Here is a 57671-nt window from a genome sequence, read left to right as displayed (position 1 = left end):
CGCTCGGCATCTACGCGCCGCGCAAGGTGTACGTGACGTGCGCGCCCGACCAGATTGCGCACGCCGGCGAATCCAACCGAGAAGAGGCCAAACAATGAAACGCATCGCATGTCTGCTGATGACCACCATCGCACTCGCCACGAGTGGCTGTTACTCCACGACGATCCACAACGGCAAAGCCGTCGGCGAGGCACCCATCGAGGGCGACCAGCGCTGGCATCACGGCTTCGTTGGTGGAACGGCAGAGGCGAGCGGCCCCTATCAACTCGCCAAGATCTGTCCCGAAGGCTGGGCCGAGATCAAGACCCACACCTCGTTCGGAAACGGACTGCTCGATGTAGTCAGCATCGGCCTGTACAACCCGCAGACTGTCGATGTGAAGTGCGCCGCGGGCACAAAACCGAAGACCACCGCTGCCGCTGAGTCGGCTCCAGCGGGCGGGAGGTTTCAGTCCCGTCCCATCGCTGCTACGCACTGAGCGGGCAGATGCGAGGCAGGACGGCAGCGATCTGCGCAGGGCTCGTGGTGGCGGTGTTCACCCGAGCCGCGGCGGGCGACTCCGGCAGCGAGTCCGGTGGAGCTCCAGAGGTGACAGAGTCGCCTTGGAGCTTCTTTCCCATCATCGCGTACAGTCCCGAGACGAGCGCGATGCTCGGTGCCGGGCTGGTCTACACCTTCGACGTCGACGGGCACCCGGCGCCGACCGGGCCGAAGGCGCGCAAGTCCGCCATCGCGTTCGTGAGCGCCTACACTTTCGAGAACCAGTTCTTCGTTTCGGCGTCTCCGAGTGTCTATTGGGATGCAGAAGCCTGGCACGCGGAGGGTGACCTGAACGCCTCGCTCTTCCCCAACACGTTCTACCCGGTGGGCAACGCCACGCCGGCGGGTAGCGCCGAAGACTACACGGACACGGGGTTCGTAATCCGTGGGGCCTTGACGCGTCGGCTCGTCGGTAGCTTCCGGACTGGCGGTCAAGCCGGAGTGTTCACGAGCAAGATCACGGAGAAACAATCGGGCGGAGATCTGGATCGAGATCGCGTGCTCGGCAGTGATGGCGGGCGACTCGTCGGAATCGGCCCGGTGCTCCGCTGGGACAATCGGGACAACGACTTCGCAGCCCGGAGCGGCGCGGTCTACTCCCTTTCCGCTGCCTACTTCGCCGAACCCTGGGGCAGTCAGTTCGACGTTTCCAAGTACGAGCTCGACCTGCGTCAGTTCATTCCACTCGGGGGCGCGCACGTGCTCGCCGCGCAGCTCTACGGCGAAGCAAACCTGGGCAGGGTGCCGTTTCAAGCGATGGCCACCTTGGGCGGCGCGAACTTGATGCGAGGCTACTTCGAGGGTCGCTATCGCGATCTTCACATGCTCGCGGCGCAGATCGAGTATAGGCTTCCGCTCTTCTGGCGCTTCGGCGGCGCGGCTTTCGTCGGCGCTGGCGACGTGGCCCACGAGCTCGACGGGTTTCGCTTCGAGGATCTGAAGCTGGCCGGCGGAACCGGCGTGCGCTTCTCCCTCAACGACGCCGACCGCGTGAACCTGCGCTTCGACGTTGCGGGCACCTCGTCGGGCGACGTGAACTTCTACATCGCCCTTGGCGAAGCGTTCTGAGCGCGTCGCGCCCTGGCCGTGGGGCCTTCAGGTCCGTCGCTCGTGGTCCACGGCCAACGTGCGATCGCTCCCGCTCACCGGCTGAGCCGCGGCGCGGCTGGACCGCACCAGCTCCCCGTGAGCGGTCCACCAAGCGTGAGCGTCGCTCGCACTCCAGGCACCCACTCCGACGTTCCGCAGGCGCTCCTGCAGCTCGGCTGCCGTTTGCGGCCGCTGCTCGCGGTCCTTCGCGAGGCAATCGAGCACCAGCTGCTCGAGCAAACTCGGAACGGGCATTCCCAGGCGTTCCGATGGCGGAACCGGCACAGCTTCCAGGTGCTTCAGGCACACCTCGACAATGGCCGAACCTGAGAAGACATGTTGACCCGCCAAGAGGTAGTAGCCCACCGCCCCAAGGGCGTAGATGTCGCTGCGACCGTCGACGCTGTCCGGCGCGCGAATCGACTCCGGCGACATGTAGAGCGGCGTGCCGAGGATTGAATCCGCCTTCGTCTGGAGCACTCCGCCGTCGGCTTCGAGCTCTTTGACCAGGCCGAAGTCAACGACTTTGGGCACGTCGGGCACGCCGCCCTGCTGGCACAGGATGATGTTGGCCGGCTTGATGTCCCGGTGGATCAGCCCGACACCATGCGCCTCCGCGAGCGCCCCAGCGACACACGCGAGCACATGCACGACACGCTCGGCCGGCATGGGCCCCGTCGCCTCGACGACCTCCGCCAGGTCCGCCCCATCGAGGAGCTCCATGGCGTAGTAGAACGTGCCGTCGGGCGTGCGACCGTAGTCGAAGATCGTGACGGTGTTCGGGTGGCTCAGGCGCGCCGTCTGGCGTACTTCGCGCTCGAAACGCATCAGGTTCTCGGTCCCCGCGCGCTCCGGGTGCAGGAGCTTCACTGCGGTGTCGCGACGCAACATCGCGTGGTGCGCCCGGTACACCGCGCCCATGCCTCCCTCGCCCAGCCTGTCTTCGAGCGTGTACTGTCCCAGCTGACGGGCCTCGAGCACCTGCCGCTGCAGGCCGTAGATCACCCGCGACACCACGGCCGAGGCGACGGCAAAGGCGAACGTCCACAGGAACACGAACGCGGGCTCGGGCTGGCTCTCGGGCCCGCGGCGCCAGTAGCCCAACGTCACGAGCAAGGAGGCTACGATCCCGACCAGCAACGTCTTCTGGCCGGTGCTCGGCACGATCGCTGCGCGAGCCACGACGGCGAAGGCCACGCTCAGCGTAGGGCCTGGGAGGTTCATCGAGGGCGGGAGTGTTGCGAGCAACCCGACCACCATCAGGCACAGCCCCAGGGTGCACGCAACGTCGGTGACCGAGAGCATCATCAGCGAGCGCTCGCCTTGGCGGACGAAGAGCCAGGCAGCGAACAGCCCTAGGACCAGCACGAGGTGGATGATCAGGCCGGGCTCGAGCACACCGCGCGGGCCGTTCCTGAACGTGACCCCCAGCGCGTCGATCACGTAGAAGCTGCTGAGGAGCACGAGCAGCGACTTCACGAAGAGCGCGACACGTTCCTGCTGAAACTCGCGCGGATCAGTCGAGGATGGCGCACTCTGGCCGAACACTCGGTTCCACAGCGACGGAGAATCAGACGGCTTGACCATGTGCGCGCGAGGGACGCGATGATACTCGCCCGCGCGCGGACTGCCATCATCGCGTCGCTCAACGCTTGAATCGAACGCGCACGCTGGTACCGGTCTTCACCTGACGCCCTGCTTTGTCGATGGCTGGGTCGAAGAGGCCGGTGCGGAGGCACGCTCTGGCGGCCGCGCCAAAACCCTGACCTCCGGGAGACTCTTGCGCCACCGACAGCGTCGCAATCGAGCCATCGGCCGCCACGACGACGACCAACGTCACCAGCGCCGCGTCGGCGTCGGCGGAGCGCGGGTAATAACCGGCGCAGTCGGTGCCATTCCGCAGTGTGGGGCCTCGACTCAGATCCGATGCAGGCGTCAGGTCGCTCTTCGAAACGGGTCGGCTGGGGCGCGGCGCGGGTGCTGCGGCGGGCGCTGCCCGCGGCGTCGCGCCGTGCCCACCGTGGTCGCCGCTACCGCCTCTCGCGACCACGCCGCCGGCGTAGCTCGAACCGTTCGGGTCCGTCACGAAGTCCACTGGCTCTGTCGCGTTCGGGACCGGTGTGTCGGCCTTCGCTGTGAGCACATTTCCCGCGCGGCCCGGCGGCGGCGCATTGGTGTTCGGGCGCCGGCGCGGGTCCGCTTCGGCGGGCCTCGGCTGTGTCGCCTTCGTGTCATCGGTCGCCTTCTCCGGCTCCTCGACTTTCGGCGGAGGAGGAGGCGCTGGCGGTGGAGCCAGCTCGATCTCCGTGACCAGGACCGCCGGCTTCGCTCGAGACTTCGCTCCGCTGAAGCCAAGCGCGAGACCGACGTGCACGCTCAACGCGAGACCCACGGCGACACTGAAGCGGCGGGCGGCCTTGGGGTCAGCGCGGGACATTTCCAGGCCGTCCTTCATCGAGACTCCTCGCTGCCGGCTCGGCAGCAAACGCGATGCGTGTCACGCCACTCGAGCGAAGCTCGTCGAGCACGTGCATCACCGATGCGTGCGGGGCGCTGCCCGCGGCTTGAAGCACGGTGCGAAGCTCGGGGTTATTCTGGTTGGCTTGCTGGGCGATCCGGCGGAGCTCCTCATCGCCGCCGAGCTCCCGACCGTCGGCGTAAAGCCGCCCGCGCTCGTCGAGAGAAACCGTCAAGACCGTCTGAGTCGCCCCGGCGGTGGCCGCCCGCGGCAGGTCCATCGGGAGCCCCTGCTGGGTGATCAGCTTGGCCGTGACCATGAAGACCACCAGGAGCACGAGCACGATGTCGACGAGCGGAGTGACGTTGATGCTGGCGACGATCTCGTTGTCGTCGTGGGTCTGGAAAGCAGCCATGATCACGCCTCACTTCCGGCCGCACGCGTCGGGCGCGCCAGGCTCAGGGACGGACGTCGGGACGAAGGGGGAGCCACCTCCAGTGGACGCCCTTCGCGCTTGCGCTTCAGCCACGAGAGGAGCACGCGACCGAGGGCGTCGGTGTTGACGCTGATGGCCTTGATGCGCCGCTGGAAGTAGTTGAACGCGACAATGGCTGGAATCGCGACGGCCAGGCCGACGGCGGTTGCCACCAGCGCTTCGGCGATGCTCGCCATCACCTCCGCCGAAGCTCCAGCGGTCGCTGCGGCGTGCCCCGCCTCGCTCAGACGCTCGAACGCCATGACGATGCCAATCACCGTGCCCAGGAGCCCGATGAAGGGCGCGTTGCTACCCAACGTGCCCAGATACGCCAGACCTCGCTCGAGCTTCATGCGCTCCATCGAGCCCGCGCCCGCCATCGCCTCTGCTGCTGATTCGGCGCCGTCCTCCGCCTTCATCAACCCGGCCAAAACGACCCTGGCTTCAGTCGATGCCTGCTTCGCGAGCTCCTGCCGAGCAGCGTGGACGTTACCCGCCGTGAGCTGAGCGTCCAGCTGACTCGCGAGCCGCTCGACGTCTCCGGCCGAGCGGAAGAAGAACCACGCGCGCTCGATGATGATGGCCAAGCTCACGACGCTGAGCGCGAGCATCAAGTAGAGGATCGGCGATGCCCCCATTGCAAGCATCAGGGCCTTGGCGCGAATGACGATGTTCATCGTGATGATCTCCTTCGGTACCGGGCAGCCATCGCACGCGGCGTGCCAGCCGGGGTTCGAGTCCAGACCCCGCGTTTGCCCGGGTTTTCCCCCGGGTGTCCGGCGCGCATGCCGGACGCTCGTCCCGCTGCCGGACACGTGTCCGCTGTCCGGCGGCCGCTTCGTCGTCGCGTGAGCTCCGGGCCTCGGCGGTTCGCCGCGCGTTTCGCACTCACTTCGTGCTTCCCACACCGCGGTCCTCACGTTGGCGCGCGGCTTGCTGAAGCGTGTCGTCGGCAATCGTCGCCCGCGTCTCGCGTGACCTACCGCCAACCAAAGGTGATCTATGTCGCTCCGCTCGCTTCGCCCGATGAGTGCTCTCGCACTGTCTCTTGTTTGCTTCGCGCTCTCGGCTGCTACTCGGGTCGAGGCTCAGCCGGACACTGATGCAACCGAGCAGAAGCTTGTGGCACCCGAGCTCGTCGAGCGCGTGGAGCCGGAGTATCCCGAGTCCGAAACGGCGGCAGGCGCGAGCGCCCACGTCGAGCTCCGCCTGTCGATCGACGAGCAAGGCGCGGTTACCGACGTGGAGGTCACCCGGTCCGCCAACGCGGCGTTCGACGCCGCCGCCGTTGCTGCGGCGCGACGGACCCGGTTCAAGCCCGCCACGAGGAGTGGACAGCCCATCCCGGCGCGCATCCCCTTCCGGCTCGAGTTCAGCTATCAACCGCCGAAGCCCCAACCCAAGGCCCCTCCCCCCAAGCCCGCAAACAAGCCGTCACCCCGGCCCGCCGCGGTGACCACTCCGCCGAGCGACCTGCCCACGACCGAGGTCGAGATCGTCGGAGCGCGCCCGGCTCGTGAGGTCACCCACCATGAGCTCGACCGCAAAGAAGTGACGCGCATGCCGGGGACGAACGGAGATGCGTTGCGGTCGGTGGAGAGCCTGCCGGGCGTGGCGCGCGCACCGGGTGGCATGGGTGTGCTCTTGGTGCGGGGCACAGGACCCGAGGACTCGGCGGTCTTCGTCGACGGCACCTCGATCCCCATCGCCTATCACTTCGGCGGGCTCACCTCGGTACTGCCGTCCGAGCTTCTCGAGCGCATCGACTTCGTGCCTGGAAACTTCGGCCCGGAGTACGGCCGCGCCGTCGGCGGCATCGTCGACATTGGTCTTCGCTCGCCCAAGAAGGACCGCTTTCACGGCATGTTGCAGCTCGATCTGCTCGACGGTCGAGTGCTGGCCGAAGCCCCAATCGGCTCGAAGACCCGCGTGCTCTTCGCGGGGCGACGCTCGTGGATCGACGCCTGGATCGGCTCCGTGCTCGAGAAAGGCGGCGGCGTCGGCGTCTCCACCGCGCCGGTCTACTACGACTATCAGGCGATGGTTGAGCACGACGTGACCAAGAACACGACGGCGCGCGTCACCTTCTTCGGTTCCGACGACCGCATGCGTTTTGTGCTCAACGCACCCGACCCGAAGGACCCGGCGTTCGGCGGGAACTTCGGCGAATCGCTCAGCAGCCAGCGCGTGCAACTCCGCACCGACACCCACTTCGGCGAGAGCTCGCGTTGGCTCAACACCGTCTCGGTCGGTCGCGACAACCACAAATTCGACGTCGGCGCGGCGCGGCTGGATCTGACGTACAAGCCGGTTGCGGTGCGCTCCGACCTGAGGATCCCGCTGACGACGGGTCTGAAGTTGATCGGCGGCCTCGACATGCTCTGGATGGAGACGGACGCCGACTACTTCGGCCCGGCAATTCAGGAGTATGGCGACAGCCCCGGGCCAATGTTCGCGCAGCCCTACAACGCGCTCAGGACCAGCACCACCCGCTTCCTGCCCGCCGCTTACGCCATGCTCGAAGTGTCGCCCACGCCGGGCCTGAAGCTCATGCCCGGCGTGCGCGCTGACTACACCAGCGACATCGGCCAAACTCGCGTGAGCCCGCGCCTGTCCGCGCGCTGGGACGTCGCGTCGGGCTTCCCCCGCACCACCATCAAGGGAGGCCTTGGCCTCTATCATCAGCCGCCCCAGCCCTACCAGAGCATCGAACCCTTCGGCAGCTCCTCGATCTCTCACGAGCGCGCGGTGCACTACGGTCTCGGCTTCGAGCAGGAGCTCTCGCGCAGCGTCGAGTTGTCACTCGACGGTTTCTATCGGCGCATGACTGATCTCGTGGCCGAACGCCCGGATGCGACGAAGGCCAGCGGTCGGTCGTACCAGAACACCGGGTCCGGGCGGGCCTTCGGCGGTGAGCTGCTGCTGCGCTACAAGGCCGACGAGCGTTTCTTCGGCTGGGTGGCGTATACGCTGTCGCGCAGCGAGCTGCGCTCCGCCGATTCCGAGCCCACTCACCTCAGTCAGTGGGACCAAACTCACATCCTCACGGCCCTTGGGAGCTACCAGCTTGGTCGCGGGTGGAGCCTCGGCGCGCGCTGGCGCTACACGAGCGGCACCCCGTACACCCCGATAGAAGCCGCGGTGTACGACGCGGACGCAGGCGCCTACCAGCCGAGCTACGCCGGCAAGTACTCCGGGCGCACAGCCGCGTACCACACGCTCGACGTGCGCGCCGAGAAGACCTGGACGTTCACCAGCTGGAAGCTCAGCACCTACGTGGACGTGCAGAACGCTTACAACCGCAAGAACCCCGAAGGGCGTTCCTACAACTACAACTACTCGCGGTCCGACGCGATTGCCGGACTGCCCATTCTTCCGATCGTCGGATTGCGAGGTGAGCTGTGATCAACAGGAGCTGGATTTCGGGCCTGATGGGCCTCTTGGCAATGACTTTGGCGGCGTGCGGTGACGACTTCGACCCCGGCTCCCGAGTCACGGACTTCCGACTGATCGCCGTCCAGGCCGACGCGCCGTTCGCTGCGCCCGGAGAACAAGTTCACTTGCGAGTGCTCTACCATGAGCCCTTCGGGCGGCCCGTGAGCTTGACTTGGATGACCTGCAACAACCCGAGCGACCCCTCGCCGATCGGCTGCTTGCAGAAGATCGCGGCGGACGCGCTGAGCAGCGGGCAGAGCCCGGCGGCACAGCAGGGAGTCGGGCTCGACGAGATCGACACGAGCATTCCCACGACTGCGCTCGACGGCGTGCCGGACTCGGCGCTCGGGAACGCAATCGTCGGCGTCGTGACGCTGGCTTGCCCTGGCACGCTCTCCGAACGGGACCCGGCCACGCTGAGCAGCGGGGAGTTGTCCTTCCGCTGCAACGAAGCGGGGACCAATGCAGAGCTTCCGTACGAGCGCTGGGCCGTGGCGGTCAAGCGCATCTTCTTGCGCCGCACGGACAGGAACCAAAACCCCGGCATCGAGCAGGTGAACTGGGACGGAGCGCCGTGGCCCGACACCGAGGTCAAGATCGTGCGCCCCTGCAAGAACAACCCCAACAAGCTGGACGACTGCGACGGAGGGGAGCGTCACCGTGTGTCGGTCGCCCTCACCCCCGGTTCGGCAGAGTCCGGTCACGACGAGCTCGGGCGCGATTTCGAGGAGCAGGTCGTCATTCAGTACTACGCGACCGAAGGCACCTTCGAGTTCGACGCGCGTACCGACGAATCGCCAAACAACCGCTGGGTTGCCCGCAGGGCCGCTTCGGGCCAGACCCACACGATGTGGTTCGTCGCTCGGGACAACCGCGGCGGCAACTCCTGGACCTCGCGACAGGTTCAGGTGCTTTGAGCCGCGAAGCGAGGCCTCAAGCGCGGGACAGGGTGAGCTTGGTGCGTGAACGCGCCAGCCGCCCATCCGGCGGTTTGGTGCCCGGCAAGATGATGGTCACCTGCGCCCCGCCGCCCTCGCGATTGGCGAGACTGATCGTGCCGCCGTGGGCATGGACGATCTCCCGCGAGAGGGCGTGTCCCATCCCACTGCCTTTTGTTTTGGTGGTGTAGAACGGCATGAAGGCACTCTTGAGCGATTCCTCGGTGAAACCTGGACCTCGGTCCGCCAGCTGAATGCGGGTAGAGCCGTCGAGCTCTTCCCTGACGCGAAGCTCGACGTCCGCCTTCGGACTCCCCGCTTCGACGGCGTTCTTGATCAGGTTGATCAGCACCTGCTCCAGCTGTGTGGCATCGAAGTAGCCCGGGGCGGCGCTGGGCTCGGGCAAAGAAATCTCCGGGTAGAGCTCCTTCAGGTGCTGCAGAAAGCTGCCCCACTCGACATTCCGCGGCTGCGGCACGGGCAGGCGGGCGAGTCCGGAATAACCCTCCAGGAATGCGTGCAGGTGTTTGGTTCGCTCTTCGATGGTGTCGAAGACGGACGCGAGCTTGGCCGCGTGCTCGGGCCGCTCGGCGATCAGCCGCGCGGAATTGACCAGTGATGCGATGGGTGCGAGGGAATTGTTGACCTCGTGGCTGATGACTCGCACGACGTTCTTGAGTGTCGACACCTCGCGGCGCGAGATCTCCCGCGTCAGGTTCCTGACCACCAAGAGCGTGACCTCCTGGCCATCGAGGTCGTAGGCGCACCGGCTCAAGTGAAAGGTCTCCGTCTGCTGCTCGACCTCGAAAGTGAACAGACGATCCGACCCATCCAACAAGGCCTGAGACAAGGCCGCCGGCGCTCGCCCAGCCAAACGCAAGAAGTTCTGTCCGGCTGGGTCGGTCCCCTCGAAGAACAGGTCCCTCGCCGCGCCGTTTGCGTAGCGAATCCTGCCGGTGTCCGAGTACAGCACCAGCGCGTCCGGATTCAGATCCGCGACGCTCGCTGCGAGCGTCGCCGGCGGCGTCGTACCACGCCTCGAGAGGACCGCGACCAGCAAGCCGACTACGGCGCCGGCGCCGAGCGCCTCGTGCAGCGGTCGGGCCGCGATGCCGAGCGCGCCTGCCACGATCACGGCGACCAGCATGGGGAGCAGGTTGAACGGCAGCATCATGACGGTGTGCCCTCTAGAAACCAGTGTACGGCAGTTGCGCGCTAGCGCGTCAACTGAACTAGACTGGGACTACCGTGGCGAAGGTCCTCGTCGTCGATGACCAAGAAGCAGTGCGAACCGCGCTGTCGTTGCTGTTCGACCTGCATGGGCTCGAAGTTCTCGCGGTGCCCACGGCGGAGGCGGCGCTCGAAGCGGTGCGCACGGCCGACATCGGTGTGGTCGTGCAGGACATGAACCTGGCTGCGAGCTCGACCAGCGGCGCAGACGGCATCGATCTCTTTCGCAAGATCCGCGGCCTGGACCCCGAGCTACCCGTGGTGCTCATGACCGCCTGGACTTCGCTGCAAACGGCCGTCGAGCTGGTGAGGGAAGGCGCCGCCGACTACCTGGGAAAACCCTGGGACGACGCCAAGCTGGTGCTCAGCGTCCAGAACCTGCTGCGCATGCGCGCAATCGGGGAAGAAAACGCACGCCTCCGCGGTCGAGCAGCGCGCGAGCGAGCCGGGCTCGCGCAGAAGTTCGAGCTATGTGGCTTGCTCTACCGGAGCACGACCATGCACCAAGCGGTGTCGCTGGCGGTGCAGGTGGCGCGCGCTGACGTTCCCGTGCTCGTGACCGGAGCCAATGGTGCGGGCAAGGAGAAGATCGCGGAGATCATCCACGCCAACTCACCGCGACGCGGGCATCCGTTGGTCAAGGTCAACACGGGAGCCCTGCCGGAACAGCTCCTGGAGGCGGAGTTGTTCGGAGCCGAGGCGGGGGCCTTCACGGGCTCCACCAAGCTACGCTTGGGTCGGTTCGAGGCGGCCCATGGCGGCACGCTCTTTCTCGACGAGATAGGCAATCTCTCCGTCGCGGGACAAATGAAGCTGCTGCGGGTGCTGCAGAGCGGCGAGTTCGAACGTGTCGGCAGCTCGACGACGCGCAACGCCGACGTGCGCGTGGTGAGTGCGACTAACACCGATTTGCGCGCCGCCATCGCTGCCGGCAGCTTCAGGGAGGATCTCTTCTTCCGCCTGAACGTGATCGAGGTCCGTGTCCCACCCCTCTGTGAACGCGTCGAGGACGTGCTGCCGCTGGCTCGGCACTTCGTGCAGCTGCACGCGAGCGCCCGACGAGACGAGAGCGAGCCCCCTCCGGAGCTCGGTGCGGACGCCATCGCCGCCCTCGAGGCGCACGACTGGCCGGGCAACGTCCGCGAGCTCGAGAACCGGATCCAGCGGGCGCTTCTGGTGTGCCAGTCCCGCGCCATCGGCGCGGCCGACCTGGACCTGACCCGCTCGGCGTCGGAGCCCGCGCCGCAGCGCGATGCCGCACCGAGCACGAGCGATCCGCTGTCACAAGCCGAGCGCCGTACGATCGAGGAGAGCCTCGTCCGCGCTCAAGGGGTCGTGGCCCGAGCGGCGGCGGAGCTCGGTCTCAGCCGTCAGGCGCTGTATCGACGCATGGAGCGCCTCGGCATCGAGCTCGAGCGCAAACCCAAGAGCTGAGCCTCGGCGAGGCGCGCCGCCGCGCGCTGGACACGTGTTCGTCCGGCGGCGCACTCCAGCGCGACGCATGCAGCACGCTCACCCCGCCAGCGCACCCTCCAGCGCTGCGACCACCTGCTCGACCTCCGCCGGAGTGTTGTAGTGCACCATCGAGACGCGGACGACCCCGCCCCGCGCGCGCAGTCCGAGCACGTCGATGAGCCGCCGTGCGTAGAAGTCACCGTGCCGAATGCCGATGCCGGATGCGTCAACTGCGCGCACTACACTCTCGGGATCCCGCGCTTGCGGGACGAAGCTGATGGTCGGCACGCGCAGGGAGGCGTCCGCGCTCGATTCACCGAGCAACGTCACGTCGCCACGTGAACGCAGGAACGCCAACAGTTGTTCGGCGAGCGCCGCCTCGTGGGCAGCCACCGCCGCGTAGGTCCGCTCGAGTGCCTCCGCATACGTCCCGGCGCCGACTCCGCCCCCAAGCTCGAGCAGGTACGCCTCCACTGCCGGGAGCGACGCAACGAGCTCGAAACAGACGTTGCCGGGTTGCAGCTTGTAAGGGAGCTGATCGGCCAAGAACTCGTGGTTGATGTTCGCGAGCTCTTCGAGATGCCTGACCGGCGCGACCAGCGCGGCGAGGTGGGGTCCGTAGACTTTGTAAAGGCTGAACGCGTAGTAGTCCGCTTCGAAGGCGGGCAGGTCGAGTCGACGGTGCGGCGCATAGGCGACCCCATCGACCAGGAGGCGTGCGCCCGCCGCGTGCACACGCTGCGCAACCTCCCGCACGTCGTGGATGGTCCCGAGCACGTTCGAGCAATGGGTCATGCACACCAGCCGCGTTCGCGGGCCGAGCAAAGGCTCGAGGTCCTCGACGGAGAGGGTCTGGGAGGCGCGGTCGAGCCGCCATTCTCGGATCACGACACCGCGGGTCGCAAGCCGCCGAAACGGTCCGATGTTCGCCTCGTGATCCGCGTCGGTCACCACGATCTCGTCGCCCGCTCTCAGTCCCGGCGACATGGCGAGCGCCAGGTTCGCGAGCAGCTGAGTCGTGGACGAACCGAGCACGACCTGTCGGTCGTCGGCGGCCGAGACCAGCCGGGCGATCGCTCGGCGGCCCTCGAGCACATGAGCCGAGGCGGCCTCCGAGACCGCGTAGCTTGCTCCAAGCTGAACGTTCCGTTCCAGCAGGTGCTCGCGCACCGCGTCGGCAACCGCGCCAAGGCACTGCGAGCCACCGGCGTTATCCAGAAATACCGTCTCGCCTGCCAGCGCCGGAAACGCGGCGCGGACTCGCGACAAATCGAGTTGCACCATCAAGCCTGCTTATCCCACACAAACGCCGCTGTTGGTTGTATCCTGACAGGATGTCGGCGCCGAACTACAAGCCCCCCGCCACCGAGCGGGCCGGCCATGCACGGCAGGCCGCCGCGGGCGACAAACCCACGGTGCTCGTCATCGACGACGACGAGGACGTGGCGAAGGCGTACGGCAAGGTCCTCGAGTCCGCCGGGTTCACCGCGATCGTCAGGACCGATCCGACCGACGCTGCCCTGGAGGTCGTCTCCCAGCGCTTCGACGCGATCGTCAGTGACATCAACATGCCGAAGATCTCCGGCACCGATCTGCTCTCGGTCGTACGTTCGTACGACGCCGAGGTCCCGGTCATTCTGGTGACAGGCCAGGGCAGCCTCGAGACCGCGATCGAAGCCGTGGCGCTGAGGTCGACCGAGTACTTGCTCAAGCCCGTCGAGCCCCCGGTTCTCTTGCGCGCGGTGCGCAAGGGCATCGAGCGCGCCGAGTCGTTGCGGCCGGCGCAGGCACCACCGGCCCCGTCCGCGGCGCTGGTCGACGACGCCTTGAGCCAGATGTGGCTCGCCCTCCAGCCGATTCACGCGACGCGCGGCCAGTTGTTCGGTTACGAGGCGCTGTTGCGCAGCGACCATGCGTCGCTCTCCCGCCCCGATCTCCTGCTCGCCGCGGCGGCTGACGCGGATCGGCTGCAGGCACTGGGCCGCCGTGTGCGTTCGAAGGCGGCCGAGGTGGCCCTCACGCTGCCGGCAAACCTCTCGTTGTTCGTAAACCTGCATGTGTCCGACCTGCTCGACGACGAGCTGTTCGATGCGGCGTCCCCGCTCGGAATGGTCGCAGAGAGCGTCGTGCTCGAGGTGACGGAGCGCCAGCAGATCGAGGACGTCGCCGACATCGGCTTGCGCCTGTTGAGGCTGCGGAACCTCGGGTTTCGGATCGCCGTCGACGATCTTGGAGCCGGTTACTCCGGTCTCAACAGCCTCGTCTTGCTCGAACCAGATCTGGTCAAGATCGACATGGCGCTCGTGCGCAACGTGAACGAGTCGTTCATGCGCCAGAGTGTGATCAAGAGCCTGGTCGAGCTCGCGCGCGCCACGGAGATCGCGGTCGTCGCCGAAGGCATCGAGACCGTCGCGGAGCGGGACTGCGTGGCTCGCTTGGGTTGCAACTACATGCAGGGCTACTTGCTGGGAAAGCCCGCGCGCGGACTCGGAACAACGGGCTGAAGTCAGGGTTATCGGTCCAGAGCGAGCAACCCTCGAACGGTGTCCCACAGCTCGGTGGCCACATCGACCTTGTTGAGTACCCGAACCACGCCCAGGCTCTCGGCTTCCCGACGCAGGTCCGCGGTGACGTAGCCGGAGACCAAGATCACCGGGAGCTCGGGGCTGACCTCCCCGGCGATACGCGCAAGATCGAGCCCCGAAAGGTGCGGCATGCTGAAGTCGACAGCCAGCAGATCGAACTCGCACGGTTGTTTTCGAAGCGCGTCGGCGGCTTCGCGTGGGTCCGAGAACACGGTCGTGCGACAACCCTCTCTTCCCAACAGACGAGCGGCAGCGCGCAAGACCGCGAGATCGTCGTCGACGTAGAGCACGTGTTTTTCTCCGGTAGGTGGCCGCGAGGAGAGCCGCCGGCTGGGCACCACCGACCGAGGCGCGAGCTCGGCCGACTGCGGGAAGAACACCCGCAAGGTCGTGCCACACCCAGGCGTGCTCTCGACCTCCACCGCGCCGCGATGCGCGGCAACGATGCCCTGCACGACGGAGAGTCCGAGGCCCGTCCCGGCGCCGACCTCGCGGGTCGTGAAGAAAGGCTCGAAGATTCGCCGCTGCGTCGCCACGTCCATGCCGACGCCATTGTCGGAAACACTCAGCACGACATGAACTCCCGGTGTGAGCTCTCCGGGCAACTTCGCAACCATTGCAGAGTCGAGAGCGCGCGCGGACACCTCGAGCTCGATCCGCGGCGCGCTCATGGGCCGGTCTTGGATCGCAAGCCAGGCGTTCGTGCAGAGGTTGATCACGACCTGGTGCAGCTGCCCAGCATCGGCCAGGACCGTTGGCGTCGTAGGGTCCAGCTGGGTGGTGAGCTCGACTCCCGCCGGCAGCATCGCGCGGATGAGCCGGCTCGCGTCGAGCGCCACTGCCCCGAGCGACACCGGACCGAGCTTCTGGGGTTGCCTCTGCTTGAGCGCAGTGAGCTGTTCGACCAGGCGTTTTGCGCGGAGCCCCGCCCGCTGGATGTCCTCGAGGCTCTCGGTCGCCGGGTGATCGGTGGGCAGCGCCGCCTGCACCAACCACAGGTTGGCCATGATGGAGGCCAATATGTTGTTGAAGTCGTGGGCGATGCCGCCGGCCAGCGTGCCGAGCGAGTCCTGCTTGTGAGCGCGGAGCAACCGCTCGTCGAGCAACTGCTGCTCGCGACGCTGCTCCTCACGCTCGGTCACGTCTTCGTACCAACCGACCACGCCGATCACGTGCCCCTGGGCGTCCACCAAAGGGGATTTGTGGGTCTCACACAGCCGCTCACCCTTGTCGAGCAACCGCTGCGTCTCGACGATGGGCGAGACTGGCACGCCGCTCGTCATCACCCTGCGGTCATCGGCACGGAACGCCTCCGCTTGCTCTGGCGTCCACGGCAAGTCGGTGTCCGAAAGGCCGACCACGTACTCGCCCGAAGGAAAGCCCGAGCGCGACGCCTGCTCGCGATTGGCGCCCACGTAGATCGAGTCCCGATCCTTCCAGAAGATGGGGAAGGGCAGCGCATCGACCGCGCACTGAGCAAACTCCAGCCTGCGCCGTAACTCGACGATCTCCGCGCGCAGAGCCTCGAGCTCTGCCGCCGTGCCTTCGTCGGACATCACCGTCAACCCTAGCAGATCCCGCGACGTCGCGCGGAGCGGGCGGTCATCCGCTTCTAGTCGGCGCGCGAAGAAATCGCCGCATGCAGAGCGCGACGTGGCTCGCCGCGGGCGACCTGGCGTGAGCTCTGTCCGGGTCGTTGGATCCCGACCGCAGCGGAGCCGCTCTTCATGAATCTCGCGGGAGCCATTTCGGCGTCGCCGCGAGTGCGAACGTATGGGCGTTTGCCGCCGCCAGCCCCGGGCTTGCCGCGACCGGCGCAGCTCATTGACGGCCCAGCTCGCCGAGGTCACGCCGCGCGCCCTTGGCTCGTTGGGTGAGCGAGAGCCCCAACGCGACGAGCGCGAGGGCCGGCCAGCCCGCGTCGCGGTCTGGCGTTCGGCGCCCGACGCCACAGCTGGCGTTCTCCTCGGCGGTCGCGCCGTTGCCGACCTCTTCGTCCGGCAGGTCGCGGACCTCGACGCCGTGACCACCGGCGCTGCCCGGGGCGTTCCCGCCTGCCGCGCCGCCTGAGCCTGCCGCGCCGCCGGCTGCCCCGCCGCCGCTGCCCGCCACGCCGCTCGCGCCCGCGGCGCCGCTCGCGCCCGCTGCGCCGCCGCCGCTCGCTGCGCCGCCCGCGCCCGTGCCTCCGAGTGGTGGACCGTAGAGCTCGTAGATGGCGGAGACGTCACCGGGCGTCAGCTTCCAGACGTGACTGATCTTGCTCCCGTCTTTGCGCAAGAGCACGGGCCCGTTCGGGTGGCACAGGCTGAGATCGTTGCTGTCGTATTGCATCACGGAGTCGATGTTGTACTCGTGCACCGGGACGCAGTTCTTGCAGATCTTGAACTGGTTGGCGCATCCGGGCTTGTCGGCGATGTTCTCCAACTTGACCAGGATGTACTTGTCGCGATCGGCGCGCCGCTGTTCGTGATTCAGGCCGAGCACGTGCCCGAGCTCGTGGAGCGCCAGCGGCATCGAGCTCGACTTTGCCAACGTCACCCTCGAGTTCGATCCGGCCCTGTATCCGACATGATTGGTGATCGGAACGGCACCGGCAGCGACGATGAGACGTGGACTGTCGCTGGGCTTGGCCGGCTCGAAGCGAACCCGAGACTGGGTCTTCGTCTGCCAGTTGCTCATCGCCTGCAAGACCGAGCCCTTGCTGGCGGCGTCGAGCGACGGGTCGATGACGTAAGGGATCCTTCCATTCGGCCACACCGCGTAAACCTCGTTGGCGCCCTGCTCTGCCAGGCCCATCGGGCTCGATCCTGGGCCGGATGGCGGATCGTCGAGTGTGCACGGCACCTCGAGGTGGGACTGCTCGGAATGCGCCGCCTCTTCGGCGTCGGGCCCAGCGCAGCACGTGACGAACAGACCGAGCCCCATGACCAAGACCTTCGACTTCATGCGGACCTCCGTGACGCTCGACCCGACCCTTGCAAGCAGCGAGCCGCAACTATTCCCGCGAGATCGGGGCGGGGCGCTGCGTCGCTACCGCCAACTCGCGCTCCGCGACGCCAACTGCCCGTTGGCAGTCCGCAGCGGACCAGCGATCGGCCGGATGGGAGGTAAGGCTCAACGAAGAGGATGAAGACTGCGACTGAACTGAGCTCGGACTCGGTGTCGCGTCCAAACCCATAGGCCCCAAACGCTCGAAAAACGCGCTCTCCTGCGTTGCTGAGGCCCCAGGCTCCCGTCCCAAGTACGTTCGCTTGATCAGCGAGCCCAGCCCGAAGCTCCTCGGGACGACGTTGTCGATTGCGCACCGTCCGGCTTCGCACGACCCGGGCTGGCCGTTGGACGTCCTGCGCGCCCGTGAGATAGTTGGCATGACAAGTACTTTCCGAGAAGCGCGCCCCCCCATCGAGCGCGGCTCGTGCTCGGGTAGAATTGCGCGCCGGGCGGAGGCTCAGACTGCGAGGTCCAAGCGGTCCCGGTCAGGCAGCTCCGATCGCCTCCTCACGGTGCCGCTCCCTCTTCCGGCACCACCTTCGGCGCTGCGCGGCTGCGCGCCGCGCAGCGAGTCGGTGAACAGCCGAAGCCAACGCGTCTCCCTCACCCCACCGGCCGCCGCACCACCTTCTCCAAACAAATCCTCGCCGCCGGCTCAAAGCCCGCTCGCTGAAAGAACTTGATCAGATCCACCTGGTCCCACTCGATCTGCGTCTGCAGGCGCTCGATGCCGAGCGCCGCCAAATTCATCTCGAGCTGGCGCATCAGCGCGGCGCCTACGTGTTGGCCGGCGAAGACGGTGGAGACGCCGAGGGAGTCGAGGCTCGCGATGGGTTCGGGTTGGCCGAACTCGCCGTAGTAGAGGCGGCCCATCAGGAAACCGGCGGGTTCGCCCTTGATGAAGGCCGCGAGCGAGATCTTGATGCCGGTGTCCTTCGCGACCTCGGCCAGCTTCACCTTGTAATACTCGCGCCGCTGCTTGCCGCTGTGCTGCGAGTCCACGCGGATGATCCAGTCGAGATCTTCGGCGCGCAGGTTCCGCACCTCCACGTGATCGGTCTCGAGGGTTCCGGGCTGGGGATTGAGCTCTTGCATGTCACTGGCCTCCTGGGCGGATCATCTTCGACGGGATGGAGTAGTAGCGGCGTGGGGTTGGGGTCCCCACGCGGGGTGTGGGGCGGAGCCCCACGTTGAATACCGGCGAGGCCGGCGCATGGCTGCGGTGCAGGTCGCGATGGTCGCGCGGCGTGGCCAGTTGCGGATCATCAAAGGGTCCCTCACGCCTGCGCTTGCGCCAGCACCGCCGCCGCGCGCCCTTTTCGCTCCAGCTGCTCGTAGCGGTACGCGCCGAGCAACCCGGCGCCGATGGCGCCCGCCAAGATCCCCTCGGGGAACGTCTTGATCACGATCTCGGCGTGCTTGCGCGGGCTCTTCTTGGTCTTCTCCTCGGCGAAGATCTGCTCCACCGCCGCCACCATGCCCACGTCGCGCGACAGCCCGCCGGTCACCACCACGTTGCCCTCGGCGCCGACCGCGCGCAGGAGCTGCACCAGGCGTCCGCCGATGCTCAGGTGAATGCCCTTCAAGATGTCCGAGGTGCTGATGCCCCGCGCCACCATGTTGATCACGTCCGTCTCCGCGAGCACCGCGCAGATGCTCGACACCTTCTCCGGGCTCTCGCTCTTTTTGCTGAGCTCGCCCACGTCGTCCAGCGGCACGCCCAGGTAACGCGCGATGTTCTCCAGGAACTGACCGCTGCCGCTCGCACACTGGCTCGTCATGCGGTGCGACATCACCCGCCCGTCCTCGTTCATGCGCAGGCCGCGAGCGTGCAGGCCGCCGATGTCGAGGGCCGCGCGGGCCGTCGGATCCAGAAACAACGCGCCGCGAGCGTGCGTCGTCATGCTGTAGAAGTGACCGGTGCGGAAGGTCACCGCGTCGCCGTCGCCGGTCGACGCGATGTAGTCGAAGTCCTTGGCCTTCACCCCCGCGGCGCCGCAGGCCTCTTCGAAGGCGGCGCTCACCACGTCCGCGACCTTGCGCCGCCGGATGCGCTGCACCACCTGGGCGAGCAGCGTGCCGTCGCTGCCGGCGCGGCTCCTCAAGATCGCGACCTTGACCGCGCTCGAGCCGGGGTCGATGCCGATTGTCAGATGTTCACGGGCTACCATCTTCCTCGACTCCTCACTCTGCCGAGGCCGCGACGGCGGCTCCGGCTCGAAGGTTCTCCACGAACGTCGGCAGAATCGCCGGGCGCCCCGCCTCCAGATCGTCCACACCGAAGAGCGCAGCTCCGAGCGCGCCCATGTAGATGCTGTCGGGGTGGGCGTTCAGCACCGTCTGTTTGTCGTAGTTCTCGTCCACCAGCTCCCGCAGCACCTTGGTGGCCATCGGGTTCTTGCACACGCCACCCGTGAACGTGAACTCGTTGCTGATGCCGCCCGAGCGCGCCAAGAGTGACATCGCCCTGAGCATGATCGAGCGGTGCAACCCCGCGAGGATGTCCTCGCGCCGTTCACCGAGGCCCAGCCGCTCCCGCAGCTCGGCGCCGGCGAACACCGTGCAGGTGCTGTTGACCTTGACCACGCGCTTGGCTCCGAGCGCCAACGGTCCGAGCTCGTGCAAACCGAGGTTCAGCTCGTCGGCGATGTACCCGAGATAACGCCCGCAACCGGCCGCGCAGCGATCGTTCATCTGGAAGCTGGTCACGACACCGTGGCCGTCGACCTGAATGGCCTTGGTGTCCTGCCCGCCGATGTCGAGCACCGTGCGCGTGCCCGGAAACACCCGGTGCGCTCCGCGCCCGTGGCACAAGATCTCGCTCTTCACGGCTTGTTTGGGGAAGGGGAGCGTCTGCCGCCCATAGCCCGTGCCGACGAAGGACATCTCTTCGATGTCCTGGGTCGCCGCGCTCTCGACTGCTTCGAGCAACGCCTTGCCGGCGCGGCTCTGATCTTCGGCGGTCATGCGCCGCGCGGCCTTGCGGAGCGTCGTGCCGAAATCGCGGCTCTTGAGCCGGGTCTCGACGTCGAGGATCGCGCGGTCGAACACGCCGGTCAGGCGCTCGTAGTTCACGAGTCCATTGCTGGCCGCCGCGACGCGCTCCGCGGCGCTCATGTAGCTGCTCGAGGCGAGATCCCGGAAGAAGTCGCTCTTGCGTCCGCCACCCTCGCCGAAGAGCCGGTTGGCTTCACTCTCCATCGACTCGAGGACGTCCTTGATGGCAGGCAACAGCTTCTGCCGATCGCTGATGAACGACAGGCTCTTCAGCACCTTCTGCATCTCTTCGTGCAGATCACCCAGCTCGTCGAGGTACGTCTCGAGCCGGAACGCCTCGCGCAGCGCGTGCTCCCGCGCCCGGGGATCCCCGCCCAGCTCGGCCTCACGCTCCACGAGCGCGCGTTCGAGCATGGTGAAGCGGGCGGCGGTCAGCGCCTCCTCCCGCGCGACGGCACACGCCACCTCGTAGTTCGAGCGGCTGTTGGTGATGCCCTTGCCCACGATGCGCCGCTCTTCATCGAGCAAGATGGCCTTCGTGGTGGTGGAGCCCAGATCGACGCCGACGACGACTCTCATGCGCTGGCCCTCGCTTTGCGAGCTTCCAGCATCTGCAGGTAGCTCTGGACACGGTTCTCGATGTTGGCCTTGCCGAAGTAGCGCGGGTCCACCAGATCACTCTCGATGAAACCACCCGGTACGCCGGTCTTCCGCTCGAGCTCTCGCAGCATCAAGAGCTGCCCGGCGCTGAAGCTGTTGCAGCTCTTCACGCTGTTGATCAAAAACCCGTCCGCCTTGTACTTCTCGATGTAGCTGGCGAGCAGCTTGGTGCGCATCGGCAGGTTCAGGTTCGTGTAACAACCGAGGCAGTAGTCGGCGAGCGTGCCGATGGGATCCTTCGGGTCGTGGCGGAAGCCGGTGTCGTAGAGGCCGCCGACGCGGGTGTACGTGCTCGACACGACGGTCGCGCCCTCGCGGCTGAACATGCGCCAGAAGTCGAAGAAGTTGGTCCAGTTGGGCGGACCTTCCACCACCAGGCGGTACTTCTCCTCCGGGGCGTCGCCGTCCGGCGTGACCGGGCCCTTGCCCTCTTTCACTCGCTGCTCCACCTCGCGGCGCAGCATCGCGTAGTAGTCGCACGCATCTTGAGTGCCGCGGAAGGCGCTGAAGATCGGGCCAATGTAGTAGACCCCACCGAAGTAGCCGTCGATGGGCGAGGGCGTGTTCTGCGCGCTCTCCCACACCGCGACCAGATCGTCTTCGGCCTTCTTCGACCGCTCCAACAGCTCCGACAGCCGGTCGAGATCGAGCTTCTTGCCTGCCGCCTTCTCCAGCGCCGGGATGACCTCGCGCTCGAGCTGGTCGATGACGTAGGTGCGCATCTCCTTCGTTATGTGCCCGTCACCCTGGTAGGGCACATGCAGCATCGCGACCGGGCACTTGTACTCTTCCTTCAGGAGCTCGAACCACTTCATGAAGGTGAAGCAACCGGTGTACGAGAGCAGCAAGATGTCGGGGTTTGGCAGCTTCGTCCCGGTGGGGCCGATGTTGCCGCTCTTCATCATGCCGATGTCGCACTTGACGTAGGTGCACACGTCCTCGCTGTGACCGAGCTTCTCCGCCTCGGTGATGTAGTTGCCGCTCAGTTTGCGCATGCCGCTCTGCAGCGCGTTGATCTCCGGCAGCACCGGCAGCATGTCCAGAGCCAGCATCAGCTCCGTCAAGTTCCCCGGTACGAAGGTGTAGGCAACCTTGCGGCCGTCCTCGTTGGCGGTCGAGAGTTTGTCGAAGTGGTTGGCGATCATCGTCTTCTGACGAAGCTGGCTGTCGTCCTTCGCGGCCTCGGCGTCGACTTGGCGGGGTCTTGCGATGTGCGTCGGGGTCGGGGTGGTCATGCTGCGCTCCCCCAGAGCTTCACGGCGTCCGAGAAGGCTCCGGCTTGTTCCCGGATCACTTGGAATTGTCCGGTGTTTTCTGCAAATTTCAGGCTGGTGTGTGGAATGTTCGCGCGGTCGAGGGCGGCTTCGAGCATCGGCTGATCGAGCAGCGCCGGGTCACAGAACGAGGCGGCGGCGAAGATCACGCCTTCGGCCTCGACGGCTTGCACGCTGTTGATGAGCGCACGGCCCTTCTCCTCGTCGGCAATGTAGCGGGAGGCCGTCGCCTGACCGCGTTTCAGGAACGCCATCGCGATGGCTCGCATCGGGTCCTCGCTCGGGCCGCACTCGATGTCGCCGTCGATGTAGCGCAGGCCCAGCTGGAAATCGTCGTCGACGATGTCACAACCCGCGGCTTCCAGGGTCTTGATGAGCCCGAGGGGAGGCTGCTCGCAGAACGACCCGCGCACGAGCACTCGTACGTTGTCGTAGACGCGGGGCGCGCGCTCCCGAGCTGCCGCGACGAACTCGCGCACCAGCTTCTCGTGCTCCGCGGCCTCGAGGTTGCTGCCGGCGCGGGCGATCAGGTAGGCCTCCGAAGCGCGCACCCGGAAGGGCTCCTTGATGCGCATCGTGTCGAGCTCGGCGAGGGCCCGGCGCCGGGCGTTCTCCGCGACAATGGCGGCCCGCATCTTGTCGGCGTCGTATTTCCAGGCGCCGCGGGCCGTGAGGTCGCCGAGGATGCGAGTCATGTCGTTCACGTAGAACTTGCCGCCCAGCTCCGGGTCGAAGTTCTGCGGTAGATCCACGTAGCTCGCGTATTTGTCCGGGAACAGCATCTGCCACATGCCCGAGAGGTTCCGGATCACGTCGCAGATGCTGGGGAAGAGCACGCCGTCGAGCGAGTCGAGGGAGCCGTTCAGCGCCAGCTCCAGCGTGCTCCGGGGAATGTGGCAGATGTACGACTGATAGAAGCTGTCGCCCTTGATGATGTCGACCTGATCGCCCCCGCCGAACATCGCCACGGGCAGCACGCCGATGCCCTCGAGCATCGGGCGCGGCACGTAGATCGGCATGTAACCGACGGCGAGCTGACCGGGATGGTTCTTCTTCCAGCGCACCACCTCGGCGAGCCTGAGGTCGTCGACCAGCAGCCGCGCGCGTTCGATGACGGCGGCGGCGGGATCGGTCTCTTTCTTGTCGGATTCATGCTCGGTCAACGGACACCTCCGGTGGGCACCGTGTGACGGGCGCCAGGGTTATCGGAACGAAGTTTCTTGCGGGCGGCCTTCGGCGCTGCCGCCGCCGACACACCGAAGTTGGCGACGCGCTCGATGGTCTCGGCCAGCTCCTCGGGACTGCCATGCCGCCGAGGCTCGTACCAGCCGTAGGTCCAGTTCAGCATGCCGAACAGGCAATACGTGTTGCGCTCGACGTCGAGGGGGTTCGGATCGTCACCGCGGCTCTCCGCCACAGCGGCCACGATCTCCCGGGCGATGGCGAAGTAGCGTTCCTTGCGATCGCGGATCTCGTTGCGGCGCGACGCAGGCAGCGCCGCGGCCTCGTGGATCAGCACGCGCATCAGGTACTGGCGGTTCGCGAAGAAGCGCACGTGGTTGAGGACGAACTCGTGCAGGCGCTCACTCGGGTCGTCGAGGCCGTCGAGGGCGTCTTGGGCGGCGGCCAGCATCTCGTCGAAGGCGTCGCGCTGGATCAGGTAGAGCAGGTCTTCCTTGCAATCGACGTAGTTGTAGAGGGTGGCCGGCGCGCGCTTCGTCAGCTTGGCCAGATCCCGCATGCTCATGCCGTGGAAGCCGTGCTCGGCGAAGGCGCGGGCCGCCGCGGCCAGGATCTCCGTCATGCCCGCGCTCGGATGCTCGGTCATGCGTCCCTCCAGACGGGCTTCTGTTTGGCCAGGAAGGCGGTGATGCCCGCGTTGCCGTCGTGGCTCTCCAGCAGCCGCGCCAGGTAGAGATCTTCGATCCGCGCGAGCCGGTCGCCGACCGCGTCCGCCGTGTCCGACCCGATGCGCAGTGCCTCGACGGATTGGCGCAGCGAGTAGGCGGAGAGCTCCTTCAGATTGGTGGTGAACCAGGCGAGGGCGTCGGCGAAGGGGTCGGCGCCTTCGGCGGCGAGCTTCGTGGCGAACCCGATGCGCTCGGCTGTTGTCGCGTCGAGCTCGCTGCCAGTGAGCAGCAGTCGTTCCGTCCAGGTGTGCCCCAGGCGCCCGGGCCCGAGGGCCGCGAGCACGGGCGGGAACACCCCGAGCTTGATCTCGGGGCAAGCGAAGATGGCGCGGTCGCTCGCGAACACGAAGCGACAGGCCAGGGCCACCTCGAACGCTCCGCCGAGACAGCGCCCTCGCACGACCGCCGCGGTCGGCACCGGGTAACCGACCATGCGCCGGATCAGCGCATGGAAGGTCCCCAGCATGGCCTTGGCTTGATCTTTCTGGTGCTCCTCGACGCTGGCGCCAAAGCTGAAGTGTTTGCCGGCGCCCTCGATGGTCACGAGCTTCAGGTGTGCATCGCTCTCGTGCTGGCTCAGCGTTTCGTCCAGCTCTCGCATGACGGCGCCGCTGAGCACATTGCCCGCGTCGCGTTCGAAGACGACGCGCAAGAGCGCGCCGTCCTCCATCAGCTCCGAGCGGACGAACGAGCTCACGGGTTCTTCTCCCAGCCGGCCCGCGCCGAGGGTTTCAGCACGTCGCTGATCAGCTGCCGATCGAAGCGCGAACCTTCGGCCATGCGCTTGCGCATCAGCACGAAATCGATGTCACGCTCGTTGCGGTCACCGAAGTGGAAGGCCGGGAAACCGGCGGCCGCTTCGGTGTTCATGTTGAGCGCCAGCCACGAGCGGTTGCTCTCGCTGTTCTGCTGCCAGTGCATGAGCTTCTTCTTGCGGGCGCTCTCCAGCGTCTTCCGGGTGCAGTCCGGGAAGGTGTAGAGCAGCTTGGTGGCCAGCTGATCGACCGCCTTGTCGAGCAGCGACAGATCGAGGGTGCATTTGCCCGCGAGCTCCTTGGCGGCGTCCTTGTCTTTGCCCTCTTTCCACTCGCCGTAGACGAGGCGACCCATGTCGTCGAGGTAGCGATCCGTCACGGCAAACGGGTTCGGGATGAAGCTGCCGTCGGCGCTCTTGTGGGTCGGGGCGATCTCGTTCACGAGGCCGATGCGCAGGGCCTTGTGCGCGCTCCAGGGCTCACACAAGACGAGGCTCTCCACTGCGCGGGAGAAGCCGACGTAGATGTCGAGAAAATCCGTCGAGCCGCCGTCGGGCGCCGACCCGTGTTTGGGGCCGGCCTGTCCGAAGCGGGCGTGGTCGCCGGCGACGGAAAAATCGCAGGCCATGCCGATCTCCTGTCCGCCGCCGATGCGCATGCCGTTCACGCGGCAGATCACGGGCTTGTCGCAGATCAGGATGTTGGTGACCATGTCGTTGAAGAGCCGCATGTATTGCAGGTACTCGAGGGGTCGGTTCGAGTAGTAGGTCGCGTACTCCTCGGTGTTGCCACCGGTGCAGAACGCGCGGTCGCCGACGGCGGTGAACACCACGTTGGTGGCGGCGCGGTCACAGCTCGCCCGGCGGAACGCCAGGATGACCTCCTTCACCGCGGCGGTGGTGTAGCTGTTCAGCTGCTTCTCGTTGTCGAGCGAGATCCACACCTGGTGCAAGCCGTCGATGGCCTTGCCCTTGTCGTCGAGCACGGGACGCTGCTCGTACTTGATGTGGCGGAACTCGTAGCCGGGGAGGATGTCGTGGCTGAGGAGTTGGGTCATGGGGATTTCTTCTTTCTTCTGCACCGTTCCATCTGGTGGGGCTTGGCGTCAGTTCCCGGCATCCAGGTGCCGCCGCCGGCCTCGCCGGATTTTCTGGTCTTCTCTCTGTTCCGATCGTGATCTGACTTGGGCAAGACGGTTGAAGTGGTTCCTTACAAAACCTCCGACCTCGGAGAAATATTCATTGACGGTCTGATCAAACTTTGGGATCCATCACCAAGCGCTTGGCGAGCTTGTGTTCTGCGAGCGCTTTCATGTGCTCGTTGATTTTCGACATCGGCGCGCGTTCGATGAAGGGCTCGAGCACGACCTTGCCGTCGTAGATCAGCTTCAAAACGGCGGGATAGGCCTCCACCGGGCAGCCCCAGGAGCCGTGCACCGAGGCGTCGAAGGCCATCAGGTTCGAGAGCCGCACGTTCACCGATTCGCGGGTGAAACCGACGATCATCAGCGTCGCGCCGTTCGACAGCAGCGTGTACGCGAGGGTCTGTCCGGGAGCCGTGCCGCTGCACTCGAAGATCTTGTAGCCGAGGCTCGGGATGCCCCACTCCTTGGCCTTGCCGTGCAGCTCCTTGCGCACGTCCTTCACCTCGCGCCCCTTGACGTTGCAGGTGTGGTCGAAGCCGAGCGATGCGAGCCCTGCCAGCCGTTCTTCGTGCACGTCACACACGACGGTCTTGGCGCCGAGCGCCTTGGCGATCTGCGCGGTGAAGCCGCCGACGCCGCCACCACCGATCACGAAGGCGACGTCACCCGCCGCGAGGCCCGAGCGCTTGACCGCCTGGTACGCCGTCGACACCGCGTCGGCGACCACCGAGAGGGAATCGGTCTTCACACTCGCCGGCGCGTCGGCCAAGGACACCATGCTGGCGCCCGGCGCGACGATGTGCGTCGCGAAGCCGCCGTTGATGTCGTTGCCCGGCATCTTTTGCTTCAAACAAGCGTTGCCGCGACCCGCGCGGCAAAAGGCGCAATCGCCACAGGGCATGACGGAGGGCACGAGCACCTTCTGCCCGATCAGCGTCGTGTAGCGAGCGCCCGCCGCTCGAACGACACCGACCACCTCGTGACCGAGTACGATGGGAAGCGCCATGCGCGGCGCGACGCCGCCCTCGGCAAAACCCAGATCGGTGTGACAGAGGCCGCAGCTCTCGACCTCGACGATGACCTCGTCCGAGCCCGGCTCAGCGAGCTCGACGCTCTCCTTGACGAGCGGCTTGCCCGTCTCCTTCAACACCCAGGCTTCGTTTCGGAACCCCATTCGTGGCCTCCCACGAACGTTCGTACGGGTCGCCGGGTGGCCGGGAAATGACTTCCATCAAGATCGCGGGAACCCGTTGAAATTGCTCGCCGTGGACGTCGAAATCGAAGGTCGCGGGCCCACGAAATTCGCATGGGGCGGGCGGGTCAGCGTGACGTCAACACGCATTCCTCGGTCAGCCCTCTTGCCCCGGCGGGTCTAGCCGAAGCTGTCGACGAGCGCTTGCGTCGCTTGCCAGAGCCGCTCGGCGAGCGCGTCGTCGCGACCGAGGGGCGAGGTTTCCGCCGGCTGGCAATCCGCGTAGTAGCGACCGGCGGCGTCCGTCGCCGAAGGGTGGGCCGCGAGCAAGCACTGGGTGGCCGCGCCCTGAGGGATGGTCTTGACCCTGCTCGGGTCCATCTTCTCGAACATGCCCTGAACCCGCTCGGGGTTGTTGCGGCCGAGGTTGGTCTTGATCACGCCAGGGTGGAGCGAGCTGGCGACGCGCTTCGTACCGCGAAAGCGCCGGTGGAGCTCGCGGGCGAAGAGGATGTTCGCGAGCTTCGACTGCCCGTAATGCTTCCATGCCTCGTAGCTCTTGCGTCCGGCCAGGTCGTCGAGCTCGACCCCGACCTCGGGAGCCATGTGGTGCGCGCCGCTGCTGACGACGACCACGCGGCCGCTCGCGCTCAGGGAGTCGAGCAACCCGTTGACGAAGATGAAGTGGCCCACGTGGTTCGTCATGAACTGCAGCTCGACGCCGTGAGCCTCCCTGCGCTCGGGGAGTGCCATGATGCCCGCGTTGCAGACGATGGCGTCGAGCTCTCGGCCGAGGCCACGGATGGTCTCCACGGCCGTGAGCACCGAGCTCGGCTCGCTGAGCTCGCAGGCAACGGCGGCGCCCGCGACTCCGTGCTCGTCGAGGGCGGCCTGGGCCTTCTCGGCCGTTCGCGCGGCTCCGATGACGAAAGCCCCGCGCCTCGCCAGGACGCGCGCCGTCTCTTGGCCGATGCCCGAATTGCAGCCCGTGACGACGACTGTCTCACCCTCGAGGGAGATCCCGTCTGTGACGTCGTCGGCGGTGGATGAGAAATCAAAGTCGGGCATGGGTCCTCCTGCCGCGTGAGCCTACATGGCCGCGCGCCGATCGCTCAGGGCTCACACCAAAGGCGGTACTTCCACGCGTAGAGGCCTGGGTTGGGGCCCGACCAGCTCGCGCCGCCGCTGGAGCTGTAATAGTAATTCTGAGGGGTGCCGCTACCGATCGGGAACCAGGTTCCGTTCGCGCCATCGTAGTAGAGCCAGTACTGCGTGCCGCTCGCCAGGACGGTGAGCGGGAGGTTGACGCCCTGCCAGCCAACGGCCGCGCTGACCGTGAAGGCGCCGCTCGCGAGGAAAGCTCCGGGAAGGCCCGCGGCGTCTGCACGCAGACCGAGCGTGGTCTGACCCGTGCCCGGGCCGTTGCCCGTGTAGATCTCCAAGCGCCGAACCTTCAGCGGTGATGCCGGCGTGAACATCAACGCGAAGACGTTGGAGTTGTCGACGTACGAACCGAGGCTGGTGTCGTCGTTCTGGGCCAGACACTTGACGAGGCAAGCGCCCCCGACGCAGGTGCCCGAGATGCAGTCCGTGTCCGTCCCGCAGGTGCCCGGACAGCTCGAGCTGGTGCCGCTGCAATAGTAGGGCGCACAGCTGGGTGAACCCGGTTGCCCGGCGGGCACCACGCTGCAGCTGCCCACGTTGCCGCTGACCGCGCACGAATCACACGCGCCGCCGCACGGGGAATTGCAGCAAACTCCGTCGACACAGTTGCCGCTGGTGCACTGGTTGGCGCCGCCGCAGACTTGCCCGTTCGCCTGCTTCGGCTTGCACGTGCTGCCAGAGCAGTACGCCGTTGCGGCGCAGTCGACGTCCGCAGCGCAGCTGGTGCCGCATGCATCGCCTGTCGGCTTGCAGAGATAAGGGCTGCACGAAGTCGCCGGCGGCGTATTGCAGGTCCCGGTCCCAGTGCAGGTCGAGGCCGCGGTGGCGCTGCCGGCGGTGCACACCGCAGCGCCGCAAACGGTCCCCGACGGGTACACGTTGCAAGCCGGTGTGGTCGAGTTGCCGTTGCAGCCCGTGCCGTTGACGCCGCAGGTCGCGGCTGCCGTGGTCGCGCATTCGGTGTCGGGATCGGTGTCCTTGGTCACGGGCGCACACGTGCCGTTCGCGACCGTCGTCTTGGCCAGCTTGCAGGCCTGACACGGGGAGTCGCAGGCCGTGTCGCAACACACGCCGTCGTCGGCGGGACAATACCCGCTCAGGCACTCGCCCGCCGCGCCGCACGCCGCGCCGCCGGTCTTTTTGGGCACGCACTTGCCAGCGTCGCAATAGGTTCCGGCAGAGCCGATGCAGTCCGCGCTGCTGGTGCATGCCGCGCACGTCCCCGGCCCGGCGCCGGCGTCGCTCGGCCCTGCCTCGATGCTGGCGTCGCCGGCACCCGCGTCACTGCCTCCGCCGTCCGAGCCCGACTTGCAGAACCCCGACTCGCAGTCTGCGGCGCCGCCGCAGCTCTGCGCGTTCTTGCAGGGCGGACAGCTGCCACCGCAGTCGATGTCCGCTTCGGTCCCGTTCTTCACGGAGTCCGTGCACGTGGCGGGGACACATTTGTTGCTGACGCACACACCGTCAGTGCAGTCCGTGCCGACGACGCATGCGACGCACGCCCCCGCGCCGTCGCATACGGCGCCGCCGGTCTCGGTGCAGGTCGTGCCCTGCGCTGCGTCGTTCTTGCCGCAGCTGCCCGCGTTGCACGTCCGCTGGCTGCACGTGGTGTCGTTGCCGGGACACTCGGCGGCGCTGGTGCACTCCGGCGCTCCCGCGCTGCCGCCCGAGCCGCCTGTCGCCCCCGCGCTGCCGCCCGAGCCGCCTGTCGCCCCCGCGCTGCCGCCAGTCCCAGCGGTCCCCCCCGTCGTTCCCCCGCCGCCGGTCGCAGCGCTTCCGTCCGGTCCTCCGGTCCCCCCCACGCCGCCCGGGCCTCCGGAGCTCGAGTCGCTCGCGCTGCAGGCTGACAACAGACACAGGCCAGACGTCACGAGAGCCAGCGCGAGTTTCGTCATCGGAGCAAGGTACGCCGCTGAATCACGAATTGCAAAGCAGGTCCAGGTTGCGCCTCGCACTCGTGCTCTTCGCGCACCTGCGGGGTCGTGCGCTCCGCCCGGCATGCTCTGCGCAGAGCGGGTCGATGCGTGAATTGCCTGCGTGCGCGCCGGTGCGTCAGCACGCCGCCGTTCACTCGGGCTTCGGTTTTCGCGGCGGCATCTTCAGGCTCTCTGCCGGGTACTTCGCCTTCATCGTCTCTTGTGCCGCGGCGGCCCAGTCCATCAAGCTTCGCTTCTGCGTGTCGTTCAAGATCGCGTAGCGGTGGATCAGCGTGTAGGACGAAAGTGGCATCTCGTCCTCGCGCACTTCCTTCTGGATGTCCCCGAGGCGCTTGAACATGCGGTTCGGCGGGTAGGTCTCGAGCTCGTCGAAGTTGAGCGCCCGTTTTCCTTCGCTCACGTGATTGGCCAGCCACCACGCCACGGGTTGGAGGTTGCTGTACCAGGGGTACACCGTGTTGTTGCTGTGGCAGTCGTAACAAGAGGCCTTCAGCAGGGTCATCACGTCGTCGGGGACGGGGAACACCTTGGTGACCTCGTGGCCCGACGGCTGCGAGGACTGGTTCTTCGCCGGGCGGAAGACCTGAATGGCCACGAAGCCGATCAGCAGCGACAAGGCGATGGGCTTGCGCTTGGCCTTGATGCGGGAGAGGAGTTTCTTCATCGAGCTCGCCGACGAGTAACGCCGTTGTCCGCGCGCCACGAGTGATTTGCGTCAAGTCGGTGTGGGAACCCCCAAAATGTTGCCGCGTGGCGCGGATGGTTCGCCCGACGCTGGAGGTGCAGCGTCGTTCCGATGTCTCCGGGGAGGCGCCGCCGCGCGCTCGCGCCAACGGGGAAGCGAGTGACGCAGTCCTCCGCCTGTTCCGTCGCGCCGCCGCCGTCGCGGCATCAGCACTTTACGCGCGTCGGTCCGAACGGACGCGATTTCGCGACCCGCGGTCCATGTTAGTACTCGGCTCGCCGCTCGAATCGCAAATCCTGGTGGCGGAGCAGGAGGCGCTGTCGCAGGTCGGCCCGCAGTGCCAGCTGCAGGAGCACGCCGAGCACCCCAGCACACGCGCTTGACGCGCCCTGCGATCGAGGTTGGAAAAGCGTTCATGACTCAGCGATTCCGCGCAGCGCTCCTCGGCTTGATCGCCCTTGCGTGCTCCAAGAGCCAACAGGTCGAGCAACAGGCGAAGGCCGAAGGCACATCGCCATCCTCCGCTGTTCCCCTCGCCGCACCGAGCGCGAGTGCCCGCGAAAGTCCCAGCGCGGCGGTCGCGTCGGCAGGGCCGTCCGCGTCAGCGGCTCCGTCGCCTCTGCAGTATCCGGTCGAGTTCTGCGGCAAGAAGCTCGGCAAAGAGACGACGGCGATCAACTGCCAGACCGAGGCGGTGGTCGATGCCCCTCAGGATCTCGCCGCGCTCGCCGCGCTCCCGAAGTTGCGCTCCCTCACCATCGCGAGCGGACCGGCGGGGATGCCGGCGCGAGATCTCTCGCCGCTGGCCGGGCTGACGGAGCTGCGCGAGATCGTGATTCTCGAGATCAGAACCAAGAGCCTTGCGCCCCTCGCTGGTCTCACCAAGCTGGAGAAGCTGGTCCTCATCCACACCGACGTGGACGATCTCACTCCGCTGGCGAAACTCACCCGACTGCGAGTGCTGGACCTGTCTTGGGCGCGGAAGGTGAGCGATCTGTCCGCCCTCGGTGGCTTGCACGAGCTCGAGAAGTTGACGCTTCCCGGGGTCAACGTCGGTGATCTGAGCCAGCTCGAGCCGCTGGGCAAGCTGAAGGAGCTGAGCCTCGCCTCGACGAAGGCGACCGACCTGACGCCGCTCCAGAAGCTTCCCGAGTTGCGTGAGCTCGACCTCGACGGCTGCAAAGAGCTCACGGAGCTCGCGCCGCTGTCCAAGATGAGCAAGCTCGAGCGCCTGCGGCTCGGCAATACCAAGGTGACCGACCTGACGCCCCTCGCCAGCCTGAGCTCGCTGACTGCCCTCCAGGTCGCCCGCTGCAAGCTGACCGACGTCTCTCCGCTCGCCAAGCTGAGCACGCTGGAGCACCTGAACATCTCCGACACTGGGCTCGCGGACGTCTCACCGATCTACGGGCTCACCCAGCTCAAGACCCTCGAGGTGTACGGCACGCGCATCCCCGAGTCCCAGAAGGAGGAGCTCGCGGCCAAGCTGCCGTCTACGAAAATCCACAAGTAAATGTCCGCGCAGCGCGCGTGGGCGTCACCGACCTATCGCTCTAGCCACGGTTGCGCGAGCCAATGTGGCTGGGTACGAATGGGTGACGAGCGCCGACCACGCTGCGAGTGCCGCGAAAACCAGGATCAACGCCGTCAGCGTGACGGTCGGGACGACAGGCCCTTGGACCGCCCAAAAAAAGCCATGAGTTGGGCCCGGGACACGAGGGTCGCAGTCGTACAGCCCGCCGCCGACCACGATATCGTCGATGTGATCGCCGTGCTTGTCGGCCACAGTGAAGGCGATTCCAAACGCGGTGTCCTTTCGCTTCGCGAGATCAACGGCCGGCGGGCGTAGGCACAGGGAAGCGGGGAGGGTACGCGGCATTGGGCGCCCTCGCCTCCGAGATACTTAGCATGACAAGCTTTGCGTGGCGCGAGGATCGGTGCCTTCGCCGTCGTTCATATTCGTGCGAGCGCTCATCTGGTTCGCTCGGCAAAGTCTCACCCGTCATGTTCACCGCAGCCCGTCGCCGTGCTGCCAGGGCTCTCGTCGGGCGACGAGCAAGCCAGGGCCGAGCCAAGGAGCGCGCAGGCGAGGGGAACTCGGGCCATGCCCGAGATGATGCCACGTTCCGCGCTCAGGTCGCGCGCCGACGCCGCAGTCCGAGCCCGAGCGCCAACGCCACGCCGAGCCAGGCACGAGGATCACTGCCCTCACGCTGCCGACCGCTCAGGCTGCAACCGCTCGCATCGTCGGAGGTCGTGCCGCCGTGCTTCGGGCCGCCATCCGGCGTGCTGCCGCCGGAACCACCTGCACCCGTGCCGCCCGTGCTCGCGCCCGCCGCACCGGCTGCACCGGCTTCGCCCGCCGCGCCCGCCGCACCGGCTTCGCCCGCCGCACCCCCCGCGCCACCGGTCCCGGTGGGATCTGCGGGCAAGACCTCGATCTGGATCTCGAGCTGATTGTCGGGCGGGCCGCCCTGTCCCGAATCACTGAACCACGCCACGCCCTCTTCGAGCACGCCGAAGTGCTCGTGATAGTTCCCGGGCTTGTCCGGCGCGTGCAGGGTGAACTCGAACTTGAAGTTTGCGCCGGGCGCCACCGTGCCGGTCACGCCGGCGGGACGATTCGGGGCGATCCAACCGGAATCGGCGAACGCACTCGCGCGATCTCGCGGCATCGTCGTGCCCAGGCGCGTCTTGGTGTCCCACGCCTTGGTGCCGCTGTTCTTCAGCGTGATGTTCCCGGACACGGTCTCGCCGGCCTTCATGGTCAGCGCCGTCACCGCCAGCGGGAACGACTGACTCATGTACGAAGCACCGTAGCTCGGCGTCGTCGTCCCGCCAGCAAAGGCCTTGAGCTCGGCGGCGCTACCGTTGAACACATCGCGATCGAAGCCCTTGCCGTTGGTGCAGTACTGAGTCTGGCCGTTGCAATATTGCCAGAAGGTCCAGTTGGTCCAGCCATCGGGGATCGACGGGCAGCTCGGACCGTAGGCCGCGATCCAGAGCGGGTAGCCTCCGAGCGACGTGTCCTTGACGTGGTCCTGCCAGAAGTACGCGCCGGTGTAGATGATGGGTTTCTTGCCGGTGCCGGCCTCGACGATCTTGAGCCAGGTCTTCACCTTCGACGCGATCGTCGCGGGTGACTGACCGCCGGTGGCCTCGACGTCGATCATGCAAGGCAGATCGCCCGCGCCGAGCTTGCCGCCGACCTTCGAGACCATGAGGTTGGCCTGCGCCGTCGCGTCCTGTCCTGGCTCGAAGTACTGGTAAGCGCCGCGCAGGATGCCGAGCGCCTTCATGTTCTTCCAGTTGGTCTCGAAGTACTTGTCGATGTAGTTGGCGCCGTCGCTGATGCGCGCGTACCCGTAGGTGACCCCGGCGGTGCTCCAGTTGAAGTTCCCCTGCCACGACGAGACGTCGGCGCCTTGCGGCCCCTGGTACTTGTCGGCGCCGCACTTCTTGGTCAGCTCTTCGCCGGTCGAGCCGAGGTCGTAGCCTGCCTCGGCGCTCTCGCCCTCTTCGCTGGCGCAGCTCGCCATGCCCAAGAGCCCGAGGGCACCGAGCCCGAGGAACGCGGTGCGAATGCCATTTCCCAGCCGAGAGCGCGAAGCCATGCGCGCGGGTATTGCAATGGTTGGGCCGCAGTTGGGGCCCAAGAAATCCCGGGACAACTCGCCTCCGAGCTGGGACTGACAAGCAGCGGTTGGCGGCCGCGCTTGGCGGCGGAGCCTACTTCAAGCTCGCGAAGATCCGACTCACCGGCGCCGACGGCCGCGCGACCAGTCGGCTGAAGTAAGGTTCGACCGTCTTCCGCTCGACGAGCTCGCACTGGATCGCGAGCCGCAAGCTGTACCCCGCGAGCACATCGGCGAGCGTGAAGCGCTTCCCGCACAGGTAGCCCTGTTTGGGTAAGAGTGAACCGAGCACGCCGAGCTTGAAGCGCAGGTATCGCTCGTGCACGGCGAAGTGCTCCGGGCCAAGGATCCCCGCGCGACTCACCGCGCACTCGACCAGCCGACCCTCGAGGTTTTCGCCGAACGCAGCCAGCCAGAACAGATACTTCGAGCGCCCCCGCTCGCCGGGACCGATCCAGAGCTTCGGACGCTTGAACGCCTCGGCGAGCACATGACAGATGGCGGTGCTCTCCATCAGCGTCACGTCGCGGAAGACGACGGTGGGGATCTGTGCAAACGCGTTCAGCTCCGTGTAGGGCGACGCGCGGTGGGCGCCTGGCTTCACCGGCCGTTCGTCCACCACGAGCCCGAGCTCCGCAGCGACCCAGCGCACCTTGCCGCTGCGATCCTGATCGCCGAAGGCGTAGAGTGTGATCGATTCCGCCAAGACGATTCCTCCCTTGGAGTGGCGGCGCAGCCTACCAGGAGCTTCCCGCGGGGCGGAAGCGGGGGCCGAACGGACCACAGTTCGACGGCCAGCTTGCGCCGAACGGCATCGCGCACAAGAATTGTCCCCGTGAAACGCCGCTCGATCTTGCTGCTCATCGTCGCTGTCGCCCTGGCCGGCACCGCCTGCTCGCGCTCGAAGGAGTCCGCGGACCTGAAGAAGCTGAGCGTCGACGAAGTCGCGACTCGCATCGCGGCCAACGACGGCAAGACCTTCATCTTCGACAACAATCCGAAGGGCCGCTACGAGAAGGGCCACTTGCCCGGCGCGAAGTGGGTCGACTTCAAGGCCGTGACCGCCAGCGACCTCCCCGCAGACAAATCAGCGACGCTCGTCTTTTATTGCGCCAGCGAGCTTTGACACGCTTGCCACACCGCCGCGGTCGCGGCGGAAAAGCTCGGCTACTCGAACGTGTACATCATGCCCGCCGGCATCCGCGGCTGGGAGAAGGCCAACAAGCCCGTCGAGCGAAGTTAGGGCCCGCCGCGCGGGGGCCTCGCGAAAAAGCGGCTACTGACACTTCCCGCCGGAGCAGGTCTGCCCGTTCGAGCACACCTTGCCGCAGAGTCCGCAGTTGTTGGGGTCGGTATTGGTGTCGACTTCGCAGCCAGTCGTGTTGTCGCCGTCACAGTCGAAGAAGCCGAGCTTCTCGCAGTCCTTCCCGCCGTTGATCTCGCACTTGCCGGCCATGCAAACGGCGCCGACCCCGAGCTGCGTCAGGCAGCTGCTACCGCAGGCGCCACAGTGCTCTTTGTCCGACTTCAGGTTCGTCTCACAACCGTCGACCGGGGAGTCGTTGCAGTCGGACCAATCTGGGTCGCATTGAGACACGGAGCAGGTTCCGGTCGCGCTGCATCCGGCCGTGGCATGAGGCAGGACGCACGGGTTGCACCCTGAAGCATCGCAGCCCACCAAAGGGTCCTTGCGCGACGCGCATGCCCCGGCGCAGAGCTTCTGATCGCTCTGACAGTTGCTAGCGCCCGCTGCCCCGCCGCCCGTTCCCGCCGCGCCGCCGGTCCCGCCACTTGCTCCTGTCCCGCCGGTCGACTCGGAGGAGTTCGTTTCTCCGGAGCAAGCGAACGCGGCCCAACCCGCGAGCATGACGGCGACGGAACCCAGGGTACGGAGAGGCCAAGCCAGCATGGTGGTCAGACTAAACGAGTGCCTGTGCGCTCGTCACCACGCGAAGTCGCCAAACGGAAATACACCGCGCGCGGGACCAGCGAGTTATAGTCAGGCAGCGTAGACATGGCCCGATCGCTGCTCTTCAGTCTCGAGAACAACGTGCAGGCGAGGTCGTTCCGAGTGTTGCTCCGCAGCCTGGCCTCCGCGCCCGCGTTGGTCGCGATTGCCTGCGGTGCGAGCGTCGATGCAGACCCAGGTGGCCCGCAGCTAGACGCGAGCTCCGATGCGCCGTCGAAGGGGGGTACGGGCGGAAGCAAGGGCGCGGATGCAACCGCCGATGTCACCAACGACTCCGACCAGCCCGATGCGGGCGGTTCGCCCAATTCGGGCGGGGCATCCGGTGGGGGCGGCGCTGGTGGTGCCGGCGCTGGTGGGACTGGTTCCGGCGGTTCCGGCGACGCCGGCGTGGAGGCCGACTCGGGCCCCGTGAACCCCACGTGCCCCAGCTCGGTCACTCCTCCAGCCGCGTTCACCGGTGTGAACTCGAATCCGGCGTTCGTTCAGGTCTACGTCAACAACGTCGAGAACCTGCAGACGACCAGCGACCCGTGTCCCGGCGACTGGAAGGATCTCTTTTATTACATGAAGCTGCACCCGAGCCCGGACGTGTTCCTGGTGCAGCAGCTCTCGGGACAGACTCAGCTCAATCAGCTGGTGCAGTACATGACCGACAACCTGGCGGGCGTGTTCGCCGGGGTCATCGCCGAGGCGAATCCCAAAGTGATGAACTCCCCTTGCGGAGCGCCCAAGGACTACCAGACCAACGCCATCATCTATCGCACCGGGCGCTTGCAGCCGCTCGGCGGCAAACAGACTTTTCAAGTCCAGGCCTTTTACAACGGAGCGTGTCAGGCGAACTACCAGTCACGCACGATCGCGGTGAAACAGCGCTTTCATGACCTGGTTGCGAACAAGGACATCAGCGTCGTCTCGATGCACTGGTCGACCTTCTCGGGCACCGGAGCGGATCCGGCGTGTGCCGAGGCGAACGCGGCGCAGGTCGACAAGGAGCTTGCTGCTCTGGGCGGTGAGCTCTTGATCTGGGGCGGCGACGCCAACGAGGGCGACCGCAACGCCAGCGACAACTACAAACCCTGGTACCAGGCGGCCAACGGAGATCTTGGCGGCAAGCTCGGCCACCGCGATGCCATCTTTTCGCTCTGCGCAGCGGGCAGTGCGGTGAAGGCTTGTCTCGCCAACAACTGGACAATCGGCAGCAGCAATCGCATCGATTTCTTGTTCGCGAAGCGCGGCGACGGCTGCAAACCCATGTTCAGCGGCCAGCACACCATCAGCTTCGCGGAGGCCGGCCAGGCGGCCAAGACGCTGACCGGCGTCGACTCCGCCCAGGACTACTCCGACCACCGCGCGGTCCGCGCAGCGGTCCACTACTGAAGAGGCCGCGGCGTCGCGCTCCCACCGCGACGTCAAAGGTTGGGCCCAAGACCGCTCCGTCGAGTCGAGTGGAACACGCCGAGCCGGGGGTTGATTCGGTCGAGCGGCTGCGGCCCCAGCCACTGCACTTCAGCACGGCAGCGCACCGGGCGACGCCAACTGTAACAGAGCCGTCGCCAGGTTGGAGCGAGCTCGCGCCTCCAGGCGCTCCCGGATGATCGCTGTGCCGTAGATCCGGTCGCGCTCCAGGAAGCTCCGGAGCACGGCACTCCGCCCCGCCCGGTACGCAGCCTCGTCGACCCAGGCGTACTCGGTGCGGATCTCCCGCTCGAATCGCTCGTACTCCGGAGTCTCGGCGCCGAGGATCGAGAGATCGATGTCGATCACGAGCTGCGCGTCCTGGGTTTCGGCCACGTGCCCACGGGTCGCGAGCACGTGGGCGGCAATACGTGCGGCAACCTCCGGTGCCACGCCGTCGGAGACGAGCAACTGCTGGGCGAGCGCAGCGCTCTCTTCCTCGTTGGTCCGCGTGTGGGTGTCGTAGACGGCGTCGTGAAACCACAGCGCGGCCTCGACCTCGGCCTCATGCGTTGCCAGCCGGGCGACCTCTGGAGCGTCGAACAGCCGCAGGCACGCTCCAATGTGGCGTGCCGTGTGGTAGGCGCGATGCGGTTCGTCGTAGGCGTCCCTGAGTCGTTCGAAGATTGGCCGACCGTGGGAGCGCGCGCTCAGGGCCTGCCAGAGATCGTAGAAACGCTCATCGGGCAAGACGTGCCAGACACGATGCGGCACGCGGTCCATGGGGACAGTCTCGTTCCACCCGAATTTGATCTGGTAGAGGTCGCAGATCTGCTCGTGACCGCAGCTGTGGCAGCGCATGCGGTCGAACTCGATGTGGATCGGCTCGACACTCTCGGCGTCCATCGAGCCGCAGCGCGGGCAGCGCACCAAGACGACTGTATCGACCATACGTCGAGTACGAGGATGCCACGGGTCGACGGGCGCGACAGCGTGTATACTCCGTGGGCGAGGTGCCGAGATGATGCAGGCCGCTGGCGTCGAGGTTCATGATGGGGGGGCGTTGTTGCTGACGGAGGGCATGGAGTTGCGCCGGCTGGACGCGCACTTCAAGCGCGTGCTTCGCCTGCTCGTCACGCGCTCGCCGAAGCGCCTGTCCCCGGTACAGCGGCGCGCCCGCGCGCGGCACATCGCGAGCCTGGACCGTTATCGCGAGCGCGGCGTGTTCCCGAGGAACCTGCGCTTTCCCGGGCTTGCGTTGCCGCATTTCATCGACGAGCTGGGCACACGCTGCGCGATGGGTCACCTGATCGAAGAGAGTGGCGGCCGGGACGTGGTGCAGTACATCGCGGGCGAGCGCAACTTCGCTCGGGTCCGCGAGCTCGTCGACATCGAGGAGCTCGGCGCTTGGCTCGAGGCTAACGGTCTGACGTTGGACGAAGCCGGGCAGATCCAGCCCACGTACTGCGGAACGCCGGCCCAAAATTGCGTCTGTGGCAACGCGTTCAGCTCCGGGATGGTGCGCGGGGTCGTTGGCGATGCGGGTGCAAGTCTCACCGTCGCCGCCGTGTACGGGCCGGCGGTGGGCGCGAAGATCGGGGACGTCGTGCCGCTGACTGGCGCCGCGGGTTTTGCGGGACCCGACGACATCGTGTTCGCGCGCTGGAGCCCGAACGGCAGTGCGTTTGCCCAATTCGTGGCGCCTCCGACCGGTAACGGGGGCGATCCGCTGGTCACGGTGCCGTCGAGCGTATGCTGGTATCCGCAGGTTGCTTCGATCCCCGGCAAGGTGCCGCTGTCGGTCATGGATCAGGCGCTCTCGGCGGCGAACAGCAAGTCTTGCGAGGCGGTGCTTGCCACGCTCGATCCCAAATGGGAACAAATGCAGGGGGGCCCGGACTGTACCGGCGCGGGCGGTGGCGGTGGAACGAGTGGTGGCGGTGGCGCGTCGACGGGCGGTGGCAGCGGAGCGTCGGGCACCGGAGCGCGCCCGAGCTCGGACTCCGACGGGGGTTGTTCGATCTCGGGCCACTCCGCCCTTGGCGCAGAGGCGCTGCTGGCGGTCTCTGCGGCCCTCGTCGTGCATCAGGTGCGGCGCAGAGTCAGGCGACGCCAGTCAGACTGAGTCTTTGGTCTCGGCGTGAATTGCCCTCGCCCGTTCCGCCCTCACTTGCAGCCTTCTCGGCGCACCGCAATCTGCTCGACCTCGAACGGAGATTTTCCCGACTGGCGGTCGTACTGCAGTTGGCAGTCACCGACGCGCACGATGCGGAAGGTGCCCTTCGCGCCGGCCGGCGCGGCGGCGCAGGTTGAAACCTCGAGCTCGAGCTCGAATCCTCCCGCAGACGGTCGGAGTTTCCCGCTGGCCTCGCAGCGGTAGCTCGGCGTGAACTGCTGCCCCTTCAGCGAACCCCGCGTGAGCTTGGTCTTGGTCGCGCCGGTCGCGTCGATCTCGAGCTCGATCTCCCGCTTGGTGTACGTCTGGTGCTCGTCCACGACGGTGGCGTACACACTCGCCGAGCCCTTGAAGCGACCAATGATGAAGTTGGGGAGCGCACCGGGAATCGGCTCCGGGGCCGCGGACGCACTCGGTGTTGCCGCGGCCGTTGCACTCGGTGCGGTTGATGGAACCGAGGGCGGCTGCGGGGCGCTCTCCACGGGAGCTCCGACAGAAGTGGTGGCCACAGAGCTCGTGTTCCCGGCGGGACCGTTGTTCACCGAGCCACGCTCACAGCCCGAAAGCAATGCGCTGCTGGCGAGCCCGCCAACCGCGAGTGAGCTGCAGAGGTGTGCGGCGAACCTCACTCGCAGAGAGGCTAGCGAAAAGCTGCTACTGGAGCCATGAGTACTCACGCGCTGAGCCTCTCCACGACCAGCACCGCCCGTCCCGCTTCCCGGCTCGCAGCGACGTCGACGTAGCCGACGAGCACCCAGTCGTTTTCGTCCGCGGAGTCGAGCAAGACTTGCGCGAAGTCCCAGCGTGTTTCACCGGTCTCGAGGGTCAAGAGGCTCGGGCTGCGTGCGTCGGGATCGGTGCGCAGGGACTTCTCGGTCTCGTAGAATGGGGTGAGTGCGCGTTCGATGGCGCCGGCATCCAGGCCGCCGCTCGCGGGCCCGGTGACCTCCTGGGCTTCCTTCCAATCCTTGCGCGAGAGGGCGCGCACCAAGCGAAACAGCTCGTTGCGCAGGAGCACGGTGAAGCCCTTCTGGTCTCGTGTGACGTCCTTCGAACCCTCGGGCTCCAGCTCCTCGCGGGGCGCGCTCGGGAGCGGAGGGCCGTCGCCGCTCCGCATGCGCTCCCACTCGTCGAGCAAGCTCGAGTCCACCTGCCGCACCATCGCCCCGAAGAACGTGAGCAGCTCCTCGACCTCTTCGGTGCGATCGTCGAGGGGCACGGTCTGCACGAGCACCTTGTACACGTCCGACAGGTAACGAAGCAGCAGGCCCTCGGAGCGTTCGAGGCCGTACTCCTTCACGTACTCGGAGAACGACAGAAACTGCTCGACCATGTCGCGAGCGATGGACTTCGGGCGAATGTTCTCGGCGCCGACCCACGGGTGCTTCTTCGCAAAGACGTTGAAGGTGTCGTAGATGAACTCCCGGTTTGGGCGCGGGTAGTCCATCTCTTCGAGCCGCGCGATGCGTTCGTCGTATTCGACGCCCTGTGCTTTCATCTCGGCGATGGCCGCGGTCTTCAGCGTGTCGAGCTGCTTTTGCAGGATGATTTCAGGGTTTTCGAGGATCGCTTCGACCAGCGTCAAGAGCTCTAGGTGGTGGCTCTCGAGCTCTTTGTCGAGCAGCGGAAGGGTGTCGAGCAGGTAGAGCGAGAGGGTGTGATTGAGCGAGAAGTCCTGCTGAAGATCTGCGTTCACCGAGGCGCGTCGGCCGCCGCGCTCGCCATCGACCCACTCCACGATGCCGGCGTCGAGCAGCGAGCGGAACATCTCCATCGCCGTACGTCCGTGTTTGCGTTTGTCGTGAGCCCGGTCGTGACACGCCTTGATCAGCCGAGCGAGGGCCATACAACCACCGTCGGGGCGACCGAGCACGTTGATCAGCATGCCGTGACTCACGCGGAAGCGGGAGGTGAGGGGCTCGGGAGGTGAGCTGAGCAAACGCTCGAAGGTCGCTTTGTCCCAGTGGGCGTAGCCACGCTCCGGTGGTTTCCTCCGCACGAGCTTGCGCTTCTTCGAAGGGTCGGCGCCGGCCTTCGCGTCCAGCTTCAGGTTCTCGATCACGTGCTCCGGAGCTTGTGCGACCACGCTGCCGCGATCGTCGAAGCCCTTGCGCCCCGCGCGCCCGCTGATCTGCTGAAAGTCACGCACGCTCAGCACCCCGGTGTTCTTGCCGTCGAACTTGCACAGCTTGCTGAAGAGCACGGTGCGGATCGGGATGTTCACTCCCACGCCCAGGGTGTCGGTGCCGGAGATGACCTTGAGCCGCCCGGCCTGCGCCAGCTTCTCCACCGCCAGGCGGTACTTCGGCAAGAGCCCCGCGTGGTGCAGGCCGACGCCGTGGCGCATGAAACGCGACAGCTCCTTGCCGTACGGGCTGTCGAAGCGAGCGCCGCGGAGTGCGTCGCCTATGGCGCGCTTCTCCTCCTTCGTGCAGAAGTCGACGCTCATCAAGTTCTGGGCTTCTTCCGCCGCGCCGCGCTGAGTGAAGCTCACCAGATAGATGGGTGCGCGCCCGCTCTTGATCAGCTCCGCGACCGTCTCGTGCAGTGGCGTCTCGCGGTAGGAAAAGTCGAGCGGCACCGGGCGATCCGTCGAACGCACGAGCGCGGTCTCGAGCCCGGTCAGCTCGTCGAGGCAGCGCTCGAAGAAGGTAGTGTCGCCGAGCGTCGCACTCATCAAGAGGAAGCGGCTATGGCGCAGCGTGAGCAGCGGAAGTTGCCAGGCCACACCGCGATCGGCGTCCGAGTAGTAGTGGAACTCGTCCATCACGACGTCGTCGACGTCGGCATCGGCGCCCTCCCGCAGCGCCATGTTGGCCAAGATCTCCGCCGTGCAGCACACGATGGGCGCCTCGCGGTTGACGGCCGCGTCCCCCGTCATCATGCCGACGTCGTCCGCGCCCAGCTCGTCCACCAGAGTGAAGAACTTCTCGCTCGCGAGGGCCTTGATCGGGCTGGTGTAGAAACAGCGACGCCCCTTGGCGATGGCGAAGAAACACACCGCGTAAGCCAGGAGCGATTTGCCCGAGCCCGTCGGAGTGTTCAGGATCACGTTCTTGCCGGCGGCGATCTCCAAGAGCGCCTGCTCCTGCGCCGGATACAGCTCGAGCCCGGTGGCCTCGACCCACTCGAGAAATGCGGACAGGATCGCGTCGTCGTCCGCGCCTCGCGGGACGAAATCGCTGAGCTTGGTGCGCGCCGCGGACATCGAAGCCCGACGGTCCTCTGGCTGCGGTGGGAAGTCCAACGTCGCGGTGTCGAAGGGCGCTCCACGGTGGGTGAACGGGGCCGTCAGCCCGATGCTTCAATGCGGGCTTTGGCGAGAAGCCGCTCAATCTGCAGGCGACGCGCCCAGCTCTCCATGTAGCTCTGGTCGAGCGCGCCGGCGTGAGTCGCGAGCACACCTTGAACGTCTCGCCAACGCTCCGTCGACCGCTTGCACCGCTGCGGCGACCCGCAGTGCGACCGAGATCGCGTCGTCAGGCGCTGCAGCATTCACCGCGCACCGTCGTCACCGAACAACCGGCAGGCCACCTCTCGCCCGTACAGGAGCTCCGCCAGCTTCGACTGAAGCTGTCGCTCCGTGAGGTACGGAGACCGCTCGCGGATCCCGGCTAACGCAAGCTCCCGCACCGCACTCGTGAGCGCGGACGCCATCTCCAGGCGCTCACCCGCGGACTTGGCCCGGAGCAGCTGCTGATAACGGCGAGTCCCCTCCCGAGTCGTGTCGCGCACGATGTGGGACTCTAGCGCCTCCGCCGACGATGTCACGTCGCGCGGACCCACCGCAGTGCCCGGAGCGGGAACGCGCTAGAATGGCCGGGCGTTCTTGGAGCTGCGAATGTGCGCGCGCCGTGCGATGGTCGAACACTCTCGGTGGGTAGCTCGGCTCCTGCCGTTCGCGTTCTCTGTGTTCGCTTGCTCACGCACTCCGTCGACGGAGCCTTCGAAGCCAGATGAATCTGCCGCGCCCGCGTCGGCGACCGTCGGGAGTTTGCCCGCCGTCCCCTCACTGGTCGAGGCGACCGCTCCGCGGGACTCTCGGCCGTTCGTCATCGCGTCGCGGGAGCAGGCGCTCGAGCGAGTGCGCGCATTGCCAGAGGCCCGGGAGGCGCTCCGGGTCGGTGGGACCATGTCGGGCGAGCGCAAGCTGCCGCGTGACGTCTGGATGAGCTCGGAGCCGGCGACCGGCTGTCTGGAAGATAGCCCCGAGTGCCGTTGGACCATCAACTCGGGTTTGCAGGACGAGGCCTACGTGGATCGCAGCTTCTTCATCGACGCGCGGAGCGGTGCCATCACGGTGTTCTTCGACGAGGCGTGGCCGAAGGAAGAGCAAGACCAAGCGCCGAAGCCCATCGAAGAGTGGAGAGCAATGAAACGGCGCAGCGACGCGGCGTGGAGTGTGCTCCACCGCTTGCCGGAGGTGGCGCGCATCAAGACCCTCGGCATCGTGCCGCGCGCGCCGCAACCCTACACCTGCACCCGGAGTGAAAAGACCCCGTGTGTGTTTCGCTTCGACATTTGTGAGCGCGTGCGCACCGGTCCTTGCGAAGTCGGACTCTTCGATTGGGTCGCCGGCTTCGCCGTCGACGAAGCGACACACGCCGTGAAGGTGGACGCGGGCCCGTTGACCCAACCGGACGGCGCGACGGTGACCCTCGAGCGTTACCGTGAGCTCGTCACGCGCAGAGGAGCCGCGCGGAAGGCCATATCGAAGAGCACCTGCGGCGGTGTGCACCTGGACGTCGTGACCAGCGACCCGGTGGAGCGGAGTGGCTGCAGGTCGGGCGACGCCGGCTGTGCCTTCAGCTTTGCGGTGCTGCTGACGGTCGGTAACCGGACGTTCGCCAATCGCGTGCTCGCGGACGAGTCTGGCAAGGTCAGCGTCTTCAGCCGACTGTCGCGAGGTGCGCGCGGTCCGGCAGCGCCGATCGCAGCGTGGTGCAAGCGGGCGTTGGCGGGGCAGGAGCTCGACAACCGTGCGCAGCCCTAGCGGGTTTCGCAGCGTCAGCGAGCCGCGTTTGCCGGGCTGAACCTCCGAGCTCCGTGGTATCGTGCGAGGGCTCGCGGAGGCAGCGCCACCATGATGAAAGCCGTACACGCCATCTTCGTGCTCGGAGCGCTGCTAGCGTGCAAGAACCAGAACAACGAGCAGCCCGCGCCAGTACCGCAAGAGCCAGAGCCGATAGCGCCACCCCCGCCGGCGGTCGTCGAGGGGCCAAAGGCCGTGATCAGCTGCGCACGTCTTGGCGCCTACTACACGCTCGGCGGCGGTGTGAAGGCGGGCGGCGTGAACATCAGCTGCGATGGCAAGTGCAACGAGCTGAAGGAGCTCGACGACGGTGCCAAGCTGAAGGCCGACTGTCGCCTGACCTGCAGCGCCATCGGCACCGCCCGCTCGAAGTTCGCCGGCGCGGCCAACGTCAGCCTGGATCTGAATCGCTCCGACAAGGATCCGCTGCGTTACTCGGGCACGCTCAGTGACGGCAAAGCGTCGCCCAACGCCATCAGCCTCGCCTTCAAGCAGAAGTACGACGAAGCCAACGGTCAGATGACGGAAGGCAACATGCGCTGGAGCTTGACCCTGCGTCCGTGCAAGTGACCGGCGCGGGATTTTACGGCGCTCGGCTGGGGCGGGCGTGCGCGGACGGTGGCCCGAGTGGTAGGTTCTCGTCGCCTTGGAGCTACTCGAAAATTCCATCCAGCCCTACGCATGGGGCTCTCATCACGCGATCTCGAAGTTGCTCGGTCGTGCGACGCCTTCAGCTCGACCCGAGGCCGAGCTGTGGCTGGGCGCGCACCCGCTCGCGCCATCCCGCGTGCAGCGAGGTGGTGTTTGGCAGCCCCTCGATGAACTTATCAACGCCTCACCCGAGCATGAGCTCGGCGCGCGCTCTCTCTCCGAGTTTGGTCCCCGACTGCCGTTCTTGATGAAGGTGCTGGCGGCGGAACAGCCGCTGTCGCTGCAAGCGCACCCGAGCCTCGAACAAGCGAGAGCGGGTTTCGCGCGCGAGGAGGCCCGCGGTATCGCCCGCGATGCGCCCAGCCGTTCGTATCGCGACGCGAATCACAAACCCGAGCTCATCAGCGCGCTCACGGGTTTCCACGCGCTCTGCGGATTTCGTGCCGCGCCGCAAAGTCTGAATTTTTTCGAGCGGCTCGCGGTGCCGGGGCTCGAGTTCGTGTTGCAGGGTTTGGCGCAGGGCGACCCGGGGCTGCGTTCGGTGTTCGAGCGGCTCATGACGCTTGACGCCGTGCTGCGGGAGCAACTGGTGACCGAGACTCTGCGCCGGTGTAAGACCCTTGCCGGCGCCAACGACGAGTTTGCGGACGAGTGTCGCTGGGCGGGGCGCCTCGGTGCGCTCTACCCTGGCGACGCCGGCGTCATCAGCGCGCTGCTCTTGAACCTCGTCGTGCTCGAACCCGGTGATGCGCTCTTCTTGCCCGCTGGCAACCTGCACGCTTACCTCTCGGGCGTCGGCATCGAGATCATGGCCAACTCGGACAACGTGCTCCGTGGCGGCCTGACTCCAAAACACGTCGACGTGGCCGAGCTGTGCAGCGTGCTCGAGTTCCGAAGCGGAGACGTTCCGGTCTTGCGTCCGGTGCACGTCGGGAGCGAAGGTGTCTATCAGACTCCGGTACCGGAGTTTCGCCTGTCGACGCTGAGTGCATCCGCACAGTGCAGCGTGATGGGTCCCGAGATCTTGCTCTGCACCGAGGGAGGGTTTGTGCTGGAACGCTCGGGAGAGAAGCTCGAGCTCGGTGGCGGACAATCCGTGTTCGTCAGCGCCGCAGACGCCGAATACTCGGTGACCGGCGAGGGCAGGCTGTTTCGGGCGACGCTCGGGGGTTGAGGCTCACTGAACCCGCTTCGTGTTCGCCGCATCGAGCTCGGAAAGCCGCTCGGCATGACAAGCGTGCCCGTCGCGTGTGGCGCAGGGGTGGCACAAACCGGACTCTTCCTGCAGAAAACCACGCTCTTGCGCCGGCACGCGGATTGCTCGGGAAGTGGACGTGAACACCTTCGGGCGCTGGTCATTGGTTTGCTTCTTCGCTCTTGCTCCGATGGCGTGTGGTGGGTCGACTAGCGAGGACTCCGCCGCGGGCGGTAGCTCGGGCACGGGCGGCTCCTCGGGGAGCGGTGGCGCCGGTGGCGCCGGCGGATCCGGAGGCATCGCGGGGACCGGTGGCAGTGGTGGTGGCGGAGCGGGTGGAGGGAGCTGCGCCGACTTCGCGGACGACGTCGCGCCGGACACGATCACGATTCGTTTTCAGAATGCGCGCGCCACGCCCATCTACATGGGAGGCGACAGCAACTGCAGCCCGGATCCTTTGTTCGACCTGGAGGGACCCAGTGGTTCGGTGCAGCTCCTCGCCAGCGGATGTGGAAACACCTGCGAGAAATTGCAGCAGCAAGGTGACTGGTGCCCCGACGCTTGCCTCCTTCCACCTGTGGTCGTCATCAACCCTGGCGGCAGTTACGACAAGGCATGGGACGGCACCAGCTTCGTCCCCGAGAAGATGCCAACCAGCTGCTACTTCGAGCCAAAGTACGCTCCTCCCCTTTGCGACCGAAAGATCGTAGCGCCCGCGGGCGCGTACGGCGCAATCGCAACGGCCGCCACCGCCATCGCGTGCACCGACCTCGGCATCTGTCCTTGCGTGCCGAACGCCAACGGTTCATGCGAGATCCCTTATGGAGCCGCAATCGCCGGCGAGACCATCACGGCCAAGACGAGCTTCGACATGCCCAGCGCAAAGCTGGTCGTGATCACGTTCCAGTGACCGCCCGTACCGAACCGCCTCGAGTCTGCTCTCAGCCGTGTTGGCTACGGGGGTCATCCGCGCCCTCGTCATCGCCTCGTCAGTCGGCAAGGCGCGACAGACGCGGTCGAGTGCCGCATCAGAATGGTCGCCCGCGGAAGCGGAACGGACGGTGAAACTCGGCACGGCCGGCGTTCCAGTTATACGGCACTCTTGCGCCACACGTTCCTGTGTGTAAGAGTTCACACATGGCAACGAACCTGGCCATCGACGAGAAGCTTCTGGATGAAGCCCTGCGCGTGGGCGGGCACCCGACCAAGAAGGCGACCGTGACCGAAGCGCTGTTGGAGTACATTCAACGGCGGAAGCAGGGCCAAATCGTGGAGCTGTTTGGCAAGATCGACGTCGACCCAGCCTACGACTACAAGAAGCAACGGCGAAGGAAGTGAACGTTCTCGTCGATTCGTCGGTTTGGTCACACGCGGTTCGCCGCAGCGCGCCGCGGGGAACACCAGAGGAACGCGAGTTGGTGGAGCTGATCCGCGAGGGGCGGGTCGTCATCATTGGGCCAATCCGGCAGGAGCTGCTTTCGGGGATCAAGACTCCCGAACAGTACCGAGGGTTGCTCGACCGCTTGCGGGCGTTTCCAGACGTCGAGCTTTCGCACGAAGACTTCGAAGAAGCAGCCAGTTGCTTCAACAAATGCCGCGGACGCGGAATTCAGGGTTCGAACACAGACTTCCTGATTTGCGCTGTGGCATTGCGTCGTGGCTTCACCGTGTTCTCGACAGACGCCGACTTCGGGCACTACGCACGAGTCCTGCACATCAGGCTCCATCGAGCGCGTCGGGAGGCGTGAGGCCGAATAACGGCACACGCGTTGACCCGCGAGCGCCGAGCGTCAAGTCGTCAGTCGGCGAGGCGCAACAGACGCGGGCGAGTGCCGCATCAGAATGTTCGCCCGCGGAAGCGGGACGGGACGGACAGATCTTTCCTTGACGTCGCCCGCTATAGAAACGAGACACACGTTCACCCGCGAACGCCGAGCGTCAAGTCGTCGGTCGGCAAGGCGCCATAGACGCGGGCGAGTGCCGCATCAGAATGTTCGCCCGCGGAAGCGGAACGAACGGTGAAGTCGGCAAGGCCGGCGTTCGGCGGGTGCAACGTGAGTTAGACCGCACGTCGACGCGAGCGTTTTCTGTACTCGGCGGGGAGCTCATCTCCGGGAAGCGCCTTCGTGCTCGGAACCTTCGCGAGCGCCGCGTCGAACTTCCGGCGAGTTGCCCGAGCAGCGCGACGCTCGAGGTACTCCTCGGTCATGAGTGCAGCGAGCTTCTCTGCGGCAGCGGAACTAATGAGCTGGTTGAGCGAAATTCCCTCCCGCTCCGCAACCTCGGCAAGCTTGCGGTGAAGGGATTCCGGGAGCCTCAGGCTGAGTGTCGACATCGCTACCGTCCTTGAAGGTGAAGGAGAAACTGAGCCGGTGCAAGCGCGCGGACTCCCAGTCCCGCGGCCGGGACGAAGTCGCGCACGTTGTGGGTAATGATCGCGCCGGCACGACTGGCCATCGCCAGTTCCACGACCATATCGTCGTTCGGGTCGTTGAGCAGCGGTCGCCACAGGAAGAACACGTCCTGCTTGTGGGCGACCAAACAGAGGTAGTCGATGAACGCGGTGACGTGGCTCGGACGCTGACCGGGTGACATGTGTCGCAGGAGCGCGGATTCGTACTCCACCACGAGCGGGACGGAGACCGCTATCTCGAACCGACCGGCACGAAGCAACCGAACCAGCTCGAAGGAGGCCCCAAGTCGCGACCTCCACGCTGCGACCAGGACAGACGTGTCGAGAACGACCAGCACTCCGGCATGGTATCACAGGTGATACCGTTCGGCAATTCCTGGCGCCTGCCCGCCACGCACCGGTGCGCTGCTCGGTCGGTCTAACGGAACGGCGTTCACCCGCGAACGCCGAGCGTCAAGTCGTCAGTCCGCGCGGCGCGTCAGACGCGGGCGAGTGCCGCATCAGAATGTTCGCCCGCGGCAGCGGAACGGACGCTGAAGTCTGCAAGACCGGCGTTCGGCGGGTGCAACGTGATAGGCGGCACAGCGTGCCTGTCCTAGCGGAGGGGCAGTACTCGAACGCGAGCCGCGGCGTGATCCACGGTCACGAGTGCGCCCTTCGAGAGTGCGCCGGTGAACGTGCTCAGGACACGGAGGACAAGGTCCCCGATATCTTCTGGCATTACGGCCTGCGTGCGGACCTGAAGAACGCTCGGGCCCGCGCTCCGGGTGAGTGCCAGCAGCACACCGAAGTCGAGATCATGCGTGAAAACGACCAAACCGTGATCGCGCGCGTGGGTCATGATTTGGACGTCTGGCGCGTTCGGGGCGCCGACCGAGCTCCAGTGCACGGCGTCCACTCCGTGGGCCGCCAGGAACGCGACCCACAGAGGTGACAGGTTCATGTCGACGAGCAGCTTCATCGGTCGCTGAGCGGCACATCAACCTCTTCGGTTCGCCACGCAGCGTACGACAGCGCGGCCTGGATGTCGTCGCGCTCCAGATAGGGATAGGCGGTAAGGACCTGCTCGGCGGTTTTGCCGGAAGCAAGCAGACCGACGACCGTGCCGACGGTCACACGCAAGCCACGAATGCACGGGCGTCCGCCCATTACCGCGGGGTCGTGGGTAATCCTGCCGAGGAGATCCATCGAGTTGAAGGATACCACGTGTCGGCCTTGCGGCGACGCCTCGCCGCCAGAGATCGATGCGCCGGCGGTTGCTGGGGCACGGGGTCGACGTACCGCGCCGAGGGGACCGGCGTTCGACGTGCGCAGTGTGACCCAGGTGGCGCCAATCACGGCCGGTGAGCTGGGCCCGCTCCCCAGCTAATTTCGAGTGCGACGCTCCCGACGCCCAGAACCTGCTGTGCTTCGTCGGCTTTCGCGGGGCCGCCCGCGTCACAAGTTCGAAAGGAGCCGGCAATGGGAATCACATACGCGCCCGTGATTCCGATCGCCCATCGGGGGTCGATCCACAAGTCGACGCCGACGCCGGGCTGGGCAGCGAAGACCACCGGTGCCGCCGAGCACCCGTCGCCGGCGGGAGAGTACGCAGGGCCGGCAGCAAGCCCAGCGTGCACGTCCCAGGGACCGAACTCGGAGTAAACACGCGCGAGACCGCCGACAAACGTGTGATGCGAGGTGCGAGGTAGCCGCCAGGGAAACTCTGCGTGATCCGCGACGAATCCAAGCCGGGAGTTCCCGGCGCGCCAGAGCGCGAACAGGCGCACAACCGCACTGCTCGAAAGGTCGCAATCGCATCCGGGGACGGCCCACCCGCCGCCAACGCCGAGTTGAGGCGATGACCGAGCTTCGGTTGAGTACGGATTCGCTGGTGTCGGCTCCTCTGCTCGGACGTGGTTCGATGCGAGCACCACGCACGCCGTCACACCGGCACAGCCAAGACGCGTGGTGGTTCGACTGAGCACATCGTCCCCGTTGACAAGTTTCAGGTGGCTAGTCCGCCTAGCGAACGAGACACACGTTCACCCGCGAACGCCGAGCGTCAAGTCGTCAGTCAGCAAGGCGCAACAGACGCGGGCGAGTGCCGCATCAGTTTGGTCGCCCGCGGAAGCGGAACGGACGGTGAAGTCGGCAGGGCCGGCGTTCGGCGGGTGCAACGTGAGTAATGCAGTAGCAGACCGCGCGGTCCCAACTCGCGGCAACCCGGGCTATTGCGGTGCCGAGCACGTTGGAACCGTGGCAACGCAGAACCGGCAGTCGACCCAGTAATCCTGCCCGAGCTGGCAAGGTGGAGGTTCGTCGAGTTCGGAGCTGAGCCACGCGGAGCACTGATAGCCGGGCTCAGCGGGCTCATCGGCTTCGGTCGGGTACGAGACCAGGCAGCCGCTGCACACCTCAATCGGGTACTGAAAGGGCGCGGACACATATCGCTTGCCGTTAAGCGCCGCGCCCTCCACGCGAACCTCAGCGCTCAGTGTGAAGGTTCCGCCATCCTGGATGGCCGATTGGGGAACGAGAGTGGCGATATCGGCGGCGTCCAAGAGCTGGACGGACGCTACGCCCCAGCCGTACGACTCAGCGGTGCGTGGCTCGACGAAGCCACCGGTCAGAACCTGTTTCGTCGAGCCGACCTTGCCGTCGGGGGAGCGGATGACGACACTTGCGCGGTCCAGTGTGATTGCGTCGAAATCAGCGGGAAGTGTGTTGGCGACCAATATGGCCGCGTCGTAGCGATTTCTCAGGTCGAGATCGAGCGCGCCTTTCAGCATGAAAGTGGAGACTGGGTTGGGCTTGGCGAGGCATTCCCCGGGCCCCAGCGCCAGGACCTGACGAACAAACAGCGCCGGAGGGTCTCCTCCCTCACCATCGAGCTCCGTGCGACCGGAGCAGGCCGCGACGGTCAACGCGAAGACGGCGCCCGGGAAGAGTCGCTTCGGCCACGACATTAAGAACTCACCAGACGCACCGTCATGACAACAACCCCTACGGTACGATGATCCTATCACCCCGCGCCCAGGCGACGCTTCACCGGAATGTGCAGCGTCACGAGGTTGGGCCAAGCTGCATAACGGATTCGCGCTCTCCCGCGAGCGCGAAGAACATCCCAGCAGTCGTCGAGGCGTAATCCGAGGCCGGCGTGTGCCGCAGACAGTGTGTCGCCGGCCGTCGCGGAACGGACGCTGAAGACGGCAAGGCCGCGCTCGTCGGGAGCAGCAGCGAGTTAGGCGGCGTCATGTCGCCGTCAGCGATGCGGTTACTTGACGCAGCATAATGCGCCCGTCCAGACGCCCGTGCAGGCGGAGCCCGATCCTGGAGCGCATGTGACCGCACCGTCAACGCAGCAGAGGGACCCGGTCCAGTGCGCCGACGGCCCAGCGCAAGCCGAGCCATGACCAGCGACGCACGTTGTGGGCGTATCAACACAACACTTGGCTCCTGTCCATTTCATGCCTTTTCCAGCGCACGCGGAACCCTGGCCGTCGACGCATACGGGTGGCGTGCCGGCCTTGCTGCCGGCGGGGTCACCAGATTCCTTCTTACACGCGGAGACGAGGATTAGAGCGAGCATCGCGCCAAAGAGCAGCTTCATCATGAGTACGGTACCACGGGCGCTCGTTGCGCCATGAGAGTCCAGTGAATGGCGAAAGTCCGCCTAACGGCACACGCATTCACCCGCGAACGCCGAGCGTCAAGTCGTCAGACGGCAAGGCGCCACAGACGCGGGCGAGTGCCGCATCAGAGTGGTCGCCCGCGGAAGCGGAACGGACGGTGAAGTCGGCAGGGCCGGCGTTCGGCGGGTGCAACGTGAGTTATGCAGGGCGCGGAATCACGGTGATTCGCGGCGCTGAAGGGTGCGGCGCTACCGCTGGGAATCGCGGTGCGACCGTGGAATTCGTGGTTGGTCGGCGGCCCGCTGCCTTCGCCGGCGTCGTCTGCCGCGAATGACCATGACCGCAGCTGCGGCAAGCGGAGCGATGATCCCGATGGCCACGAGAGCAAGCACGACGGTCGGTGTGAGCAGCGGCCCGACCACGCACCAGACAACGATCGCGACTATCCAAACCGCGATCTCAAGCAAGAGTATGTGGCCGCAGCCGAAAGAACTTTCGGTGTCGTCGGAGACTTCGCCATCGGGCTTGAGCATGGCGCGACCAGTCTGACTCTGTAAACCCGACTTCCCGCGCTCGCCGGCGCGAGGAGGATGCTAGTGTCACCAGCGACGAGACCGGGGCCCCTCCCCCCGATGTCACCGGTGCCCGGGACGGCACCACCTTGGCGTGAGGGCGGACCTCGCCTGCAGGGGCTTGGGCTGACGCGGGTGATCGTCGCCCGAGCTCTTCGCTGACCGAGCTGTCGTCCCCTCTCGGTCGGGGTTGGGCGCGAGGGTCAGCGCTTCGTGCGGTAGCCCTTTCCGTGGACGGAGTGCTCGGCGCGCTCGGTGAGGCGCTCGGCGATGACCTGGGCGTTGAGGGCGTCCGGGAAGACCTTTGGCCACTCTTTGAAGGGGCGTTGGTCGTGATGCGGGTCGAGCCGCGGTAGTCGTAGCGCTCGCTGATGACCTGGAAGGCGACTCGGCCTGCGCCGGGTCCATCTCGAGGCAGGCGAAGTCGTCGATCACCAGCAGGTCGCTTCCGGCGCTCGCCAAGCATGACCCACCTCTGCTCGGGAGAATCGACCCGGCTTCTGGATCAGGTAAATCGTGGTGCAACCGATTTTCGGCGTTGGTGCGAAGAGCCGCAGGCCCCGGTAGGGGCGCTGCGGCTTCCGAAGCGGGAGCCCAGGTCGCCGTTAGCCGGAGGATCGCGCGGGAAGGACGGGCCGTCCCGATGGAGACGGTGTGGCACTGGTGGGGATGCGGCTGAGCAGAGCGTCGCAGAGGGCCTTGTTGCCGAGGAAGTTCTGCCACTCTTCGTAGCCGAGGTTGGTGGTGATGATCGTGGCCTCCGCTTTGTAGGCGCTCCTCCATCAGACGGAGAGAAGACGTTGGTCTGCTCGGGCCGAAGGTTCAGGTATCCCATCTCGTCGATGACGAGCAAGATCCACGCGGGCGAGCGGTTGAGCAGTTTGGCTGGCACGAGCGGTCAGCGAGCGAGGCGTACATCTCGTCGAACAAGTCCTGCGCTTTGAGGAAGAGCCAGCGGTAGCCGTTCTGGAGGGCCTTCAGGAGCAGGCCGAGCGAGTCCTGTCTTGCCCACGCCGGTGCCACCGATGAAGACCAGATTCTCGGCGCGGGCAACGAAGTCGAGGCTGGCGAAGCCGCGGATCTGGCGAGCGGAGATCGGCTGGCGCTTGAAGGGGAACGACTCGATGGTCCACCTCCAGGCATGGCGGCGCGCTTGATGCGCCAGTTGAGGGGCCGGACTCTTGCTTGTTGTGCCACTCGGCGCGCAGCAAACGGAGCAGGAACTCGCCGTAGGTGAGCTGCTTTTCTCGGCGTGCTGAAGCTCCTCTTCGATGATCTGGCGGACCTTGCTGGGGTGCAGGGTCTTGAGCAGCTGATGGAGCTCGTCGTCGCGCATGTGGTCACCCTGCTCGTCGTCGGGGTCGCGACGCGGGAAGAGTCGTGGCGGATGTTGCCAGGATCATGGTCTCGATGCGCTCGAGGTCGTAGGAGGCCGTAGCGAGCTGCGTCGCGGAGCGTCGATGAGCGGTGGCTGCGGATAGTCGCGCAACAGGCGGCGAAGCTGGCGCAGGCGGGCAACGCCCCGTCCTCGAGGTGCGCGCCGGTGCAGCTCGGTGATCCAGGCGAAGCTCGGGGAGCTCGGCGTGCGGGCTGGCGCTCCTCGGCGACGAGCTGCCCGTCGCGGCGCTGCCTGTGCTCGGCGCGCTCCGGCTCGGGGAGCCGCACTCGCTTCGGGCCATCCACCCGCGCGGATGGTGGCAACCACGCGCGGCCCATCGAACAGCTGGATCTCGGTCTTGGTCTCGCGCACCCGAGCTGGTGACCGATGCTGCGAGCGGGCACTTCGCGTAGCGAAAACGTGTGGACGTTGACGTAGCTCTCGAGGTCGACGAGGCGGGTGTGGATGCGATAGACGGGTGAGCGCCAGGCGGGCAACGGACGAGCAGGTGGCTCTCGGCCGCGAAGAGATCGCGGCGAGCGGCGTGGACTTGCGGCTGAAGGCGGCGTTGATCTTGTCGCAGGGATGACGGCTTCGCGGTTGGCGTGGTCGAAGTCGTGGACTTGCGCCCAACGAGGAAGTTGTTCTGCACGAAGTCGAACAGGCCCTCGACCACGGCGGAGCGGTTGGCGTCGCCCTTCTCGTGGGCGCGGAACTCCGAAGCCGCGCGCTTCACCGAAGGATGCCATCTCGGGCACGGGAATGTCTTCGCCGGTGCCGCGCACACGATGACGCTGCTGTTGTCGACCATGCAGATGGGGCAGGTGCCGCCCACGTCGAACGAGTCGTCGAGGAAGACCTTGCACTCGAACCGCGTGAACTGCGGGTACAGCTGGACGTAGGCCAGCCGCGAGTAGGCGAGCGCGAGCCCGTGATCTGCAACGGCCCTCTCAAGCCCGCCGATGTCAGCGAGTGGGGAGACGTGTCGTGCTGCATCTCCTTGCCTGGCTGATGGTCGGCGCCACGCAGGCTTCTTTGGCTGACGCCCGATGCCGTGACGGCGACAGTACGCGGTCAGGTCGGGTACGAGGGCTGTGCGCCCTGGCCGCAAGCTCCTCGTAGACGCGCACGAGGTTGCCCTGCACTCGTGGACCAGCTGGACGAGCTCGTCGGTACGGCTCGGCTTTCTCGCCGCGGTCGAGGGTCGGACATCGGTGCTCCCGATGCGATGACCCGCCGAACCGCGTTACGTGAGATACCGAGCATGCAGCGATGACGTTTTCTGCCGCGACCCGCTTGTTGCAGGAGGTGAGGATGGTGGGATCGAGTCGTCTCACCAACATCGGGAACCTCCTTCTCGATGGTGCTGACAAGCGCTCGACGTCGCCGCGCGCCAGCAGCAGTCCGCCGCAAGCGCGCCTGCTCCGGCGGCAACAGCTGCTGAACGACCACCCCGGACTCGAGTCAACGCGCGCCGGGCGATGCCTCCCACAGCGCCGACGTCTCGCTCGGAGCTCTGCGCCGGGTCGTCGGGCTTGCCGCCGCGTGGCTCGCTCCGCTGGCACGCAGCAGCTCCGGTGCAGCAGCAACTGCTCGCGGCTCGTCTCGCTGCCGCGTGCAAACGCAGCGCACAAGAGCGCCGTCTGCCGCGTGCTCGGGCGGAGCGGGGCGAGGGCCTGGAGCCAGGGCGATGGCGCCCGCGCGGTTGGGCGCGCGCCAAAGGCAACAGGTGTTTCATGGCGGCGTGCCGGGGACAGCTTTCCGTCGCGCACCAGCTGCTGGATTGCTTCGGCCAGCGTCGCGGCCAGGCCGAGCCGGCGACTCCACCCAGCTCGGGCTGCGACCGCAAGCGGCGGGCCAGATCTTCGAGCGTGTCGCTCGCTCCTGGAGCTCGCGCACCAGCGACAGCACCTGCTCGAGCGCGCGCTCCCCCTCGGCCGCGCGCATCAGCCGCCGAGCAGCAGCGCCCTCCGGCTCGGGCAGGTCCCAGCGGGTGGCGCGGACCGGATCCTGGCCGAGCTTGTGGAGCCCTCGGACCCGCTTGTAGCCGTCGACCGGGATCAAGGCGGCGGCGTCCTGTCGCCGCGATCACGACTACCGGCAGCTGCTGGCCGTCGCGAGCCAGGGACGCCACAACCCGGCTGTCGCGCTCGCGGCTCGTCGTCCGCAGCGCCTCGTACAGGCGGTCCAGCTGGTGGAGCTCGAGGTCCATGGCCACCGCGACGGTCGCGAATCCTCAGCCGTGGTCCGTCTCCTCTCGTATCCTCGCCGCCGCCGTCACAGACCCAGCTCCCCGGAAGCTCCGTCATGCTCGCCTCGAGCTCTGCGAACGCCGTGATGGTGGGCGCACCGCCGCCACCGCGCGGAGCTTTTCCCCCGCGAGAACGCCGAGTTTGGCGCTGCCAACGGCCCGATCGAGCAACTGCTCGGCCTGCGGGACCAGGCCACGGGGCCTCACCCAGCAGGGCCCCGCCCATCACCGTCAATCTTCTCTCGTATCTCGCGCAAGCGCCGGCTCCAGCAGCGCCATCGCCGCTGGTAGTCCCGCTGCTCTCGGCGAACGGGACCACCACGTCCTGGTAGTGCTCGGCCGTCATCTCTTGTTATTGGCGCGCCACTCGCGGCACTGCTTCGCGGCCGGCCTCATGGCACTCGGCGCGCCGCGGTGACCTGGCGCTCACGAATCCCCGGTCTGGAACGAACTCGCCGCCACACTGCACGCAGCGG

General features: G+C 66.6%; 51 protein-coding genes and 1 pseudogene (1 of these 52 running past the window's edge). 17 read left to right on the top strand and 35 right to left on the bottom strand.

Annotated features, from left to right (window positions below; genetic code table 11):
- The 3 genes in view from IPI67_31390 to IPI67_31380 are tightly spaced (at most 8 nt apart) and all read left to right on the top strand, a layout consistent with a single transcriptional unit that may run on beyond the window.
- Positions 1-98 carry the end of a hypothetical protein gene (locus IPI67_31390; protein MBK7584678.1) on the top strand. Its footprint begins 277 nt before the window's first position, so the window shows 98 of its 375 coding nt (coding positions 278-375); its start codon lies off the left edge, out of view; it ends in the stop codon at positions 96-98.
- Positions 95-478 (top strand): hypothetical protein, encoded by a 384-nt coding sequence (locus tag IPI67_31385; GenBank protein MBK7584677.1) that lies wholly within the window; start codon positions 95-97, stop codon positions 476-478. The genes IPI67_31390 and IPI67_31385 overlap by 4 nt, the downstream gene beginning before the upstream one ends.
- Before the next feature lie 8 nt (positions 479-486).
- Positions 487-1608, top strand: a complete 1122-nt coding sequence (locus tag IPI67_31380; protein MBK7584676.1) for a BamA/TamA family outer membrane protein — start codon at positions 487-489, stop codon at positions 1606-1608.
- A 27-nt stretch (positions 1609-1635) separates the two neighbouring features.
- On the opposite strand, the gene IPI67_31375 is transcribed toward IPI67_31380, so the two are convergent.
- The 4 genes from IPI67_31375 to IPI67_31360 are packed head-to-tail and all read right to left on the bottom strand — an operon-like array spanning position 1636 to position 5239.
- Complete coding sequence (locus IPI67_31375; GenBank protein ID MBK7584675.1) at positions 1636-3216, bottom strand: serine/threonine protein kinase; 1581 nt, start codon at positions 3214-3216, stop codon at positions 1636-1638.
- Positions 3217-3274: 58 nt separating this feature from the next.
- Entirely contained in the window at positions 3275-4084 is an 810-nt protein-coding gene (locus IPI67_31370; GenBank protein ID MBK7584674.1) for a hypothetical protein, read from the bottom strand.
- On the bottom strand, positions 4053-4502 hold the full coding sequence (locus IPI67_31365; protein MBK7584673.1) for a biopolymer transporter ExbD: 450 nt from the start codon (positions 4500-4502) through the stop codon (positions 4053-4055). Before IPI67_31365 ends, IPI67_31370 begins: the two co-directional genes overlap by 32 nt.
- 2 nt (positions 4503-4504) lie before the next feature.
- The gene (locus IPI67_31360) at positions 4505-5239 is read right to left on the bottom strand and encodes a MotA/TolQ/ExbB proton channel family protein (GenBank protein ID MBK7584672.1); all 735 of its coding nucleotides are present in this window, start codon (positions 5237-5239) and stop codon (positions 4505-4507) included.
- 445 nt (positions 5240-5684) lie between these two features.
- Here IPI67_31360 and IPI67_31355 point away from each other — a divergent pair, with 445 nt between their 5' ends.
- Positions 5685-7967 carry a TonB family protein gene (locus IPI67_31355; GenBank protein ID MBK7584671.1) on the top strand — a complete coding sequence of 761 codons (2283 nt, stop codon included), beginning with the start codon at positions 5685-5687 and terminating at the stop codon, positions 7965-7967.
- The gene (locus IPI67_31350; protein MBK7584670.1) at positions 7964-8914 is read left to right on the top strand and encodes a hypothetical protein; all 951 of its coding nucleotides are present in this window, start codon (positions 7964-7966) and stop codon (positions 8912-8914) included. Before IPI67_31355 ends, IPI67_31350 begins: the two co-directional genes overlap by 4 nt.
- A gap of 16 nt (positions 8915-8930) precedes the next feature.
- Here IPI67_31350 and IPI67_31345 read toward each other — a convergent pair whose 3' ends face one another.
- Positions 8931-10109, bottom strand: a complete 1179-nt coding sequence (locus IPI67_31345) for an ATP-binding protein (GenBank protein ID MBK7584669.1) — start codon at positions 10107-10109, stop codon at positions 8931-8933.
- Positions 10110-10183: 74 nt separating this feature from the next.
- Between IPI67_31345 and IPI67_31340 the strand changes: the two genes are divergently transcribed.
- The gene (locus IPI67_31340; protein MBK7584668.1) at positions 10184-11599 is read left to right on the top strand and encodes a sigma-54-dependent Fis family transcriptional regulator; all 1416 of its coding nucleotides are present in this window, start codon (positions 10184-10186) and stop codon (positions 11597-11599) included.
- 78 nt (positions 11600-11677) lie between these two features.
- Here IPI67_31340 and IPI67_31335 read toward each other — a convergent pair whose 3' ends face one another.
- A complete protein-coding gene (locus tag IPI67_31335) occupies positions 11678-12904 on the bottom strand; it encodes a cysteine desulfurase-like protein (GenBank protein ID MBK7584667.1) in 1227 nt (408 codons plus the stop codon).
- A gap of 50 nt (positions 12905-12954) precedes the next feature.
- On the opposite strand from IPI67_31335, the gene IPI67_31330 reads away from it, so the two are divergent.
- Positions 12955-14124, top strand: coding sequence for an EAL domain-containing protein (locus IPI67_31330; GenBank protein MBK7584666.1), 1170 nt, complete (start codon positions 12955-12957; stop codon positions 14122-14124).
- A gap of 8 nt (positions 14125-14132) precedes the next feature.
- Here IPI67_31330 and IPI67_31325 read toward each other — a convergent pair whose 3' ends face one another.
- The 14 genes from IPI67_31325 to IPI67_31260 all read right to left on the bottom strand — a co-directional run bounded on the left by IPI67_31325 (position 14133) and on the right by IPI67_31260 (position 30893).
- On the bottom strand, positions 14133-15761 hold the full coding sequence (locus IPI67_31325; protein MBK7584665.1) for a PAS domain-containing protein: 1629 nt from the start codon (positions 15759-15761) through the stop codon (positions 14133-14135).
- Positions 15762-16026: 265 nt separating this feature from the next.
- On the bottom strand, positions 16027-17151 hold the full coding sequence (locus IPI67_31320) for a hypothetical protein (GenBank protein MBK7584664.1): 1125 nt from the start codon (positions 17149-17151) through the stop codon (positions 16027-16029).
- Between the two features lie 648 nt (positions 17152-17799).
- Complete coding sequence (locus tag IPI67_31315; protein ID MBK7584663.1) at positions 17800-18291, bottom strand: GNAT family N-acetyltransferase; 492 nt, start codon at positions 18289-18291, stop codon at positions 17800-17802.
- 182 nt (positions 18292-18473) lie between these two features.
- A complete protein-coding gene (locus IPI67_31310) occupies positions 18474-19367 on the bottom strand; it encodes a benzoyl-CoA reductase subunit D (protein MBK7584662.1) in 894 nt (297 codons plus the stop codon).
- Positions 19368-19380: 13 nt separating this feature from the next.
- The gene (locus tag IPI67_31305; GenBank protein ID MBK7584661.1) at positions 19381-20772 is read right to left on the bottom strand and encodes a benzoyl-CoA reductase subunit A; all 1392 of its coding nucleotides are present in this window, start codon (positions 20770-20772) and stop codon (positions 19381-19383) included.
- Complete coding sequence (gene bcrB, locus IPI67_31300) at positions 20769-22088, bottom strand: benzoyl-CoA reductase subunit B (protein MBK7584660.1); 1320 nt, start codon at positions 22086-22088, stop codon at positions 20769-20771. The genes IPI67_31305 and bcrB overlap by 4 nt, the downstream gene beginning before the upstream one ends.
- Complete coding sequence (gene bcrC, locus IPI67_31295; protein ID MBK7584659.1) at positions 22085-23290, bottom strand: benzoyl-CoA reductase subunit C; 1206 nt, start codon at positions 23288-23290, stop codon at positions 22085-22087. Before bcrC ends, bcrB begins: the two co-directional genes overlap by 4 nt.
- On the bottom strand, positions 23287-23955 hold the full coding sequence (locus IPI67_31290; GenBank protein MBK7584658.1) for a TetR family transcriptional regulator: 669 nt from the start codon (positions 23953-23955) through the stop codon (positions 23287-23289). Before IPI67_31290 ends, bcrC begins: the two co-directional genes overlap by 4 nt.
- Positions 23952-24734: an enoyl-CoA hydratase/isomerase family protein gene (locus IPI67_31285; GenBank protein ID MBK7584657.1), complete on the bottom strand. Its 783-nt coding sequence runs from the start codon at positions 24732-24734 to the stop codon at positions 23952-23954. Before IPI67_31285 ends, IPI67_31290 begins: the two co-directional genes overlap by 4 nt.
- Positions 24731-25849: a 6-oxocyclohex-1-ene-1-carbonyl-CoA hydratase gene (oah, locus tag IPI67_31280; GenBank protein ID MBK7584656.1), complete on the bottom strand. Its 1119-nt coding sequence runs from the start codon at positions 25847-25849 to the stop codon at positions 24731-24733. The genes IPI67_31285 and oah overlap by 4 nt, the downstream gene beginning before the upstream one ends.
- A 196-nt stretch (positions 25850-26045) precedes the next feature.
- Entirely contained in the window at positions 26046-27110 is a 1065-nt protein-coding gene (gene had, locus IPI67_31275) for a 6-hydroxycyclohex-1-ene-1-carbonyl-CoA dehydrogenase (GenBank protein MBK7584655.1), read from the bottom strand.
- A 198-nt stretch (positions 27111-27308) separates the two neighbouring features.
- Positions 27309-28196 (bottom strand): SDR family oxidoreductase, encoded by an 888-nt coding sequence (locus IPI67_31270; protein MBK7584654.1) that lies wholly within the window; start codon positions 28194-28196, stop codon positions 27309-27311.
- 44 nt (positions 28197-28240) lie between these two features.
- A complete protein-coding gene (locus IPI67_31265; protein ID MBK7584653.1) occupies positions 28241-30187 on the bottom strand; it encodes a hypothetical protein in 1947 nt (648 codons plus the stop codon).
- Positions 30188-30359: 172 nt separating this feature from the next.
- Positions 30360-30893, bottom strand: coding sequence for a heme-binding domain-containing protein (locus IPI67_31260; GenBank protein MBK7584652.1), 534 nt, complete (start codon positions 30891-30893; stop codon positions 30360-30362).
- A 436-nt stretch (positions 30894-31329) separates the two neighbouring features.
- On the opposite strand from IPI67_31260, the gene IPI67_31255 reads away from it, so the two are divergent.
- Positions 31330-32427, top strand: a complete 1098-nt coding sequence (locus IPI67_31255) for a hypothetical protein (protein MBK7584651.1) — start codon at positions 31330-31332, stop codon at positions 32425-32427.
- Positions 32428-33046: 619 nt separating this feature from the next.
- Here IPI67_31255 and IPI67_31250 read toward each other — a convergent pair.
- Positions 33047-34528 carry a hypothetical protein gene (locus IPI67_31250; GenBank protein MBK7584650.1) on the bottom strand — a complete coding sequence of 494 codons (1482 nt, stop codon included), beginning with the start codon at positions 34526-34528 and terminating at the stop codon, positions 33047-33049.
- Between the two features lie 115 nt (positions 34529-34643).
- Positions 34644-35255 carry a glutathione S-transferase family protein gene (locus IPI67_31245; GenBank protein MBK7584649.1) on the bottom strand — a complete coding sequence of 204 codons (612 nt, stop codon included), beginning with the start codon at positions 35253-35255 and terminating at the stop codon, positions 34644-34646.
- A 129-nt stretch (positions 35256-35384) separates the two neighbouring features.
- On the opposite strand from IPI67_31245, the gene IPI67_31240 reads away from it, so the two are divergent.
- A complete protein-coding gene (locus IPI67_31240) occupies positions 35385-35675 on the top strand; it encodes a rhodanese-like domain-containing protein (protein ID MBK7584648.1) in 291 nt (96 codons plus the stop codon).
- Positions 35676-35825: 150 nt separating this feature from the next.
- Here the strand turns inward: IPI67_31240 and IPI67_31235 are convergent, their stop codons facing one another.
- Complete coding sequence (locus IPI67_31235; GenBank protein ID MBK7584647.1) at positions 35826-36458, bottom strand: hypothetical protein; 633 nt, start codon at positions 36456-36458, stop codon at positions 35826-35828.
- Between the two features lie 105 nt (positions 36459-36563).
- Between IPI67_31235 and IPI67_31230 the strand changes: the two genes are divergently transcribed.
- Complete coding sequence (locus tag IPI67_31230) at positions 36564-37895, top strand: hypothetical protein (protein ID MBK7584646.1); 1332 nt, start codon at positions 36564-36566, stop codon at positions 37893-37895.
- A 129-nt stretch (positions 37896-38024) separates the two neighbouring features.
- Here the strand turns inward: IPI67_31230 and IPI67_31225 are convergent, their stop codons facing one another.
- Positions 38025-38864 (bottom strand): hypothetical protein, encoded by an 840-nt coding sequence (locus IPI67_31225; GenBank protein MBK7584645.1) that lies wholly within the window; start codon positions 38862-38864, stop codon positions 38025-38027.
- A gap of 70 nt (positions 38865-38934) precedes the next feature.
- On the opposite strand from IPI67_31225, the gene IPI67_31220 reads away from it, so the two are divergent.
- The gene (locus IPI67_31220; GenBank protein ID MBK7584644.1) at positions 38935-40038 is read left to right on the top strand and encodes a hypothetical protein; all 1104 of its coding nucleotides are present in this window, start codon (positions 38935-38937) and stop codon (positions 40036-40038) included.
- A 41-nt stretch (positions 40039-40079) separates the two neighbouring features.
- On the opposite strand, the gene IPI67_31215 is transcribed toward IPI67_31220, so the two are convergent.
- The 3 genes from IPI67_31215 to IPI67_31205 form a co-directional block, all read right to left on the bottom strand.
- Entirely contained in the window at positions 40080-40571 is a 492-nt protein-coding gene (locus IPI67_31215; GenBank protein MBK7584643.1) for a hypothetical protein, read from the bottom strand.
- Positions 40572-40762: 191 nt separating this feature from the next.
- A complete protein-coding gene (locus tag IPI67_31210; protein MBK7584642.1) occupies positions 40763-43297 on the bottom strand; it encodes a DUF3516 domain-containing protein in 2535 nt (844 codons plus the stop codon).
- Between the two features lie 287 nt (positions 43298-43584).
- Positions 43585-43827 (bottom strand): hypothetical protein, encoded by a 243-nt coding sequence (locus IPI67_31205; GenBank protein ID MBK7584641.1) that lies wholly within the window; start codon positions 43825-43827, stop codon positions 43585-43587.
- A 256-nt stretch (positions 43828-44083) separates the two neighbouring features.
- Between IPI67_31205 and IPI67_31200 the strand changes: the two genes are divergently transcribed.
- The 6 genes from IPI67_31200 to IPI67_31175 all read left to right on the top strand — a co-directional run bounded on the left by IPI67_31200 (position 44084) and on the right by IPI67_31175 (position 48715).
- The gene (locus IPI67_31200) at positions 44084-45082 is read left to right on the top strand and encodes a hypothetical protein (protein MBK7584640.1); all 999 of its coding nucleotides are present in this window, start codon (positions 44084-44086) and stop codon (positions 45080-45082) included.
- 90 nt (positions 45083-45172) lie between these two features.
- Entirely contained in the window at positions 45173-45691 is a 519-nt protein-coding gene (locus tag IPI67_31195) for a hypothetical protein (GenBank protein ID MBK7584639.1), read from the top strand.
- Between the two features lie 76 nt (positions 45692-45767).
- Positions 45768-46946, top strand: a complete 1179-nt coding sequence (gene manA, locus IPI67_31190; GenBank protein MBK7584638.1) for a mannose-6-phosphate isomerase, class I — start codon at positions 45768-45770, stop codon at positions 46944-46946.
- Between the two features lie 154 nt (positions 46947-47100).
- The gene (locus tag IPI67_31185) at positions 47101-47877 is read left to right on the top strand and encodes a hypothetical protein (protein ID MBK7584637.1); all 777 of its coding nucleotides are present in this window, start codon (positions 47101-47103) and stop codon (positions 47875-47877) included.
- A gap of 227 nt (positions 47878-48104) precedes the next feature.
- Complete coding sequence (locus IPI67_31180; GenBank protein MBK7584636.1) at positions 48105-48305, top strand: type II toxin-antitoxin system VapB family antitoxin; 201 nt, start codon at positions 48105-48107, stop codon at positions 48303-48305.
- Positions 48302-48715 (top strand): PIN domain-containing protein, encoded by a 414-nt coding sequence (locus tag IPI67_31175; protein MBK7584635.1) that lies wholly within the window; start codon positions 48302-48304, stop codon positions 48713-48715. Before IPI67_31180 ends, IPI67_31175 begins: the two co-directional genes overlap by 4 nt.
- A 311-nt stretch (positions 48716-49026) precedes the next feature.
- Here IPI67_31175 and IPI67_31170 read toward each other — a convergent pair whose 3' ends face one another.
- The 8 genes and pseudogenes from IPI67_31170 to IPI67_31135 form a co-directional block, all read right to left on the bottom strand.
- Entirely contained in the window at positions 49027-49302 is a 276-nt protein-coding gene (locus tag IPI67_31170; GenBank protein ID MBK7584634.1) for a toxin-antitoxin system HicB family antitoxin, read from the bottom strand.
- Between the two features lie 2 nt (positions 49303-49304).
- A complete protein-coding gene (locus IPI67_31165) occupies positions 49305-49718 on the bottom strand; it encodes a putative toxin-antitoxin system toxin component, PIN family (GenBank protein MBK7584633.1) in 414 nt (137 codons plus the stop codon).
- A 257-nt stretch (positions 49719-49975) separates the two neighbouring features.
- The gene (locus IPI67_31160; protein ID MBK7584632.1) at positions 49976-50341 is read right to left on the bottom strand and encodes a DUF5615 family PIN-like protein; all 366 of its coding nucleotides are present in this window, start codon (positions 50339-50341) and stop codon (positions 49976-49978) included.
- Entirely contained in the window at positions 50338-50568 is a 231-nt protein-coding gene (locus IPI67_31155; GenBank protein MBK7584631.1) for a DUF433 domain-containing protein, read from the bottom strand. The genes IPI67_31160 and IPI67_31155 overlap by 4 nt, the downstream gene beginning before the upstream one ends.
- Positions 50569-51590: 1022 nt before the next feature.
- Complete coding sequence (locus IPI67_31150) at positions 51591-52328, bottom strand: hypothetical protein (GenBank protein MBK7584630.1); 738 nt, start codon at positions 52326-52328, stop codon at positions 51591-51593.
- A 914-nt stretch (positions 52329-53242) separates the two neighbouring features.
- Complete coding sequence (locus IPI67_31145) at positions 53243-53527, bottom strand: hypothetical protein (protein MBK7584629.1); 285 nt, start codon at positions 53525-53527, stop codon at positions 53243-53245.
- 644 nt (positions 53528-54171) lie between these two features.
- Positions 54172-54902: pseudogene (locus tag IPI67_31140) on the bottom strand (ATP-binding protein).
- 1776 nt (positions 54903-56678) lie between these two features.
- Positions 56679-57008, bottom strand: coding sequence for a hypothetical protein (locus tag IPI67_31135; GenBank protein ID MBK7584628.1), 330 nt, complete (start codon positions 57006-57008; stop codon positions 56679-56681).
- Positions 57009-57671 lie beyond the last annotated feature (663 nt).

Source organism: Myxococcales bacterium (assembly GCA_016706225.1).
Classification (GTDB): domain Bacteria; phylum Myxococcota_A; class Polyangia; order Polyangiales; family Polyangiaceae; genus JADJKB01.
This window is presented reverse-complemented; position numbering and strand designations above follow the sequence as displayed.

Bases quoted from the DNA above. Each gene is read 5' to 3' on its own strand.
- IPI67_31250 (MBK7584650.1), bottom strand. From the start codon at position 34,528: ATGGCTTCGCGCTCTCGGCTGGGAAATGGCATTCGCACCGCGTTCCTC.
- IPI67_31360 (MBK7584672.1), bottom strand. From the start codon at position 5,239: ATGAACATCGTCATTCGCGCCAAGGCCCTGATGCTTGCAATGGGGGCA.
- IPI67_31180 (MBK7584636.1), top strand. From the start codon at position 48,105: ATGGCAACGAACCTGGCCATCGACGAGAAGCTTCTGGATGAAGCCCTG.
- IPI67_31255 (MBK7584651.1), top strand. From the start codon at position 31,330: ATGACTCAGCGATTCCGCGCAGCGCTCCTCGGCTTGATCGCCCTTGCG.
- IPI67_31270 (MBK7584654.1), bottom strand. From the start codon at position 28,196: ATGCCCGACTTTGATTTCTCATCCACCGCCGACGACGTCACAGACGGG.
- IPI67_31335 (MBK7584667.1), bottom strand. From the start codon at position 12,904: ATGGTGCAACTCGATTTGTCGCGAGTCCGCGCCGCGTTTCCGGCGCTG.
- IPI67_31150 (MBK7584630.1), bottom strand. From the start codon at position 52,328: ATGTCGTGGCCGAAGCGACTCTTCCCGGGCGCCGTCTTCGCGTTGACC.
- oah (MBK7584656.1), bottom strand. From the start codon at position 25,849: ATGACCCAACTCCTCAGCCACGACATCCTCCCCGGCTACGAGTTCCGC.
- IPI67_31225 (MBK7584645.1), bottom strand. From the start codon at position 38,864: ATGGTCGATACAGTCGTCTTGGTGCGCTGCCCGCGCTGCGGCTCGATG.
- IPI67_31220 (MBK7584644.1), top strand. From the start codon at position 38,935: ATGATGCAGGCCGCTGGCGTCGAGGTTCATGATGGGGGGGCGTTGTTG.
- IPI67_31345 (MBK7584669.1), bottom strand. From the start codon at position 10,109: ATGATGCTGCCGTTCAACCTGCTCCCCATGCTGGTCGCCGTGATCGTG.
- had (MBK7584655.1), bottom strand. From the start codon at position 27,110: ATGGGGTTCCGAAACGAAGCCTGGGTGTTGAAGGAGACGGGCAAGCCG.
- IPI67_31170 (MBK7584634.1), bottom strand. From the start codon at position 49,302: ATGTCGACACTCAGCCTGAGGCTCCCGGAATCCCTTCACCGCAAGCTT.
- IPI67_31290 (MBK7584658.1), bottom strand. From the start codon at position 23,955: ATGACCGAGCATCCGAGCGCGGGCATGACGGAGATCCTGGCCGCGGCG.
- IPI67_31380 (MBK7584676.1), top strand. From the start codon at position 487: ATGCGAGGCAGGACGGCAGCGATCTGCGCAGGGCTCGTGGTGGCGGTG.
- IPI67_31320 (MBK7584664.1), bottom strand. From the start codon at position 17,151: ATGAAGTCGAAGGTCTTGGTCATGGGGCTCGGTCTGTTCGTCACGTGC.
- IPI67_31260 (MBK7584652.1), bottom strand. From the start codon at position 30,893: ATGAAGAAACTCCTCTCCCGCATCAAGGCCAAGCGCAAGCCCATCGCC.
- IPI67_31385 (MBK7584677.1), top strand. From the start codon at position 95: ATGAAACGCATCGCATGTCTGCTGATGACCACCATCGCACTCGCCACG.
- IPI67_31235 (MBK7584647.1), bottom strand. From the start codon at position 36,458: ATGCTGGCTTGGCCTCTCCGTACCCTGGGTTCCGTCGCCGTCATGCTC.
- IPI67_31325 (MBK7584665.1), bottom strand. From the start codon at position 15,761: ATGTCCGACGAAGGCACGGCGGCAGAGCTCGAGGCTCTGCGCGCGGAG.
- IPI67_31365 (MBK7584673.1), bottom strand. From the start codon at position 4,502: ATGGCTGCTTTCCAGACCCACGACGACAACGAGATCGTCGCCAGCATC.
- IPI67_31230 (MBK7584646.1), top strand. From the start codon at position 36,564: ATGGCCCGATCGCTGCTCTTCAGTCTCGAGAACAACGTGCAGGCGAGG.
- IPI67_31155 (MBK7584631.1), bottom strand. From the start codon at position 50,568: ATGGATCTCCTCGGCAGGATTACCCACGACCCCGCGGTAATGGGCGGA.
- IPI67_31210 (MBK7584642.1), bottom strand. From the start codon at position 43,297: ATGTCCGCGGCGCGCACCAAGCTCAGCGATTTCGTCCCGCGAGGCGCG.
- IPI67_31195 (MBK7584639.1), top strand. From the start codon at position 45,173: ATGATGAAAGCCGTACACGCCATCTTCGTGCTCGGAGCGCTGCTAGCG.
- IPI67_31315 (MBK7584663.1), bottom strand. From the start codon at position 18,291: ATGCAAGAGCTCAATCCCCAGCCCGGAACCCTCGAGACCGATCACGTG.
- IPI67_31330 (MBK7584666.1), top strand. From the start codon at position 12,955: ATGTCGGCGCCGAACTACAAGCCCCCCGCCACCGAGCGGGCCGGCCAT.
- IPI67_31145 (MBK7584629.1), bottom strand. From the start codon at position 53,527: ATGCTCAAGCCCGATGGCGAAGTCTCCGACGACACCGAAAGTTCTTTC.
- IPI67_31310 (MBK7584662.1), bottom strand. From the start codon at position 19,367: ATGGTAGCCCGTGAACATCTGACAATCGGCATCGACCCCGGCTCGAGC.
- bcrB (MBK7584660.1), bottom strand. From the start codon at position 22,088: ATGACCACCCCGACCCCGACGCACATCGCAAGACCCCGCCAAGTCGAC.
- IPI67_31375 (MBK7584675.1), bottom strand. From the start codon at position 3,216: ATGGTCAAGCCGTCTGATTCTCCGTCGCTGTGGAACCGAGTGTTCGGC.
- IPI67_31160 (MBK7584632.1), bottom strand. From the start codon at position 50,341: ATGAAGCTGCTCGTCGACATGAACCTGTCACCTCTGTGGGTCGCGTTC.
- IPI67_31370 (MBK7584674.1), bottom strand. From the start codon at position 4,084: ATGAAGGACGGCCTGGAAATGTCCCGCGCTGACCCCAAGGCCGCCCGC.
- IPI67_31265 (MBK7584653.1), bottom strand. From the start codon at position 30,187: ATGACGAAACTCGCGCTGGCTCTCGTGACGTCTGGCCTGTGTCTGTTG.
- IPI67_31305 (MBK7584661.1), bottom strand. From the start codon at position 20,772: ATGAGAGTCGTCGTCGGCGTCGATCTGGGCTCCACCACCACGAAGGCC.